This window comes from Pseudarthrobacter sp. O4 (assembly GCF_050157025.1).
GTDB lineage: Bacteria > Actinomycetota > Actinomycetes > Actinomycetales > Micrococcaceae > Arthrobacter.
In genome coordinates, this window is the sequence record NZ_CP189591.1 from 57,672 (window position 1) to 114,945 (window position 57,274).

At 65.8% G+C, this 57,274-nt stretch carries 53 protein-coding genes (2 of these 53 only partly in view); 27 read left to right on the forward strand and 26 right to left on the reverse strand.

Translation table 11 applies throughout. The annotated features are described in order from the left end of the window. The 4 genes from ACQCSU_RS00265 to ACQCSU_RS00280 all read left to right on the forward strand — a co-directional run. Positions 1–731 carry the 3' portion of an SDR family oxidoreductase gene (locus ACQCSU_RS00265; RefSeq protein WP_426977554.1) on the forward strand. The gene continues 43 nt to the left of window position 1, outside the view, so only the last 731 of its 774 coding nucleotides appear in the window; the start codon falls outside the window, past its left edge; it ends in the stop codon at positions 729–731. A gap of 16 nt (positions 732–747) precedes the next feature. Beyond that, positions 748–1,659, forward strand: coding sequence for a fumarylacetoacetate hydrolase family protein (locus tag ACQCSU_RS00270; RefSeq protein ID WP_426977555.1), 912 nt, complete (start codon positions 748–750; stop codon positions 1,657–1,659). A gap of 99 nt (positions 1,660–1,758) precedes the next feature. Beyond that, on the forward strand, positions 1,759–2,910 hold the full coding sequence (locus ACQCSU_RS00275; protein WP_426977556.1) for a CaiB/BaiF CoA transferase family protein: 1,152 nt from the start codon (positions 1,759–1,761) through the stop codon (positions 2,908–2,910). Positions 2,911–2,914: 4 nt separating this feature from the next. Beyond that, the gene (locus ACQCSU_RS00280; RefSeq protein ID WP_426977557.1) at positions 2,915–4,075 is read left to right on the forward strand and encodes an acyl-CoA dehydrogenase family protein; all 1,161 of its coding nucleotides are present in this window, start codon (positions 2,915–2,917) and stop codon (positions 4,073–4,075) included. Positions 4,076–4,396: 321 nt separating this feature from the next. Here the strand turns inward: ACQCSU_RS00280 and ACQCSU_RS00285 are convergent, their stop codons facing one another. The 3 genes from ACQCSU_RS00285 to ACQCSU_RS00295 form a co-directional block, all read right to left on the reverse strand. Then, the gene (locus ACQCSU_RS00285; protein ID WP_426977558.1) at positions 4,397–4,849 is read right to left on the reverse strand and encodes a bleomycin resistance protein; all 453 of its coding nucleotides are present in this window, start codon (positions 4,847–4,849) and stop codon (positions 4,397–4,399) included. A 91-nt stretch (positions 4,850–4,940) separates the two neighbouring features. Next, complete coding sequence (locus tag ACQCSU_RS00290) at positions 4,941–5,432, reverse strand: GNAT family N-acetyltransferase (protein ID WP_426977559.1); 492 nt, start codon at positions 5,430–5,432, stop codon at positions 4,941–4,943. Between the two features lie 215 nt (positions 5,433–5,647). Next, positions 5,648–7,099, reverse strand: a complete 1,452-nt coding sequence (locus ACQCSU_RS00295) for an MFS transporter (RefSeq protein WP_426977560.1) — start codon at positions 7,097–7,099, stop codon at positions 5,648–5,650. A 139-nt stretch (positions 7,100–7,238) separates the two neighbouring features. Here ACQCSU_RS00295 and ACQCSU_RS00300 point away from each other — a divergent pair, with 139 nt between their 5' ends. Then, positions 7,239–8,075, forward strand: a complete 837-nt coding sequence (locus ACQCSU_RS00300; RefSeq protein WP_426977561.1) for a helix-turn-helix transcriptional regulator — start codon at positions 7,239–7,241, stop codon at positions 8,073–8,075. 145 nt (positions 8,076–8,220) lie between these two features. Here the strand turns inward: ACQCSU_RS00300 and ACQCSU_RS00305 are convergent, their stop codons facing one another. Continuing rightward, complete coding sequence (locus ACQCSU_RS00305) at positions 8,221–8,409, reverse strand: hypothetical protein (protein ID WP_426977562.1); 189 nt, start codon at positions 8,407–8,409, stop codon at positions 8,221–8,223. A gap of 91 nt (positions 8,410–8,500) precedes the next feature. Here ACQCSU_RS00305 and ACQCSU_RS00310 point away from each other — a divergent pair, with 91 nt between their 5' ends. The 6 genes from ACQCSU_RS00310 to ACQCSU_RS00335 all read left to right on the forward strand — a co-directional run bounded on the left by ACQCSU_RS00310 (position 8,501) and on the right by ACQCSU_RS00335 (position 16,941). Beyond that, positions 8,501–10,135 carry an MDR family MFS transporter gene (locus ACQCSU_RS00310; RefSeq protein ID WP_426977563.1) on the forward strand — a complete coding sequence of 545 codons (1,635 nt, stop codon included), beginning with the start codon at positions 8,501–8,503 and terminating at the stop codon, positions 10,133–10,135. Continuing rightward, a complete protein-coding gene (locus tag ACQCSU_RS00315; RefSeq protein ID WP_426977565.1) occupies positions 10,068–12,590 on the forward strand; it encodes a PEP/pyruvate-binding domain-containing protein in 2,523 nt (840 codons plus the stop codon). Before ACQCSU_RS00310 ends, ACQCSU_RS00315 begins: the two co-directional genes overlap by 68 nt. Position 12,591: 1 nt before the next feature. Further along, complete coding sequence (locus tag ACQCSU_RS00320; protein ID WP_426977566.1) at positions 12,592–13,272, forward strand: TetR/AcrR family transcriptional regulator; 681 nt, start codon at positions 12,592–12,594, stop codon at positions 13,270–13,272. 122 nt (positions 13,273–13,394) lie between these two features. Next, on the forward strand, positions 13,395–14,024 hold the full coding sequence (locus ACQCSU_RS00325; protein ID WP_426977567.1) for a hypothetical protein: 630 nt from the start codon (positions 13,395–13,397) through the stop codon (positions 14,022–14,024). Between the two features lie 105 nt (positions 14,025–14,129). Beyond that, complete coding sequence (locus ACQCSU_RS00330) at positions 14,130–14,855, forward strand: YcnI family protein (protein ID WP_426977568.1); 726 nt, start codon at positions 14,130–14,132, stop codon at positions 14,853–14,855. A gap of 190 nt (positions 14,856–15,045) precedes the next feature. Next, complete coding sequence (locus tag ACQCSU_RS00335) at positions 15,046–16,941, forward strand: cytochrome c oxidase assembly protein (protein WP_426977569.1); 1,896 nt, start codon at positions 15,046–15,048, stop codon at positions 16,939–16,941. A 451-nt stretch (positions 16,942–17,392) separates the two neighbouring features. Here the strand turns inward: ACQCSU_RS00335 and ACQCSU_RS00340 are convergent, their stop codons facing one another. From ACQCSU_RS00340 to benA, 6 genes are read right to left on the reverse strand one after another with little or no spacing between them, the layout of a single operon-like run. Then, positions 17,393–20,143 carry a helix-turn-helix transcriptional regulator gene (locus ACQCSU_RS00340; protein WP_426977570.1) on the reverse strand — a complete coding sequence of 917 codons (2,751 nt, stop codon included), beginning with the start codon at positions 20,141–20,143 and terminating at the stop codon, positions 17,393–17,395. After that, entirely contained in the window at positions 20,136–21,530 is a 1,395-nt protein-coding gene (locus tag ACQCSU_RS00345; protein ID WP_426977571.1) for an MFS transporter, read from the reverse strand. Before ACQCSU_RS00345 ends, ACQCSU_RS00340 begins: the two co-directional genes overlap by 8 nt. 54 nt (positions 21,531–21,584) lie before the next feature. Further along, positions 21,585–22,379 carry a benzoate diol dehydrogenase BenD gene (benD, locus tag ACQCSU_RS00350; protein ID WP_426977573.1) on the reverse strand — a complete coding sequence of 265 codons (795 nt, stop codon included), beginning with the start codon at positions 22,377–22,379 and terminating at the stop codon, positions 21,585–21,587. After that, positions 22,376–23,953 (reverse strand): benzoate 1,2-dioxygenase electron transfer component BenC, encoded by a 1,578-nt coding sequence (gene benC, locus ACQCSU_RS00355; RefSeq protein WP_426977575.1) that lies wholly within the window; start codon positions 23,951–23,953, stop codon positions 22,376–22,378. The genes benD and benC overlap by 4 nt, the downstream gene beginning before the upstream one ends. Before the next feature lie 34 nt (positions 23,954–23,987). Beyond that, the gene (gene benB, locus ACQCSU_RS00360; protein WP_426977576.1) at positions 23,988–24,500 is read right to left on the reverse strand and encodes a benzoate 1,2-dioxygenase small subunit; all 513 of its coding nucleotides are present in this window, start codon (positions 24,498–24,500) and stop codon (positions 23,988–23,990) included. A 12-nt stretch (positions 24,501–24,512) separates the two neighbouring features. Then, positions 24,513–25,919 (reverse strand): benzoate 1,2-dioxygenase large subunit, encoded by a 1,407-nt coding sequence (gene benA / locus ACQCSU_RS00365; RefSeq protein WP_426977577.1) that lies wholly within the window; start codon positions 25,917–25,919, stop codon positions 24,513–24,515. A 246-nt stretch (positions 25,920–26,165) separates the two neighbouring features. Between benA and ACQCSU_RS00370 the strand changes: the two genes are divergently transcribed. From ACQCSU_RS00370 to ACQCSU_RS00390, 5 genes are all read left to right on the forward strand, one after another. Continuing rightward, on the forward strand, positions 26,166–27,080 hold the full coding sequence (locus ACQCSU_RS00370) for a LysR substrate-binding domain-containing protein (RefSeq protein WP_426977578.1): 915 nt from the start codon (positions 26,166–26,168) through the stop codon (positions 27,078–27,080). Beyond that, positions 27,077–28,180 carry a mandelate racemase/muconate lactonizing enzyme family protein gene (locus ACQCSU_RS00375; RefSeq protein ID WP_426977579.1) on the forward strand — a complete coding sequence of 368 codons (1,104 nt, stop codon included), beginning with the start codon at positions 27,077–27,079 and terminating at the stop codon, positions 28,178–28,180. The genes ACQCSU_RS00370 and ACQCSU_RS00375 overlap by 4 nt, the downstream gene beginning before the upstream one ends. Before the next feature lie 71 nt (positions 28,181–28,251). Then, the gene (gene catA, locus ACQCSU_RS00380; RefSeq protein WP_426977580.1) at positions 28,252–29,106 is read left to right on the forward strand and encodes a catechol 1,2-dioxygenase; all 855 of its coding nucleotides are present in this window, start codon (positions 28,252–28,254) and stop codon (positions 29,104–29,106) included. A gap of 117 nt (positions 29,107–29,223) precedes the next feature. Continuing rightward, positions 29,224–29,466, forward strand: a complete 243-nt coding sequence (locus ACQCSU_RS00385; protein ID WP_426979894.1) for a muconolactone Delta-isomerase — start codon at positions 29,224–29,226, stop codon at positions 29,464–29,466. A gap of 444 nt (positions 29,467–29,910) precedes the next feature. Beyond that, positions 29,911–30,459, forward strand: a complete 549-nt coding sequence (locus tag ACQCSU_RS00390) for a DUF2306 domain-containing protein (protein WP_426977581.1) — start codon at positions 29,911–29,913, stop codon at positions 30,457–30,459. Between the two features lie 360 nt (positions 30,460–30,819). Here ACQCSU_RS00390 and ACQCSU_RS00395 read toward each other — a convergent pair whose 3' ends face one another. Together ACQCSU_RS00395 and ACQCSU_RS00400 are read right to left on the reverse strand one after the other, a co-directional pair. After that, entirely contained in the window at positions 30,820–31,716 is an 897-nt protein-coding gene (locus ACQCSU_RS00395; protein ID WP_426977582.1) for an MBL fold metallo-hydrolase, read from the reverse strand. A 33-nt stretch (positions 31,717–31,749) separates the two neighbouring features. Beyond that, positions 31,750–32,151, reverse strand: a complete 402-nt coding sequence (locus tag ACQCSU_RS00400; RefSeq protein ID WP_426977583.1) for a winged helix-turn-helix transcriptional regulator — start codon at positions 32,149–32,151, stop codon at positions 31,750–31,752. 100 nt (positions 32,152–32,251) lie between these two features. Here ACQCSU_RS00400 and ACQCSU_RS00405 point away from each other — a divergent pair, with 100 nt between their 5' ends. After that, positions 32,252–33,115 carry an SDR family oxidoreductase gene (locus tag ACQCSU_RS00405; protein ID WP_426977584.1) on the forward strand — a complete coding sequence of 288 codons (864 nt, stop codon included), beginning with the start codon at positions 32,252–32,254 and terminating at the stop codon, positions 33,113–33,115. A gap of 49 nt (positions 33,116–33,164) precedes the next feature. Here ACQCSU_RS00405 and ACQCSU_RS00410 read toward each other — a convergent pair whose 3' ends face one another. The 7 genes from ACQCSU_RS00410 to ACQCSU_RS00440 form a co-directional block, all read right to left on the reverse strand. Further along, entirely contained in the window at positions 33,165–33,737 is a 573-nt protein-coding gene (locus tag ACQCSU_RS00410; RefSeq protein WP_426977585.1) for a heme-degrading domain-containing protein, read from the reverse strand. A gap of 101 nt (positions 33,738–33,838) precedes the next feature. Next, positions 33,839–34,243: a (R)-mandelonitrile lyase gene (locus ACQCSU_RS00415; protein ID WP_426977586.1), complete on the reverse strand. Its 405-nt coding sequence runs from the start codon at positions 34,241–34,243 to the stop codon at positions 33,839–33,841. Between the two features lie 41 nt (positions 34,244–34,284). After that, a complete protein-coding gene (locus tag ACQCSU_RS00420) occupies positions 34,285–35,328 on the reverse strand; it encodes an NAD(P)-dependent alcohol dehydrogenase (protein ID WP_426977588.1) in 1,044 nt (347 codons plus the stop codon). A gap of 63 nt (positions 35,329–35,391) precedes the next feature. Further along, positions 35,392–35,547: a hypothetical protein gene (locus ACQCSU_RS00425; RefSeq protein WP_426977589.1), complete on the reverse strand. Its 156-nt coding sequence runs from the start codon at positions 35,545–35,547 to the stop codon at positions 35,392–35,394. A 185-nt stretch (positions 35,548–35,732) separates the two neighbouring features. Then, complete coding sequence (locus tag ACQCSU_RS00430; RefSeq protein ID WP_426977590.1) at positions 35,733–35,963, reverse strand: hypothetical protein; 231 nt, start codon at positions 35,961–35,963, stop codon at positions 35,733–35,735. A gap of 24 nt (positions 35,964–35,987) precedes the next feature. Beyond that, a complete protein-coding gene (locus tag ACQCSU_RS00435) occupies positions 35,988–36,284 on the reverse strand; it encodes a hypothetical protein (RefSeq protein WP_426977592.1) in 297 nt (98 codons plus the stop codon). 1,094 nt (positions 36,285–37,378) lie between these two features. Next, positions 37,379–38,389, reverse strand: coding sequence for a LacI family DNA-binding transcriptional regulator (locus ACQCSU_RS00440; RefSeq protein ID WP_426977593.1), 1,011 nt, complete (start codon positions 38,387–38,389; stop codon positions 37,379–37,381). Positions 38,390–38,643: 254 nt separating this feature from the next. On the opposite strand from ACQCSU_RS00440, the gene ACQCSU_RS00445 reads away from it, so the two are divergent. The 10 genes from ACQCSU_RS00445 (at position 38,644) to ACQCSU_RS00490 (ending at position 50,582) form a co-directional block, all read left to right on the forward strand. Continuing rightward, positions 38,644–40,188 carry a sugar ABC transporter ATP-binding protein gene (locus ACQCSU_RS00445; RefSeq protein WP_426977595.1) on the forward strand — a complete coding sequence of 515 codons (1,545 nt, stop codon included), beginning with the start codon at positions 38,644–38,646 and terminating at the stop codon, positions 40,186–40,188. Continuing rightward, entirely contained in the window at positions 40,185–41,234 is a 1,050-nt protein-coding gene (locus ACQCSU_RS00450) for an ABC transporter permease (RefSeq protein ID WP_426977597.1), read from the forward strand. Before ACQCSU_RS00445 ends, ACQCSU_RS00450 begins: the two co-directional genes overlap by 4 nt. Continuing rightward, entirely contained in the window at positions 41,227–42,309 is a 1,083-nt protein-coding gene (locus ACQCSU_RS00455; protein WP_426977598.1) for an ABC transporter permease, read from the forward strand. Before ACQCSU_RS00450 ends, ACQCSU_RS00455 begins: the two co-directional genes overlap by 8 nt. A gap of 71 nt (positions 42,310–42,380) precedes the next feature. Further along, on the forward strand, positions 42,381–43,442 hold the full coding sequence (rhaS, locus tag ACQCSU_RS00460) for a rhamnose ABC transporter substrate-binding protein (RefSeq protein ID WP_426977600.1): 1,062 nt from the start codon (positions 42,381–42,383) through the stop codon (positions 43,440–43,442). A 111-nt stretch (positions 43,443–43,553) separates the two neighbouring features. Next, positions 43,554–45,002 (forward strand): arabinose isomerase, encoded by a 1,449-nt coding sequence (locus tag ACQCSU_RS00465; protein ID WP_426977602.1) that lies wholly within the window; start codon positions 43,554–43,556, stop codon positions 45,000–45,002. Next, a complete protein-coding gene (locus ACQCSU_RS00470; protein ID WP_426977604.1) occupies positions 44,999–45,376 on the forward strand; it encodes an L-rhamnose mutarotase in 378 nt (125 codons plus the stop codon). Before ACQCSU_RS00465 ends, ACQCSU_RS00470 begins: the two co-directional genes overlap by 4 nt. Before the next feature lies 1 nt (position 45,377). Beyond that, positions 45,378–46,544, forward strand: coding sequence for an L-rhamnose isomerase (gene rhaI / locus ACQCSU_RS00475; RefSeq protein WP_426977605.1), 1,167 nt, complete (start codon positions 45,378–45,380; stop codon positions 46,542–46,544). Positions 46,545–46,548: 4 nt separating this feature from the next. Next, positions 46,549–48,585, forward strand: a complete 2,037-nt coding sequence (locus ACQCSU_RS00480) for a bifunctional aldolase/short-chain dehydrogenase (protein WP_426977607.1) — start codon at positions 46,549–46,551, stop codon at positions 48,583–48,585. Then, on the forward strand, positions 48,582–50,090 hold the full coding sequence (locus tag ACQCSU_RS00485; RefSeq protein WP_426977609.1) for a rhamnulokinase: 1,509 nt from the start codon (positions 48,582–48,584) through the stop codon (positions 50,088–50,090). The genes ACQCSU_RS00480 and ACQCSU_RS00485 overlap by 4 nt, the downstream gene beginning before the upstream one ends. Before the next feature lie 99 nt (positions 50,091–50,189). After that, positions 50,190–50,582 carry a nuclear transport factor 2 family protein gene (locus tag ACQCSU_RS00490; protein ID WP_426977610.1) on the forward strand — a complete coding sequence of 131 codons (393 nt, stop codon included), beginning with the start codon at positions 50,190–50,192 and terminating at the stop codon, positions 50,580–50,582. A gap of 8 nt (positions 50,583–50,590) precedes the next feature. On the opposite strand, the gene ACQCSU_RS00495 is transcribed toward ACQCSU_RS00490, so the two are convergent. The 7 genes from ACQCSU_RS00495 to ACQCSU_RS00525 form a co-directional block, all read right to left on the reverse strand. Beyond that, complete coding sequence (locus ACQCSU_RS00495; protein WP_426977611.1) at positions 50,591–50,893, reverse strand: hypothetical protein; 303 nt, start codon at positions 50,891–50,893, stop codon at positions 50,591–50,593. Between the two features lie 85 nt (positions 50,894–50,978). Then, entirely contained in the window at positions 50,979–51,893 is a 915-nt protein-coding gene (locus tag ACQCSU_RS00500; RefSeq protein ID WP_426977613.1) for an MFS transporter, read from the reverse strand. A 34-nt stretch (positions 51,894–51,927) separates the two neighbouring features. Then, positions 51,928–52,629, reverse strand: coding sequence for a FadR/GntR family transcriptional regulator (locus tag ACQCSU_RS00505; RefSeq protein WP_426977614.1), 702 nt, complete (start codon positions 52,627–52,629; stop codon positions 51,928–51,930). Between the two features lie 10 nt (positions 52,630–52,639). Further along, positions 52,640–53,767 (reverse strand): L-talarate/galactarate dehydratase, encoded by a 1,128-nt coding sequence (locus ACQCSU_RS00510; RefSeq protein ID WP_426977616.1) that lies wholly within the window; start codon positions 53,765–53,767, stop codon positions 52,640–52,642. Between the two features lie 93 nt (positions 53,768–53,860). Then, positions 53,861–54,781: an AEC family transporter gene (locus tag ACQCSU_RS00515; RefSeq protein WP_426977618.1), complete on the reverse strand. Its 921-nt coding sequence runs from the start codon at positions 54,779–54,781 to the stop codon at positions 53,861–53,863. A 108-nt stretch (positions 54,782–54,889) separates the two neighbouring features. Next, positions 54,890–56,218: an enolase C-terminal domain-like protein gene (locus tag ACQCSU_RS00520; protein ID WP_426977620.1), complete on the reverse strand. Its 1,329-nt coding sequence runs from the start codon at positions 56,216–56,218 to the stop codon at positions 54,890–54,892. Next, positions 56,215–57,274, reverse strand: the 3' portion of a protein-coding gene (locus tag ACQCSU_RS00525) for an aldehyde dehydrogenase (NADP(+)) (RefSeq protein ID WP_426977621.1). 551 nt of this gene lie beyond the right edge of the window; the window shows 1,060 of its 1,611 coding nt (coding positions 552–1,611); its start codon lies beyond the right edge, outside the window; the stop codon is at positions 56,215–56,217. The genes ACQCSU_RS00520 and ACQCSU_RS00525 overlap by 4 nt, the downstream gene beginning before the upstream one ends.

Genomic DNA, 57,274 nt, shown 5'->3' on the forward strand with positions numbered 1-57,274 from the left:
CAAGCTCGGGGATAGGCCTCGCCATCGCCCGGGCGTTGGCCGAGGAAGGCGCCAACGTGGTGCTGGCTGCGCGACGCGGGGACCTGGTCCGGGCGGAAGCTGCGCGTCTGGATTCCGCCGTCGGCATCGGCATCGACCTCACGGACGGCGGCGCCCCGTCGGCCCTGGTGGAGGCGGCGGTGGAGGCCTTTGGCCCCATCGATGTGCTCATCCTCAACAGCGGCGGACCGCCTCCCGGTGGCGCCGCGGATGTCTCGGATGAACAGGCCCTTGACGCCGTGCACCAGCTGCTGCTGCAACACATTCGACTCACCGCCCTGGTGCTTCCCGGCATGCGGGACCGCGGCTGGGGGCGCGTAGTGGCAGTGGGCTCCAGCGGGGTGCAGCAGCCGCTGCCCAACCTGGCGTTGTCCAACATCGGGCGGGCCGGGCTCGCCGGTTACCTCAAGACCCTGGCGGCGGAGGTGGCAAAGGACGGCGTGACCGTCAATATGGTGCTCCCAGGCCGCATCGACACCGACCGCGTCGGATCACTTGACGCAGCGGCGGCCAAACGCACCGGCCGCTCGCCGGAGGAAACGAGGGCGGACTCGGAAGCCTCGATCCCTGCCGGCCGGTACGGCAAGCCCGAGGAATTCGCCGCAGTCGTGGCCTTCCTGGCGAGCGGACCTGCATCCTACGTGACCGGGGAACAGATCCGCTGCGACGGCGGACTCGTCCGTTCCTACTAACCGAAAGAACAATTCCATGACTTCCCGAATCCTTCATCTCTGCTCCATCCGCGACGGTTCCGTTCCCGCCGGAGCCAACCCCGACGGATCCGTTCCCGGGCAGGCCCGCGAAGAGGCGGCCGTCGTCCACCCGCGACGCGGAGCCGCGCTGGTCCGCGACTTGCTCCCGGGCTTTACCGGCGACATCCTCGACGTCCTCACCGGGGACCTGCTCGGGGAACTGGAAACGGCCGCAGCCAACGCCGACGACGCCGTCTTCCGCGATCCGGAGCACGTCACCTACGGCGCCCCGTACCGTCGCCCCCGCATGCTGTGGGGGATCGGCCTGAACTACGTGGAGCACGCCTCCGACCTCACCGAGGCGGTGCCCGACGAGCCGGCCTCGTTCATCAAAGGCGACCACACGGTCATCGGCCCGGACGAGAACATTCCGATCCCGGAACAGAGCCAGCGCACCACCACCGAAGCGGAGATCGCCGTCGTGATCGGCCGATACTGCCGCAATGTCGAACCTGAGGATGCGCTGTCCTATCTGGCCGGAGTTGTACCGGTACTGGACCAGACGGCGGAGGACATCCTGCAGCGCAATCCGCGGTTCCTCACCCGCTCCAAGAACTTTCCGGGATTCTTTTCCTTCGGCCCCCGGATCGTGCCCCTCGCCGAGGTGGAGGATGCCGCCGGCTCCCTGGCCGAGGTCACGGTATCCACCGTGGTCAATGGGGAGGTGCGCCGCAGCAATACGGTGTCGCACATGCGCTACGACCCGGCATACCTGATCAGTTTCCACAGCAAGGTAATGCCGCTCTTCCCCGGTGACATTATCTCCACGGGAACGCCCGGAGCAGTGCATATCGAACCGGGGGACATCGCCCAATGCCGCGTGACGGGGCTCGGAACCCTCAGTAATCCCGTGACCTCCTCCAGCTGAGACTGCAGAACCATAACCAAAGGAGGCTGACTCTCGTTGAACAGCACACAATCTTTCCCTACTGGCCCTCCCGCCGCCGCACCCTTGGACGGAATCAAGGTGGCGGATTTCTCCCGGGTCCTCGCCGGACCCTTTGCAACCATGATGCTCGCTGATTTCGGCGCCGATGTGATCAAGGTGGAGAGCCCGGCCGGCGACGACACCCGAGCCTGGGTGCCGCCCGTGGACGAACACGGCGCGGGCACGTACTTCTCCAGCGTCAACCGGAACAAGCGCTCGGTGGTGTGCGACCTGCGCACCGAGGAAGGGCTCGCGCGGGCGCTGGACATAGCGCTGACCGCCGACGTCGTTATTGAAAATTTCCGGCCCGGCGTCATGCAGCGGTTCGGCCTGGACTATGAAACGCTCCGGGCGGAGCGCCCGGACCTGGTCTACTGCTCCATCACGGGATTCGGAAGCAAGGGTGGGGCGCACCTGCCCGGATACGACCTCCTGGTCCAGGCCGTGGGGGGACTGATGAGCGTCACCGGATCCCCGGAGTCGGAACCGAGCAAGGTGGGGGTGGCACTGGTGGACGTGGTGACCGGCCAAAACGCGGTGGTAGGCATCCTTGCCGCGCTGCGAAGCCGCGACCAGACCGGCAGGGGCCAGCGGGTTGACGTCAACCTGCTGTCCTCGCTGCTTGCCGGGCTCGTCAACCAGGCATCCAGCACCCTGGCCACCGGCGAATCCCCGCAGCGCATGGGCAACGCTCATCCCAGCATTGCGCCGTACGAGACGCTGCACACCGCGGACGGGCCCCTAGCCCTGGCGGTCGGAACGGACAAGCAGTTTGCCGCCCTGACACGGGTGCTGGGCGTTCCCGAACTGTCGGACGACAGCAGGTTCCGCGGCAACGCGAACAGGGTAGCCCACCGGGTCGAGCTGAAGACGTTGCTTGAGGAGCAGCTTCGGAAAAAGCCGGCGTTGGAATGGTCGGGCCGGCTGAGCGAGGCGGGCGTACCCGCCGGCAAGGTCAACTCCATCGTGGAAGCGATCCAGCTGGCCGCCGATCTGGGGCTGGAGCCCGTGGTGGAGATTGCGGACGGGTCCAGCCCCCGAACCTCCCGACAGGTCGCCAACCCCATCCAGCTCTCGGAAACGCCCGCCACGTACCGGCGGCTGCCGCCGCTGCTCGGCGAACACAGCGGCGCGACCTTCCCGGAGCGGAACAACCGGGCAGCCCTCCAACCCACACCCACCGGAAAGTAGAACCATGACTGACACTTCAGACCTCATCGGCATCGACACACTGCTCACGCCGGAGGAACTCACCCTGCGGGAGAAAGTCCGCGGATTCGTGGACTCCGTCATCAAACCAAATATCGCCGACTGGTACGAGCGCGCGGAGTTCCCGCTGGAGATTGTGCCGCGCATGGCGGAACTGGGCCTGCTCGGCATGCACATCAAGGGCTACGGATGCCCCGGCCGGACCTCGGTGGAGTATGGTCTGGCCGCCCTGGAGCTGGAAGCCGGCGACTCGGGTCTGCGGACGTTTGTCAGCGTCCAGGGTTCGCTGGCCATGAGCGCCATAGCCAAGCACGGATCGGAAGAGCAGAAGAACGAGTGGCTTCCGCGCATGGCCGCCGGAACAGCCATCGGCTGCTTCGGCCTCACCGAGCCCTCCGCCGGGTCCGACCCCGGAAACATGCTGACCTTCGCAAAGCGCGACGGCGACGACTGGATCCTCAACGGCAGCAAGCGCTGGATCGGGCTGGCCTCGGTGGCGCAGGTGGCCATCATCTGGGCCATGACCGACGACGGCGTCCGCGGATTCGTCGTCCCCACCGGCACTCCCGGCTTCAAGGCCACGCCCATCCAGCAGAAACTCTCCATGCGCGCGTCCATTCAGTGCGATATCGAACTGACGGACATCCGGTTGCCGGCGAGTGCCATGCTGCCCAACGCCAAGGGCCTCCGCGGCCCGTTCGAGTGCCTCAACGAGGCCCGGTACGGCATCATCTGGGGCGCTATGGGAGCGGCACGTGACAGCTACCTCACCGCCCGGGACTACTCGCAGCAGCGCCTGCAGTTCGGCAAGCCGCTCGCCGGCTACCAGCTGACCCAGGAGAAGCTGGTCAACATGGCACTGGAGATCAACAAGGGCACGCTCCTGGCATTGCAGCTGGGTCGGTTGAAGGACGCCGGAGTCCTCCAGCCGCACCAAATCTCCGTGGGCAAGCTGAACAACTGCCGCGAAGCGATCAAGATCTGCCGCGATGCCCGCGCCATGCTCGGCGGCAACGGCATTACCCTGGACTATTCCCCGCTGCGCCACGCCAACAACCTCGAGAGCGTGCGCACCTACGAGGGAACGGACGAGGTGCACACGCTGATACTGGGCAACCACATCACCGGGATTCCGGCCTTCCGATGAGGAGCCCGTGACTGAACCGGCGGCCGAGCCGACGCGCGGCATCCGGCGGGGGCTGACGGACTACGGAGATGCGGGATTCTCCCTGTTTCTGCGGAAGCCCTTCGTCATCGGGATCATCAACACCGGCAGCGGCCACTGGATACGGTGCCGTTGCCGGTGCTGGGCGAGCTCCCGGGCCCGGGATCTGGCCCAAGGGCGCCTGCACAGGCCGCGGACAGGTCAGAGGATACCCACTACGACCGCTATTGCATTCAGCGCGGTTCAAAGCCGACGATGGCTGTTCATTCGCGGAATATCCGGGCGGTTTCTTTCTGCCGTGGATCAGCGTACGGGAGTGGCTAACCGTGCAGCGAATCGAATGAGATACCCATCGGGGTCCTGGACCAGGAATTGTGAAACTCCGGCCTCTGTGTCGCCCGTTTGGTACCACTTGTTTTCCGGGGCCATGAAGAGCGGCCAGCCGGCCGCCGAAAGACGTTCCACCAAAGGTGTTATCGCAGGTACACCGACTTGGAAATTAACACCGCGGCCCAGCGGACTCTCAAGAGTGCCAGGGACCCAATTTCGACCGACCCCGATCTGCTCGAGCATGACGTGCGCCGTTCCCGAGTGAAGATACGCGAACCCCTCCTCCGGTCGGTCGTAGAGAATCTCGAAACCGCAGAGTGTAACCCAAAAGTGGAGGCTCGTGACGAGATCGGTGATCAGGAGTTCTGGCACAAGGCCTGGGGATATGGGGGCTCCTTCGCCCGATGCGGATGTCATGTCCCCCATTATGGTGCCGTTCCGTCCCTCGGTCCGGCCCGCAAGGGTGTGACTATTCGCGGACGATTGGGGGTTATATATCGCAGGATTGGTTGGCCGTTTAGGCGCCCGCAGGGAACCCCCGTCGGGCACCTAGCTGGACTCCGAGCACCGTACGGACGGCGATGGCGCCGCCGTGGTCGTCCCTGATACGTTGCATGCCGATCTTTTCGGCCACCCGACGTGAAGAAACGTTTTCTGGATGGATGATTGCGATGAGCTGTTGAACGTGCAGTTCATCGCGCGCAAAATCCTTGCAGGCTGCGGCGGCTTCGGTCGCGTATCCGCGTCCCTGGACGTCGGTGCGCATGTGGTAGCCGACCTCCAGCTCGGAGCGGCCGTTGACTTCCTGCCAGGTCAGGCCACAGTCACCCAGAAACATGCCGTCGTGGGTTTCCACGATCCATAGCCCGTAGCCGTGCTCGGCGTAGTTGGCTTCATTCCACGCTATCCACAACGCAGCTTCGTCCCTGGACTTGGGCGCGGGGTAATACGTCATCACCGCCGGATCACCCAGCAGCTCGCTCATGCTGTCGAGGTCCGCTGAAGTCATCTGACGGAATCGTAGTCGAGCAGTCTCGGTGGGAAGCACTCACAAAGCTTACAGATTCCCGTAAGCCGGTCCCTTCAACAGGCATCCCGGCGAGGCCTTTGAGTGGAACAACCGGTATCAATGACCGTAAGGAAGGGGACCGGGCCGCGTGTTTGCGGCGCGAACCATGGCTTGCGGGTCGGCCAGCCGTTCACCACCCGAAGCAGCGTTGTGCGTCAGACGGCGGCCCGTTCAGGGGTTCGGAGGAAACAGCTGACCAGAACGGCGGCGACAAGGCAGAGGGCTGCGTTGACGCCGATGGCCGGAAGAACGCCGTCGAGAACCTGTGCCGGGGAGTGTTCGGCAGTCCGGTGGGAGAGGGATGCGGCGATGATGCTGCTCATGGCGGGGATGCCCATGGTGATGCCGACCTGTTGGCTCATGGTGGTGAGTCCGGTGGCGAGGCCTTGTTCGGTGTCGGGAAGCCCGGTGGTGGCGGTGACCATGAAGCCGACGATGGCGGCGAGGTTGGCCACCCCGCCGATGAAGGTTCCAATCAGCACGATGATGAGCGAGGCCGGGCTGGTGTTGATGAAGAGCAGGGACCCGGTGGCTGCTGCCTGGATGCCGAGTCCGGTGATGATGGTGGTCTTGGCGCCGAGCCTGCCGATGAGTTTCGGCGCGATGAGGCCGCCGACGACGGTGCCGACGCCGAGCACGGCAAACGCCAGTCCTGCCCCCAGCGGGGTGTAGCCGAGGACCTGCTGGAGGTAGAGGGTGAGGACAAAGACCAGTGAGGTTTCGGTGGCGAACGCTAGGATCCCCGCGATGTTGCCCCAGGCGATGTTGTTCCGCCGCAGGATGGTCACGGGGACGAGGGCGTAGGCAGTGCGCTTCTCGATGAAGAAGAACACGAGGAGCAGCACCGCGCCGGCGGCCAGTGGTCCCCAGGCCAGCGGGTCGGACCACCCCTTTTGGCCGGCGGTAGTCAGGCCGAAGACCAGCAGGAGCAGGGCGAGGGTGACGGTGACCGCGCCGGGGGCATCGAGTTTCGTCCTGGTCCCTCGGGAGGATTCGGTCAGGAGTTTCGGGGCGAGGACTAGGACGAACACGGCGACGGGAATGTTGATGAAGAATGCCCACCGCCAGCTGAGCAGGTCGGTCAGCAGGCCGCCGAGGATCGCACCGGCGGTGAAGCCGGCGGCCATCAGGGATCCGTTCAGGCCCAGGGCCTTGTCCCGTTGCGGCCCTTCGGGGAAGGAAGTCGTGAGCAGTGACAGTGCGGCCGGTGTGACGGCGGCGGTGGCGATGCCCTGGGCGACGCGGGCCGCCAGCAGCAGGCCCGGTTCCGTGGCGAATCCGCCAACGAAGGAGCCGATTCCCAGCAGTGCCATGCCGGCGATGAAGAGGCGTTTGCGTCCGAACAGGTCAGCGACCCGGCCGAAAAAGAGGGTGAAGCCCGCCGCGCACAGCGCAAAGGATGTTGCGATCCACTGCAGGTGTTCCAGGGAGAAGCCGACGTCGGCGCCGATCCGGGGCAGGGCCACGTTGAGAATGGAGAAGTCCACCGCCAGAGTGAAGCTGGCTGTCAGCAGCAGGGCCATGATCAGCCGCTGCCGGCCCGTCATCCGGGCAGGCTGCTTTGGGTGCGTGAACTGCGGTTGAAGTGAGGTGTCCTGGGCTGTCATGACAGGGCTTCCAATCGTTAACGTGCGGTACGGGTTTCCTGTCCACCGTGCAGGTGTCGGCTACGAACAGCCACGCCGTGTCGTGGGTAGCACTGGCAGTGCTACCCCTGTTCGGCGGCGATCGGGAATACTCGGGGGTATGAACCAACCAGCCGCCATGGGCGACTTCCTCCGCAAACGGCGTGCGTCGCTGGCCCCCAGCGACGTCGGACTGATGGACTACGGGACCCGGCGGGTTCCCGGGCTGCGGCGCGAGGAAGTGGCGATGATGGCAGGGATGAGCGTGACCTACTACGCCCGGCTGGAGCAGGGTCAGGACGTCAACGCCTCCGACTCCGTCATCAACTCCCTCTCCCGGGCCCTCGCCCTGACCGAAGTGGAAAGAAAACACCTCTCGGACCTGTCCGGGATCAGGCGGCAGACCACGAAGTCAGCCCGCAGCCGGCCCGACCACGTCAGACCCGGGACAAAGCGGTTGATAGAAAGCATGCACACAGTGCCGGCAGTGGTTCTCGGCAAGCGCACGGAAGTGCTCGCCTGGAATGCGGCCGGCCACGGCCTGGTCGCCCCGCATCTGGACTTCGAGTCCCCGGAAGCTCCGTCCCTGCGCCCGAACATGACCCGGATGCTGTTCCTGGACGGACCCACCCGCAGCCTTTATCCGCATTGGCGGTCCGAGGCAGGAAGGGCCGTAGCCTCACTCCGGCTGCTCTCCGGACGGTTCGCCGACGACACCGACCTCGCAGCACTCGTGGGGGAGCTGACCCTCAAAAGCCCCGAGTTCGCCGTGATGTGGTCCGAACACCCCGTGGCGAACTGCATGACAGGCCACAAGACCATGCACCACCCCGATCTCGGCATACTGGAACTGGGGTTTGAGGTCCTGACCGTGCCGGACGATTCGGGCCACAGGATCCTCACCTACACTGCCGAGCCCGGCAGCAGCTCCGCCGGCGCACTGGCCCGTCTTGGATGAAACCCACTGTCGCATTGCGCTGGGACCAGCTTTATCCGGCGATCGCTCGCGGAACCCACTCCGGCGAAGCCTCGATGCTGGTCGAGCCCTGCAGGATCAGACCGCGCACCAGGTGCGGATGCCGCGCCGCGAAAGTCCTAGCAGTTCAGAGTGGCGTTCGTCCGTAACCGGGCCGTGGCGGTTGGAGCACAGGCCAACCGGCATCGACGAACAATTCCTGCCCCATCTGGAGGTCGGCGCGCTTATGTCCGCCGTGGAAGATGATGAGATGCTCGTCGCCGGAGCGAAAGAGAATTTCAAGATCGGCTCCGCCAACCGTTCGGATTTCGGCCATTCCCCCCACCTACCCGTATAGAGAACCTTTTGTTTCTTGTCGCGGCGCTCTACGCTTTAGAGAACAGTTTGTTTCTGTGAACGGGGCGGCCGTGAAGAACACGCAGGTCCAAGGTGGGCAGGTCCGGCCGCCTATCCAGGCCGCGCTCCCGGGCGTCCTGCTGGTCATGTTCCTCGGTGCCCTGGATCAGACGGTCATGGCCGCGGCGCTGCCCGCGGTGGCAGGTGACCTCAACGGCCTGGACCAGATGCCGGTCATCATCACCGGATACCTCGCCGCTGCGACGGCGGCCATGCCGCTGACAGGCAAACTCGGCGATGTCCTGGGCCGGAAGCCGGTGCTGCAGGGCTCGCTGTTGCTGTTCATCCTCGGTGCCGTGCTGTGCGGGACGGCACAAACGGTTCCCGAGCTCGTCGTCTACCGGGCCGTGCAGGGGCTCGGCGGCGGCGGGCTGATGATCGGCGCACAGTCGATCATTGGTGAACTGGTCAGCCCCCGCGAGCGCGGGCGCTATCTGGGCTATATCGGGGCGGCCTATGTCCTGGCCGTCGTCGCGGGGCCCCTGGCCGGGGGCGCCGTGGTCGACCGGCTATCGTGGCGCTGGATCTTCTATTCCTACGTCCCGCTGGGCCTGGCGGCCCTGGCCGTGGTGTCGCTGACCCTGCACCTGCCCCGGGTCGGGCGCGGCCGCCGGGCTGATTATGCCGGCGCCGCTTTCCTATCTCTGGTCATTGTCACGGTGATCATGCTGTGCAGCGCGGCCGTCTATACCGGGCCGGCATGGCTGGCCCCGCTTCTGGCTCTCACCGCGTCCGGTTCACTGACAGGATGGCTCATCACCGCGCTGAAGGCCCCCGACCCGGTTTTCGATCTGCGGCTGTTCCGCGACGCGGCATTCGCCCTGCCCGTCGCGATCAGTTTCCTGATCGGCTTTGCCATGTTCGCGGCCCTGAGCTATCTTCCGGCTTTCCTGCAGATCGGCATGGGCATGCCCGCGACCGCGTCCGGGTCCGTGCTGATCGCCCTTATGGGCGGGATCCTGCTGACCACGGTGCTTTCCGGGCAACTGATTCGCCGCAGCGGCCGCTACAAGCCGTACCCGGTCATCGGGACGGCGCTGGCGGCGGCGGGGATGTGGATGTTCAGCACTGTCACCGTCTCCGGCGGGCCCGGCCCCGTCCTGGTTGCCATGCTCCTGCTCGGACTCGGGATCGGTCTGGTCATGCAGGTGATGATCCTTATCGTGCAGAACACGGTGGATGTCCGGAATCTTGGATCAGCCACGGCGGCGGTCACGTTCCTTCGACAGTTCGGCAGTTCCCTCGGTGTGGCCCTCCTCGGCTCCCTTATTGCCGCACGGTTCCGCCGTGCGGTGCCTCCGGGCCTGGCGGGAGGCCTGGGCGACAGGCTCAACGCCCTCACACCGCAGGGACTCGCTGCCCTGCCACCGGCTGACAGGGCTGCGGTCAGGGACGCATTCGCCGCGGCCCTGCCGCCGGTCTTCGGTTACGCGGCCCTCCTGCTCGCCGGAGCTTTCCTGTTGGCCCTGTTTCTGCCCGAGCGTGAACTGCGCACGACGGCGCCCGCGGACCGGCCAGCGCCCGGCCCCGATGCTTCAACGGGCCAAACAAATACCCGAAATACACGAGGAGCCCCGAATGACCGAAGAACGCACCCACACCGGCCCCGCCAGTTCCGCGAAGCCATTGGTTGCCGCCATCACTGACTTCGGTTCGGCGGACGTCGGCCTGGCCGGCGGCAAGGGCGCGAACCTGGGCGAACTGCTCCGGGCCGGGTTCCCGGTGCCGGAAGGCTTTATCGTCACTACCGCCGCCTACGCCTCGATGCTGGAGGACACCGGCCCGGGCGGCACACTCGCCGGGCTGCTTCAGACCGGGGCCGACGGCGCGCGGATCCGGGAGGCGATTGGCTCGGTCCGCCTGCCGGAGCAGCTGCGCCGCACGATCACCGACGCCTACCGGCGGCTCGGCGCGGGCCCGGTGGCGGTCCGTTCCAGTGGCACCGCCGAAGACCTGCCCGGCGCTGCCTTTGCCGGGCAGCACGACACCTTCCTGAACATTTTGGGCGAGGACGCACTGATCCGGGCAATCACCGGCTGCTGGGCCTCGCTGTGGACGGACCGGGCCATCTCCTACCGCCACCGCCAGAAGATCCGGCCCGAGGATGTGGCGATTGCCGTCGTGGTCCAGACCATGGTCTCCGCCGATGCGGCCGGAGTAATGTTCAGCGCCGATCCGCTCACCGGACGGCGGGACAGGATCCTCATCGATGCCGGTGCGGGCCTGGGCGAGGCCGTGGTCTCAGGACGGGTCACGCCCGAACACTACGTCCTCGATTCCCACGCCCGGGTCAGGCAATGGACGCCGGGAGGGCACGAGACGGTCATCCGTGCGACACCAAAAGGCGGGACCGTCGAAACAGCCGGCGAGCCTGGCACCGGTCAGCTTCTTAGTAAGAGGCAGCTGGCCCGCCTGGCCGGAATCGCCCGCCAGGTCACGGCCCACTTCGGGACGCCGCAGGACATGGAATGGGCCGTGGCCGGAGGCCGGACGTATCTTCTGCAGGCCCGCCCGATGACGGCGCTGCCGCAGGAGCCCCAGAAACTCAACGTTTTCCAGAAGGGGATGGGGCCGTTCTTCGTCGAAATGTTCCAGGAGCGCCCTTACCCCTTGGACGTCTCCGGGTGGCTGCAACAAGGCATCGTCGCCATGCTCCAGCGTATGGCCGGCAGCATCGGCGTCGCATTTCCGTCCGTCGCGGAGGTGCTACCCGAAGAAGACGGTGTGGTTCTCAGGCTGATCCCGCCCGTGCCCCGCCCGACCATCAGGGTCCTTGCCGCACCGGTATCGATCGCTGCGAGGGCACGCCGCTTCCGGCTCTCGAACTGGACCCATGACGAGCGGTTCGCCGCGTTCCTCACCGAAGTGGACCGGCTCAACAGCCAGGATCCACGGCAGCTGAACTGGCAGCAGCTCCTCGGGCACGTGCGGGCGACGTACGAGGCACTGGGGCCGATCGGGGAATTACGGGTGTCCTACCTTCCCGGCGTGTTGATATCGCAGCTGAAGCTGCGGCCGATGCTGCTCCTCATGGGGAAACGGCACCTGGCACCGGCGCTGATCGCCGGCGCCCCCACCCGCACCAGCCAGGCAAACCGGGAACTGGAGCGCCTCGCCGACCTCGTGCGGGCGGATGAGAGCCTGCGCACATCCTTTGACCGACTCGAGGCGGCGGAGCTGGTCCACCGTGTCTCCGGTGATCCCCGGTACGCGGATTTCAACCAAAGCCTCCGTGGCTTCCTCACCGAGTACGGTCACCGGGAAACCTCCAGCGCAGTCCTGAGCAGCGCACCCACCTGGTCCGAGGCCCCGGAGGTGGTTCTGGGTCTGGTGAAAGTCCTGACCGGGAACCCGGGCCAGACGACGGACCAGACCGGTGACGCGCTGCGCGAACTTTCCGCGCACCCGGCCTTGACGAACCCCGGGCTCCGGCGCCGCGTGCTGGACACCGTAGACACGGCCAGGGCCGGGATGGCTTTCCGGGAAGATACGCACTTCTACGCCACGATGCTGTTGCCCCCGCTGCGGCGGGCCCTGCGCGAACTCGGTGAACGGCTGCGGAGCGCCGGAGTGCTCGATGAGGCCCACGACGTCTTCCATCTGCGCGACGAAGAACTCCGCACCATCAGCGACCCCGGCACCCTGCCGGCCACCGACCGGGACCGCTACCGGCAAACAGTGCTCGCCCGCGCCGCCAAACGGGCGGACCTGGCGGGCACGCCGCTCTTGGACCTCAACGCCCTCTTCCCCGAACATCCAGCCGATAGCAGCGCGCTGGTCACGGGTTCGGCCGCCAGCCGGGGCTCCGCGACCGGTGTCGTGCGCATCATCGGCAGCCCGGCCGCGTTCGGCACCCTCCAGAGTGGGGAAATCCTGGTCTGCCCCTACACCAACCCCTCCTGGACCCCGCTGTTCCAGCGGGCCGCCGCAGTGGTTGTCGATACGGGCGGGATCGGCTCGCACGCGGCCATCGTCGCCCGCGAATACGGGATACCTGCGGTGATGGGAACCCGCAACGGCACCACCACTCTCACCGACGGGCAACAGGTCGCCGTCAACGGCACCACCGGGACCGTCACCGCGGCCGGAAACGGGAGCTGATATGGCCCGCGTGTCCCCGGCGGAAGCCCGCGGCGCCGCCGGGACCATTGACAGCCCCGAACGGCATGAGGATCACCGGAAACACCCCCGCCGCCGCGGCGCCGCCCTGAATGCGGCAATCTTCGACGCGGCCCTGGCCGAAATCGCCGAAGCAGGCTACGGCGCGCTGACCATGGATCGCGTCGCGGAGCGCGCCAGGGCCAGCAAAGCCTCACTCTATCGGCGCTGGCCCGGACGGGTGCGGTTGGTCATGGACGCCGTCTATCACGCACTGCCCGGCGAAACGCCGCTCCCCGACACGGGCAGCCTGCGTGACGATCTCCTGGCCGTGATGCACCAGACCGCCCGTCAACTGGACGGCCCGGCAGGCCTCGCGCTCCGCGGGCTGCTCGGCGAGACTCTGCAGAACCCTGCCGTGGGCGCCGAGGTCAGGGAATACAGCCGGGGCAACAGCACCGAGATCATCCGCGAGCTGGTCAACAGGGCCATAGCACGCGGCGAATGCGACCCCGCCGTCGCCACTGACCGGCGGATCGAGACCGGACCGGCCCTGCTGAGGCAGCGGTTCATCTTCACGGACGAACCGATCAGCGACCAGTACCTGGAGGAAATCGTGGACCAGGTCCTGCTTCCCCTTTTCGGCATCGCCGACAGCGGGAGACTTCGGAACGCGCCCGGTTGACCGGTCACGGCTGCTCCCGGCCGGGTCAGACGGAGAAACCTTGCGGTCCAAGGATTTCCCACGCTGACCGGATTAGCGTCGGAGTTATTACACCGGTCTGGGCCCTATGGGAGGAGGCACAGATGGATCTTCGCGACAATCTGCGCCTTTTCCGCTCGGCACTGATCACGGGCACGACGATGTCCCTGGCTGCCGCGGGGCATGTGCTCGGCGGCGGGACGCTTCCCGAACCGGCGGTCATGGCCGTCCTGGCCGGGCTCTTGCTGACACCGGTCACCTGGCTGGCGCGCCGGCAGCTGTCATTCCTGACCCTGCTGGGCATGCTGGGATCCGGCCAGCTGATGCTGCACGAAGCCTTCACGTCCCTGTCGCCCCGGGCCATTTGCCTCCCATCACTGACTGATCAGGTGTCTCATCACGACGGACGGGCCATGGGCCTGGACTGCTTCGCAGCCGTGCCGTCTTCCATGCCCGTGCATACCGGCGGTGCCGATTCACCGGTTCTGCTGGCCGGCCACGTCCTCGCCTTAGTCTCCACCGCGTGGCTGCTGCGCAAGGGCGAAGTGGCCCTGTGGCAACTCGTGGCATGGCTCTGCCCGCTCGTGAAGCTGCCCCGGCCCGCAGGAATCATTCCCGTCCGCCAACGGCCCATTGCCGCGGGCCCGGTCTTGGTGCCCTTGCCCCGGCGGAACCTGCGGGCTGACAGCCTGCGGGGGCCGCCCACCGCGGCCTCCCCGCGCGCCATGCCCTGACTGCCTGCTCGGTCTGCGGATGGGCGCACGGGGCGCTGATTGCCTTCCACCCATCACCGCGCTGTCCGCCGTCTGAAAGCGGCAGCACCCAGAAAGGCTTGCGTCATGAACATTTCAACCCCTCGCGCCCTGAAAACCGTCACCGTCCTCGCCACCGCAGCCGGCCTCATGGCCCTGGGCGTCGGTGCCGCATCCGCCCACGTCCGCGTGGACCCGGCCTCAACAACCGCCGGCGGCTTCTCCCAGCTGACGTTCAAGGTCCCCAACGAATCCGAAACGGCCAAAACCACTAAACTCACCGTCACCCTGCCCACCGGGACCCCGTTCACCTCGGTCTCGGTCAAGCCCATGGACGGCTGGACGGCCGAGATCACCGAAGCAAATCTCCCCGCCCCGGTCACCGTGGATGGAGCGACCATCACCAAGGCAGCGGCCTCGGTCACATGGACAGCGGACGCCGCCCACCAGATCGGGCAGCACGAATACCAGACCTTTTCGATCTCCGTCGGCCGGCTCCCCGCCGCGGACACGACCGTGTCGCTGCCGGCTGCGCAGACCTACTCCGACGGAACGGTCGTGAACTGGAACGAGGCCGAAACCCAGGGCCAGGCCCAACCCAAGTACCCGGTTCCTTCCTTCGTCACCACCGCAGCGGCCGACGCGAACCCCAAGGCGGCACCCGTCGCCGACACAACAGCAGCATCCTCTACCACGCCGCTCACGCCCGCGCCCGACAACACCTTCGGCGTCCTCGGACTCGCCGCTGGAGCACTCGGCCTGGCGGCCGGGGGTACGGCCCTGGTCCGGACACGCACGCTGCGGAAGAACTGACCCGGAGTAACCCTGGTCCCACCGCAGTCCGGCCTCCGGCGGGATGCGCAACGCATTCCACTGGTTGCCGGGCACCACGCCCTCCCACGTTCTCCAAGGAGGGACCCTTAGATACACGCAGTACAGCGCTTCCCGTGGCGGTGACCGCGGCCGAAGCGTTCGCCCTGGCGCGGACCGGAAGGAGAGCACAATGTCACGGATGTCGAGGGTCGGGGCCGCAGCGGCGATCGTGGTTGCCGGGGTGCTGGCGCTGGCATGGGCCTACAGCTATGGCGGAAGCGCGGATCCCGGCGTTCTTGACCGCACCGGCCCGGCCGTCACGTGGGGACTGCCGCTGGGGAAGTTGGTGTTCAACCTCGCCTGTGCCTGCACCATCGGGACACTGGTGCTCGCCGTCTTCGCACTGCCGCGCAACGCGCCCGTGCAGGCAGCGGCATTGCGGTTTGCCGGATGGTCGGCGACGGTCTGGGCTGCCGCTGCCGCGATATACACGGGTGCCAGCTTCCTGTTCATTGCCAACAGGCCGGTTTCCGCCGGATTCGGCCCGGAGTTCGTGTCTTTCCTGACCGACGTCGAGGCCGGGCGTGCCGGTACTCTCACCGCGGTGATGGCTGCCGCCGTCGCGCTGGCCTGCTTTTGCCTGGAGGGTCCGCACGTGGCGGCCATCGTGGCACTGCCGGCCTTCGCCGGTCTGGTGCCCCTGGTGCTGAGATCCCACGCGACCGGCGGAGCGGGCCACGCGGACGCCACCACTGCCCTCATCCTGCACACGGGCACCGCGGCCGTCTGGATCGGCGGCCTGCTGGCGCTGATCATGCTCCGGACCTCGCTGCCGGCACGCCGCCTGAGTCCGACAGTGCAGCGCTACTCCACCCTGGCACTGATTTGCTACACGGCCCTGACGGTTTCCGGGGTCCTGGCCGCCGTGGCGCGCATCCGCTCAGTCGACGACCTTCTCAGTCCCTACGGTGTGATCATTCTGGCCAAGGCTGCAGCGCTGATTGGCCTAGGCGTGTTCGGGGCGCTCCACCGGCGGTGGACTCTGAAACGCCTCGACAGGGACCCACACCGGGCCGCATGGCCCTTCCTTCGGCTGGCAGTTGCCGAACTGGCCGTAATGGGCGCTGCCTCAGGGATGGCCGCCGCCCTGGCCCGCACGGCACCGCCGGCCCCTGTGGGAGCCCCGACCGCCAATCCCGAGCTGCTACCAGAGCCCGGAATCTGGGCATACATCTCCCAGTGGGCCCCCGACGCGTTGTGGGTCCTTGTCTGCGGGTTCGCCGTCTTCTTCTACTTCGCCGGTGTCCGCAGGCTACGCGCCGCCGGGCGGTCCTGGCCCGCCCACCGCACCGTTCTCTGGCTGGCCGGGAACGCGGTCCTGTTCACCGTCACCAACGGCGGCCTCCACATCTACCAAGGCCTTCTGTTCGACACCCATGTCCTGACACAGATGATGCTCACCGCAGTGGTCCCCCTGCTGCTCGTCCCGGCAGCACCGCTGACCTTGGCCGAACTGGCCATCCGTCCAAGAACGGACGGCAGCACAGGGGCCCGGGAATTCCTGACCGGTACCCGGCGGCACTTCCTGACCCCGCTCGGCAGGGACCCCTACCTGGCAGTCCTGATCCTCACCGGATCCGTCTTCGCCATCTACTACAGCCCGCTGTCGGAATGGTCCGCGAGCAGCCAGCTTGGCTACAGCACCATGACGCTGCTGGCCCTGCTGGCCGGCTGCCTCTTCATGCAGGCAGTGACGGACCCGCGCAACTTGGATACCAACCCGGCCTCGCGTCTGGTCCTGGTGTTGGCTGCCGGGGTTCTCTACGAGGTCAACGGGTGGTGGCTTTCCACTCAGGCATTCACCACCGAGACCCCATGGAGCGCAGCTCTCAGCCCATCGTCGGGCACTCCGACCAGCCCTGTGGCCGGATCGGCTGGCACCATCATGTGGTCCACGGCGGCAATGACCCTGGGCGTCGTCGCTTCCATGGTGGTCGCCCGCCGGAACTCCGCCACCGAGACTCAGACGGCCAAGACGGGGCGACCCGGGAGCAAGGAAACGGTTGCCGCAGAGAGGCTTGAGTGAAGGGCGATTCCCGGCTTGGTGGCCCACTTCCGTGGAATTGCGCCCACGGCAAGACGCTGCGGGGTCGCCGCGGTGCGGGGCGTATACGGGACATGTTGGAGGCGCAGGTGCCGAAAATGATTTCTGCTGATTTTGTGGCTGCTTGGCGAGCCGGCCGTCTGCGAGTTGCCGTAACGACTCGGCCGCCCTCACAACCACCACACCCGACAACACATCCCGGCGACGGCACGTAAGAGGACGAAGTAGCGGTGCTGGGGACAGCACCGTTACCAGCACCCCGACAAGGCCCGAACGGGTCCTGGCGGACAAGGCCTACGCCTCAAAAGCTAGTCGCGACTAACTCATCGGGAATGTCCACGCGGCTGCGGGAGACTCCGGGAGGTTCATTTCCCATAAAGCCTGATAATTTGTGGCGGCCAGAATACCGTTGAAGCTATGTTGGAGTGCTGCTTCAGCGCTCCGCCCCGTTCCGGAAGCTGGCCGCCAGTTCGCTGCGGGAACGGATCCCGAGTTTTGAGTAGATCCTGGTGAGGTGGTACTGCACGGTTTTGACGGACACATAGAGTTCCGAGGCGGCCTCTTTGTTGCTTAAGCCGCCGGATACCAGTTTGGCCACGGCCTGTTCCTGGGCCGTGAGCCCGCTGAAGTCCAAACCTTCGCGCCGGGCGGAACTCAGGCCGCCGGCCCGCAGCTCGCGTTCACAGCGTTCAACATAGGCGTGTGCCCCTAGAACGGTGAACGCGTCTTTGGCATCCTGCATCTGTGCGGAAGCTTCGCGGCGTTTGCCGGCCCGCCGAAGTGTCTGCCCGTAGGCGAATTTCACCCTTGCCCGGCAGTAGGGCATGGGGAGTCCGTCCAGCTGCGCCAAACCGTGCTCGAAGGACATCTTCGCAGCCTCGATGTCCCCTTCGGCGCCGAATATGCGTCCCCGGACATACGCGAGACGGGCGATGGTCGAGCGGTGTCCGCGGAGCAGCGCGAGTTTCTCGTGCGGCACCAGGAACTCGTGCGCGTCCTGCATCCGGTCCGTCATGACCAGCGCATTGGCATACACATCGTGCCATTGCCAGAAGCCGGGTTCATCTATCCCCTGGCGTGGCTGGAGAAGCTCCAGCGGTTGCAGGGCGCGGACCACTGCTTCGTAGTCGCCCTGGACTTGGGCAAACTGGGCCCGCGCCAGGCAGGCCGGAATGAACATCATCTCGTAGTTGCCGGAGGTGGCCGATGCTCTGCGCAGATGTTCCGAGGCCGCTTCCCAGTCGCCCCGGAGGGCGTAGATTTCGGTGGCGGTCCAGTGCGCCAGGGGGCGCAGGAGTTCAATCCCCGAGCTCTCCGCGAGGGAGGCTGCGCGGGTGGACATATGCAGCGCCGCGTCCCAGTTGCCGAGCACAAATTCTGTTCGGGCAAGCCAGGACCGGGCAAAGAGGGAGATCCGCGCGGATCCCATCTGATACTCGGTGGGAACGGCGCTTTCCAGCTCTATTCGGGCGGACTCAGGCTTATCGAGGGCAAGGAGCAACCAGCCTCTGCCCATCCTAACGCGTTGGGACTGGGCGCCCGGATTGTCCTGGGAACAGTACCGGTCATACGTGTCCAGGGCCTCCTGGGTCTCGCCGGCGGCGCCCAGTCCAAGCCCCACGATGGCCTGGGACTCGGTCCTTGACGGATCGCCCGGTTTGGCCAGCTCCGTTGCCTGCTCCGCCCAGCGGACCATGGCCGGTCCGCGCCATTGAGCGAGGGAATGGAGTACGCGGCGCTGGGCAATGCGGGCGGAAACCTCCGGAGGGTCTGTTGGGCTGCGCAGCTGCCAGGCGCTGGTCAACAGCTGCTCGGCTTCGTTGGGGCGTCCGCGCAGAATAGCGAGATAGCCCAGCACGGCGTCGCGTAGCGGACTGGGATCGAAGCTTTCCACCTCCGGAATCAACGCACTGGCCGAGTCCAGGTCCCCGGCTCCAATCAAGGCATCGACGGCCAGCAGCAAGCGGGACTGACGGTCCTCTTTGGACAAGCTGAGCCGGCTGGCTTTGATGAGGGCATCGGCGACGGCGGACCACGCGCCGGAAGCTGCCTGCCGGGCAGCAAAAGCATCAAGGTCGCCGGCTAACCCCTGATCCGGTAGTGGAGTTGCGGCCACGCGATGCAAGAGCCTTTGGCCTTCGTCGTCCATGATGTCCGCAGCCCGGCGATGCAACAGCGCGCGCCGAAGCGGTCCCAGGCTCTCATAGATGGCCGCCCGCACCAGGGGATGCGGGAAACTCAGCGTGTAGAGGCCTCCGCTCTGTGAGCGGGCCAACAGACCCGCGGTGCAGGCCTCTTCGAACGCGCCCAGAGGCTCGTCGAGGTCCGCTAGGGCGGCAGCATCAGCAAGGCGTGCCGTCAGACCCAAGGTCGCCACGGCCTCAGTGAAGGCCCTCGTCGAGGGGCTGCAGGAGGCCAGGTTCTGCAGGACCGTCGCTGCGAACGCGCGGGGCGCCGGCAGCCCGGCCTGCCATTGCAGCCACATTGAGGCCGGACACTCCTGAAGAAGTTGCCGGATATACAGCGGATTGCCCTGGGTATGCTCCAGCAATTGCCGGGCGGCCGGCAGGGACAGGACGGGACCTGCGGTTGCCGCCATGCGCTGTATATCCGGCGCAGTGAGAGGGCCCAGCGTCATGACCTCTCCACCGAAGTCGGCCATGAACTCCGGAACTCCTGCGGGCAGTTCCCCGGGATGGTTTGTGTTGCCAAGGAGAATGAGCAGAACACGGCCGGTGGTCATCCGCCGCAGTGCCGAAGATACGGCCTGCAGGGATTCGATGTCCGCCCAGTGCACGTCGTCGACGATGATCACGAGCGGCGCCGTCTGCTGAACTTCGCCCAGCAGTTGCATGAAGTCGATGCCGGCGGTGAGCGGATCCTGCCAGGGTTCCGACGGCCCATCCGGTGCGAGCGGCGTCCCCTGCCCTGCGCTGGAGCGCAGCTGCTGCAGGACGCCGTACGCCTCGCCGGATTCCCAGTGGACCCCGCTGGCGCGCAGAACCAGTAGCTCGGGGTGCCGGGACAGGAAACCACTGATCAGGGCGGATTTTCCTATTCCGGATGGTCCGTCAACGAGCGCCGTCATGCGGCGCCCGGCCAGAGCCGCAGACAGGAACGTCTCCAGTGATGCGAGCTCCCGGCTGCGGCCTACGAGGCTTCGTTGCGGCTCCCAGTCATTCATTCCCATTGATGCTAGTGGATTTCTCGGCTACGGCTGCCGTCTGCCCGCTCCACGGTTCGCTAACGAAGCCTTCAGTAACTGCGCGGGATGGCGCAGCGTCACTTTCGGGGGTGGGTTCCATGGCCGCATCCGTGGGCTTCCCGGGTACGAAGAACGTCACCAGGCCCCCGAGGACGGCGATGCTGCCGAAGACGTAGAACGCGACGTGGGTTTCCACGCCGGCGCTGATCAGCAAGCCACCAATGAGCGGTCCGAAGATTCCACCCAGCCGTCCGAATCCGGCACACCAGGCCACGCCTGCAGCACGTGCCGAGGTGACGTAGTAATTGGATACGAATCCGTAAATGAGTACCTGGGTGCCCAGCGTGCCCACACCGGCGATGGCGACGCAGAGCAGAAGCACGGGCAGCGGGAAACCGAGCGTGAGCAGGACCAGGCTCAGTGCTGCCAGCCCGAACGTTGTGGCGATGACCCGCTGGGCGCCCAGCCTGTCCGCGCCCCGCGAGGCCAGGAGCCCGCCGATGATCGCCCCAAAGTTGAGTGTCAGGAGGAACATCAGCGAGTAGGTCTTGTCATAGCCGTATTGCGCCATGATCTGCGGCAGCCAGGTGTTCAGGCCATAGGTCAGCAGCAGTCCGCAGAAACTCATCATCCCCAGCAGTGTGGTGGGGAGCCGGTAGCGTTTGCCGGCGAGCGCCCGGAAGCCAACTCGTTCGCCCGCTGCCGGACGTCCGCGGGACAAGAGCCACAGCGGGGATTCGGGGAGCTTCACCAGGGCCAGGGGGAAGAGGAACAGGATGGGGAGCGCGCCGATCCAGAAGAGCCCGCGCCAGGTCACCGCGTCACTGAGGATGATGGCCAGGACAGACGCCAGCACGCCGCCGGCCGGCACGCCGCTGTAGACGACGGCGTTGTAGAAGTTGCGTTTGCCCGCCGGGGCGAACTCCGCGATCATCGCGCCGGCTGTCGCCACCAGCGCGCCGACGCCGAGGCCGGTCACAAAGCGCCAGACGCCGAACGTCGCCGCATCGTGGGCCATCGCGGTTGCGGCCATGCCGACGGAAAACCAGACGATGTTGATGAGCATCATGCGCCTGCGGCCCAGGCGGTCACCGATGGCGCCCGCGGTGAGGGCTCCCACCATCACACCCATCAGGGCGTAGCTGCCGAGTGCGCCGAGCTGCGCCGCGGAGAGCTGGCCGAGCTGGCTCGGATCCTGCATAAAAGTCGAGACGACCGTCCCGTAAACCACAAGATCGTAACCATCGAAAAGCAGCGCCAGGGCCGCAATGGCCACAACCCACCGGACGGTCCGTCGCTGCCGGTCAGGGGCGTCGCCGTTTTGTAAAGTGCTGTTCTGTAGGGTGCTGTTCGGGAAAGTTGGCATAGCTGTACTCCATTGCTTCGTCGAAATGGGAAGTGGTGCGTTCAAGCAGGATTGTCAGCCGAGATCTCCGCCAGCCACCGGCAGGATGGTGCCGGTGATGTAGGACGCCTCATCCGAGGCGAGGAAGACGATGGCGGCGGCCTGTTCATCGAGGGTTCCGTACCGCTTCAGCAGCGAGGATTCGACCGTCTGATCGACGACGCCCTGATACCACGCTTCCTCCCGCGCATCCTGGGCGGCCGGCCCCCTGGCAACTTTGCGCTGGGGTGCCTCGGTTCCGCCCGGGGCGGTGCCGACCACACGGATGCCGTGTGGAGCCGCTTCCATGGCCAGGGCAGCGGTCAGCGCGTTCACCCCACCCTTGGAAGCGGAGTACGGTACCCGGTGTACGCCGCGCGTGGCCACCGAAGAGACGTTGACAATCACGCCGTGCTGCTGTTCCACCAGGTACGGGAGAACCGCCCGGCAGCACCACAGGGTGGGGAACAACGACCGCTGCACCTCTGCCTGGATCTGTTCCGGTTCGAAATACTGGAAGGGCTTGGCCCAGATCGTGCCGCCCACGTTGTTGATCAGGACGTCGATCCGGCCAAAATGCTGCTTGGCTTCGGCCATCACAGCGTCGCAGTCCGCGTACTGTTCCAGGTCCGCCACCACGCCGTGGGCGTTGCCGCCGCCGTCGTTCAGTTCCTTGGCCACCTCGTACACCAGCTCGGAGCGGTCCACCAGGACGACGGCGGCCGACTCGGCTACCAGCCGTTTGGCGACGGTCAGGCCGATCCCCTGTACGGCTCCGGTGACCACAACATTTTTCCCGGCGAAACGGCCGGCCAGCACTGTACCGCTCATTCTGAGTGGCTCTGTTCGATGGAGGAGCGCATGGTGGCCTTGGCGCGCGCGGAGTGCGAGACGACGATGTTGCGCGCTGCGGACAGATCCTTGCGCTCGAAGGCCTGGACCAGCTCGAGGTGATCCAGGGGCACACTCTCGTCCACCCACTGGCCACTGCGCAGAACCCGGGTCATGTAGTTCTTCACATCGAGGCGCTGGTACGCCTGGAGCAGGAATTCATTGCCGGTGCAGTTGAACAGGTATTCGTGGAAGGCGGCGTTGGTATCGGTGAATGCCGCCGCGTCGAGGAACCGGTCGGCGCTGATCGTGGCGGAGGACAATTCGGCCAGGATCCGGTACTCGGTCAGCTGCTCCGGAGTCAGGCGGCCCATGGTCAGTTCGACGGCGCCCAGTTCCAGTGCCATCCGGGCGTCAAACTGCGCGTCTGAATCGGCCAGGGCGAGGTGTTCCTCCCCGATCTCATAGGTGCCGGAAGCAGCTGCTTCCGCAGGCTCGGCGGCGGCTGGCTCAGCGAGGACAGGCTCTGCGCCGGCGGGCTCAGCGAGGACAGGCTCTGCGCCGGCGGGCACGGCCAGCGCAAATTTCTCGTAGTAGAAATTTGTCGGCGTGATGTCCTTCGTCTTCAGCCACTGGCGCACTGCCTCCACCATGGCGGGCGGCCCGCAGAGATAGACGTCGACGTCGCCGTCGTTGACATGCTCCGGCCCGATCAGCCCGGTGACGTAACCCTTGTTCGGTGCGCTGCTGGCCTGGTCCGCCACGCAGTAGTCGAAGGTGAACCGGTCGATCACGGACGCGTAGTGTTCGAGCTTGTCCAGCTCCACCAGGTCCGTGTCCGTGGAGACGCCGTAGACCAGGTGCACCGGGTGCTCGAGCTCCACGGTGGTCAGTCTCTCCAGGATCGACAGCAGCGGGGCGAGCCCGGTGCCGCCGGCCAGAAGCAGTGCCGGCCGTTTCGGTTCGCGCAGGAAGAAGCTCCCCATGGGGCCGGTGAAATCGAGTTGGTCGCCCACCCGGGCGGTGTCCCGCAGGTAGGAGGACATGGCTCCCTGGTCCGTGATCCGGATCAGGAAGGAGACATCCTGGTCAGCGGGCCCTGAACTGAATGAGTAGGAGCGTGCGACCTCGGTGCCCGGTACGGCGATGTTGACGTACTGGCCGGGCAGAAACGCCAGCGCATCCCGGTCCGCCAGCTTCAGGGTGAAACCGAACGTGGTCCCGGAATGGCGCCGGATCTCCGTGATGGTGGAGGCATGGGTGCCGGCTTCGGTCTTGGCCACGTCCGAGGTCGTCGGGATCTGCAGGACCAGGTCGCTGAGCGGACGCATCTGGCAGGGCAGCGCGAAGCCGGCCGCGGCCTCGTCCTCGGTCAGCGCTTCGTCAATGTAGTCGCCCCCGTCGAACGTCCCGGACTCGCACAAGGACTTGCAGGTGCCGCACGCGCCGTCGCGGCAGTCCAGCGGAATGTTGATGCGGGCCCGGTAGGACGCGTCGGCAACCGTTTCATCGGGGGAGCACTTGATGAACCGGGTGACCCCGTCCTCAAAACTCAGGGCAATCTGATGACTCATGGAAACTCTCTTTTCAGGCTCAGGGCCGGACAAATCAGATGTGGTAGATGTCCACGATGTGGTGAATGTAGTCGTTCTTCAGAACGACCTTCTTTTTGGTGATCACCGGCTGAGTTCCGGAGTAATCGATGGTGTAGAACGACGTGCCGAAATACGGGTCGATGTTCTGATAGCGGTAGTACAACGTGAACCAGTTGAAGCGGATATCAACAACGTCACCGCGCTGCCCGATGATTTCCACGTTGGTGATGTTGTGCCCGGTGCGGGGTTCGGGCAGGCTGGTGGCGCTGGAGCGGTCCGTCTTGATGCGGAAGACGCGGTCCTCGAGGCCTCCGCGGTTGGAGTAGTAGATCAGCGAGATCTCGCGCTGCGGGTCCCCGGTGAGCCTGTCATCGTCTGCCCATGCCGGCATCCAGAATTCGGCGTCCGGGTGGTAGCAGTCCAGCCATTTGTCGAATTCCCTGTCATCCAGGAAACGGGCTTCGCGGTACAGGAAGTCTTCAACGGCGTGCCGGGTGATGACGGCGCTGATGGTGGCGGTGTTCATGGTCTTCTCCCGCTAGCCGCAGTTGCTGTGGTTGTGGTGGTCCGGGGCGTGGCCGTCTCCGGGCTGTCCGCTGGTGTTTGCCTGCTCGGCGGCGGCGCGCATGGTTTGCAGCCAGTAGCCGTGCTGGATGGGGTACAGACCCTCGTCCTCGGTCTTGGTGCCGCTGGAGATCGGCTTGAGGCCGATCTTGTCGGCGTTCTCGTCCGGGCCGGTCAGCTGATGGGTTGCACCGCGGCTCAGATCGTTCCACGGGGAGGCCGTAGCCAGGTAGGTCTTTTGGCAGGAACGGAATTCCTCCAGATCATCCGGGGTGGCCATGCCCGAGGCGTTGAAGAAGTCCTCGTACTGGCGGATGCGGTTGGTGCGGTTCGCGTCGCTTTCACCCTTGGGCGCGATGCAGTAGATGGTGACCTCCGTCTTGTCCACCGAGATGGGGCGGAAGTGGCGGATCTGGGAGCCGAACTGGTCCATTAGGTAGACATTGGGGTAGAGGCAGAGGTTGCGGGAGATATTGATCATCCAGTCCGCCTTGGCCTCGCCGTACTTTTCGACCAGCTCGTCGCGGCGGTCGAACAGGGGGCGATTGGACGGGTCCAGCCATTCCGTCCACAGCAGCAGGTGGCCGTGGTCGAACGAGTAGTAGCCGCCCTTCTGCTTGGCCCAGCCGCCGGCATCCATGGCCTTGGTCTCGTTGGTGGACTCGCCGGTGGTGCGCCGGGCGGTGGTGGCCGCATAGTTCCAGTGCGTCGCCGATACATGGTAGCCGTCCGCGCCGTTCTCGGCCTGCAGCTTCCAGTTGCCGTCATAGGTGTAGGTGGAGGCGCCGCGCAGGACTTCGAGTCCGTCCGGGGACTGGTCCACGATCATGTCGATGATCTTGGTGGTTTCGCCCAGGTGCTCTTCAAGCGTTTTGACGTCCGGGTTGATGCTGCCGAAGAGGAAGCCCCGGTAGCTCTCGAACCGGGCCACCTTGGTCAGGTCGTGGGAGCCGTCCTTGTTGAACTGTTCCGGGTAGCCGGCATCGCGGGGGTCCTTGACCTTGAGCAGTTTCCCGGAGTTGTTGAAGGTCCAGCCGTGGAAGGGGCAGGTGAAGGTGGTGCGGTTGTCCGTCTTGCGGCGGCACAGCATGGCGCCGCGGTGGCTGCACGCGTTGATGAGGGCGTTAAGGTCGCCTTCCTTGTTGCGGGAGATGACGATCGGCTGGCGGCCGATGTACGTGGTGAAGTAGTCGCCCACATTGGGGATCTGGCTGTCGTGCGCCAGGTACACCCAGTTGCCTTCGAAAATGTGCTTCATTTCGAGTTCGAAAATATCTTCGTCGGTGAAGATGCCCCTGTCTACACGGTAAATGCCGTTGATTTCGTCTTCCACCAGCGCGCCTTCGAGCCTGGTGTGGACGTTGTCCAGAGTTTTACTCACGGTTCCTCCAATAAGGGTTGAAATAGGCGCCGAATAGGATCGGCAATTCACGGGTCTCGTTTCAGTGTCACAGGGGGTGGCGTGCATCACACTGGGGTTATGCCTAGGGTCGACCAAGGGTTTTATTGAGATGCAGGAAGTATCAATTCTGCATTTATGAGTATTTGTTTAACCTCAATGACTGCTCGTACGCTGGGAGCCGGGCATGAGTGTGTCCCGTAGCACACAAGATTTGGGAGTGAGGCAATGGAGCTAAGGCATCTGCGTTATTTTGTTGCTGTCGCCGAGCTGCTCCACTTCGGCCAGGCCGCCGAGCGCCTGCACATGGCCCAGCCCCCGCTGTCACAGCAAATCCGGGCCCTTGAGGCGGAAATCGGTGTTGAGCTTCTGGCCCGCACCACCCGCAATGTCAGCCTCACCCCCGCCGGCGCCGTGTTTTACGACGACGCCCTGCGGATCCTGAAGTCCGTGGATGAGGCGGTAGACCGAGTCAAGAGGTTCGGCGACGGCCAGCTGGGCGGGCTCCGGGTCGGATTCACCGGCTCGGCGTCGTACCGGCAGCTGCCGGAGTTCGTCCGCATCGTCAAGGCCGAAATGCCGGGTGTTTCCCTGGACATCCACACCGAGATGCTCACACCGGAGCAGGAGGAGGCGCTGGCCAATTCCGAGCTGGACGTAGCCTTCCTCCGGCCGCCAACGCGGACCCCGGGGATTTCCTCCCGGCTCGTCGGCCGGGAGCCGCTGGTGCTGATCGTCTCTGCTCAGCACCGGTTGTCCCGGCGGGAATCCGTGAGCATGGCGGAGCTGAGGGACGAAGGTTTCATCATGTACCCCGCCGGTTCGGGGTCCGTGGTCAATGACGCGGTGGTGCACGCCTGCCTCAAAGCAGGGTTCGTTGTCCGCAGGGAGCATGAGGCGACCAAGACTTCCACTGTCCTGTCCCTGGTTGCCGGCGGTCTTGGGGTGGCGCTCGTGCCGGATTCCGTCCGCTCGTTCCGGCTCGACGGCGTCGCGTTCGTCGCTGTGGATGATGCACCCATGATTGACCTCGCGCTGGCCTGGCGGGAAAACGACCCCTTGCCGCTGCTGGCCAGACTCCTGGAAGTCCTGGCGTCAAGCAATGTTTTTATGTCCAACCACAGCATCGGGGAAACCGCGTGAAAATCACCAAAATTGAGGCGATTCCGTTCGCCATCCCATACAAGAAGCCGCTGCGCTTTGCCAGCGGTGAGGTCCGCGTAGCGGAGCATGTTCTGGTCCGCGTGCACACGGAGGACGGTCTGGTCGGCGAGGCCGAGGCACCGCCGAGGCCCTTCACCTACGGCGAAACACAGGCCTCCATCATCGACGTCGTCGGCAATATCATTGCGCCCGCCATCATCGGCTTGTCCTGCCTGCAGCGTGAAGTCATTCACGAGCGGATGAACCGCACGGTGGGCAACCCGACGGCAAAGTCCGCGGTAGACATGGCCATCTGGGACATCCTGGGCAAGTCCCTGAACCGTCCGGTCACGGAACTGCTGGGCGGTTACACGGACCACATGAGGGTTGCGCACATGGTCGGCTTTGCCCCGCCGGCGGAGATGGTGGCCGAAGCCGAGCGGATCCGCTCCGAGTACGGCATCACCACCTTCAAGGTCAAGGTCGGCCGCAAGCCGTTCATGCTCGACGTCGAGGTCTGCCGGGCGCTGCGTGCGGGGCTCGGGGACGACGTCGAACTGTATGTCGACGGCAACCGCGGCTGGACGGCATCCGAGGCTGCCCGGGCACTGCGGGCGATGGATGATCTGGACCTGACCCTGGCAGAGGAATTGTGCCCCGCCGATGATGTTCTGGGACGCCGCTGGCTGGTCACCCAGAGCCGTATCCCGTTTGTGGCCGATGAGAGCGCAGTGCGGCCGGGGGAGGTCACCAAGGAACTGCTGGGCGGATCCGCAACCGCGATCAGCATCAAAACGGCACGGACGGGATTCACCTATTCCCAGCGCGTCCTGTACCAGTGCGAGGGACTCGGCGTAGAAGTGGTTATCGGCAACCAGATTGACAGCCAGATCGGCACTGCGTGCGCGGTGGCCTTCGGCTCTGCGTTCAAACTGACCACCCAGCGTGCCGGCGAACTGTCCAACTTCCTGGACATGCAGGACGATCTGCTGGCCGAACCGCTTCAGATCACGGACGGAATCCTGGCCATCAGTCAAAAGCCCGGTCTGGGCATCGAAATTGACCCGGAAAAACTCACCAAATACCGCCAGGACACTTAGCCCTGGCGCCACCCAAATAATCCCGTCCCGACGGAACCGCCGGGAACAGCACAGAAATTAGGAGCAATGAAATGACACAGGAACTCAGCGAGCAGCAGGCAACCGCCGCGGCTTCGGGCGCGTCGGCGACTGAACGATTCAGGGAAAACAAGAAGGTCGGCGTTCAGGCCAGCAAGGAGCGTGTCAACCTGCTCGCCTCCGGGGTGATCAACGCCGTCAATGACACGATCCGGCGCCACAAGGTGACGTACGACGAATACAACGCCTTGAAGGCGTGGCTAATCCAGGTCGGCCAGGACGGGGAATGGCCGCTGTTCCTTGACGTCTGGATAGAACACTCCGTCGAGGAAGTCGCCAACGAGAACCGCCACGGCAGCAAGGGAACCATCGAAGGCCCGTACTACGTGCCGAACGCCCCCGAGCTGCCCGCGGTGGCGACCCTGCCGATGCGCGGGGACGAGGCCGGCACACCGCTGTCCTTCCAAGGCCAGGTCACGAACCTGTCCGGTCAGCCGCTGGCCGGAGCGCACGTGGAGATCTGGCACGCCGACGACGCCGGTTTCTACTCCCAGTACGCCCCGGGTCTGCCCGAATGGAACCTCCGCGGGACCGTTGTCGCCGACGGTCAGGGCAGCTTCAACATCCGCACGATGCAGCCCGCGCCATACCAGATCCCCACCGACGGCGCCTGCGGGCAGCTCATCGCCGCGGCCGGGTGGCACGCCTGGCGCCCAGCGCACCTGCACCTGATCGTGTCCGCGCCCGGCCACCTGCCCATCACCACACAGCTCTATTTCAAGGGCGACGAGCACATCTCTGACGACATCGCTTCCGCGGTGAAGCCCGAGCTCATCCTTGATCCGACGCCCGCCGCCGGCGGCGGGGGCAACGAGGTCACGTACAACTTCGTCCTGGACCCCGCCTAATCAAGCTGGCTGGCCCTGTACATACGCAGGGCCAGCCGCCTGGCTCCTGCCAACAAGAAAGTAAAAGGTACTCAAGTGCTCTTCGCTGTGAAAATGGATGTAAACATACCCGTGGAGATGGATCCACAGGTCAAAACCGACACCCTTGCGCGCGAGAAGGCCTACTCACAGGAGCTGCAACGCTCCGGCGTCTGGGTGCACATCTGGCGCTGCGTCGGCCAATACTCCAACCTGAGCATCTTCGACGCCAAGGACAACGAGCACCTGCATGAAATCCTCTGGCGGCTGCCGCTCTTCCCATACATGAAGATCGAGGTAACACCCCTGGCCATGCATCCCTCGGATATCGCCCTCGTCTAACGCCCCGGCTGCCGCCTCCGCCCGGTCATCGACCTTCGGGGCCGACGTGGCGGGGGCGAGTTCATCGGGGCATGTCAGCGGCGGGCGGGCTTCGGCGCTCGTCCCTTGACGCCCTTGAAACTACGGTCGGGGAAGCCCGTGAAGTGTGAGTCCCGCAGCAGCACGAGGCGAACGTGTGTCGATCAGCAGGAACATCGGGATGGCCCAGAGTGTTCAACAGAATGCGGCTTTCCCTAGCACCCTCCCATTGACAAGTGTACGCCGTACACCTACGGTTGGGCTCATAAGGTGTACGCCGTACATCACCGAAGCGGAGGGCCCGCCATGCCAACGGAATCCATCATCGTCCGCACGCCCGCAGGTCCTCGATCGAGGCGCCGGGCCCAGTGGCCGGTACCCACCGCGTTGATCCTCCTAAGCCTTATCCCGGTGATATTCGGGGCAATGCGTTTGACCGAGTTATCGGGCGGCGCCGCGATCACACCGCAGAACGCGCGGTTCTTCGCCTCTCCCGTCCCCGTGGTGACGCACATTGTCTGTGTCACCGTCTACAGCATGCTCGGGGCGTTCCAGTTCGTTCCCTCGCTTCGAGGCCGACGCGGCTGGCACCGCATCGCCGGAGGCATCCTCATCCCCGCCGGCCTGCTTGCCGCCCTCTCCGGCTTATGGATGGCGGTCTTCTACCCCCTCCCGGCCGGCGACGGCGTCATACTCCTGGTCCTGCGGCTGATCTTCGGTTCGGCAATGGTGGCGAGCATCGTTCTGGGGCTCGTTGCGATCCGGCGCCGGGACTTCGTGCGGCACAGCGCGTGGATGACCCGCGGCTATGCAATCGGCGTCGCGGCGGGGACGCAGGCCCTCGTGAGCATCCCCTGGCTGCTGCTTGTCGGCCCAACTGACGAGCTGACCCGGGCTGTCCTCCTGGGCACGGCCTGGTTGATCAATCTGGCAGTGGCCGAGTATGTCATCTACCGGCGCTCCCACCCGGCTTAGAGGGCGTCCCGCACCCGCGGTCTCCAACCGGGACTTCAGTCCGCGGTGCCCGGCGTCGGACATCGCGGGCCCTAAAACATTGGGGAAACGGATCAGGGGGCGAGCGGGGGATTCTTCCCTGAGTCAACGCGCCGCCCTTGAGTTCTTCGGCGACTGTTCATGGTTAGGGGCAGCCGAGAACCTGACCGCGGCTCTCCCCGGACACACGGCCGTCATTACTAACCGTGGTCATGGCGAAGGCCACGGGTCGCGCGGACTTTCAGGTAAACAAGGGAAAGCCTCCGCCCGCCGGAGGCGGCTGCGGGTGATCGACCGGAAACCGGCGCGGCACGAAATGCTGGACGCAACCAGCGGGATTGGCTATCGGCGACAGAGCCGGAACAGGAGGAGGCGGCCGAAGTGGACCGCAGATTCCAGCCGGCACGGACCGTTCCAGATGATGAAGTTGGAGAACCGGTGTGCGCCCGGCCGGTTGGCAACCGCGGCGGCCGCGTCCCTGATCGCGTGCAGATCCCGGACCGTCAGTGGCAGGGGAGCCTCGTCAGGGTGCCAGGTCGAGCCGAGCGGAAAGTCGCCGAACGGCTGGGTCGGCATTTCGATGTGTGCACCAAGGACAGCTTTCACCGGATGCTCCGCACTGAACGCGCAGAGGGTGTCGATGGAGGCCTCAAAGGACGGAAAGTCCCGGACATAGAGCCGGCCCGGGTAGACCGTGTCTCCGGTCAGTAGGGCTCCGGTTATCGGATCGTAGATGGTGACTGAGGAGGGATGGTGCCCCGGCGTCGGGATCACATCCAGTACGCGGCCGCCGAGGTCCAACTCCGCCGCCCCGTGCGGCCAGTCGTCCAGGCCGAAGAACCCGGCAACGTCCCCGACCGAATGGCCCACCACCCGGGTGCCAGGCCGATCAGCGAACTGCCCGTCCCCGGCGACATGATCACCGTGGGCGTGCGAGTGGGCGACGATGAGTTCGAAGGCCGCGTTGGGTTGGTCCAGAAGCCACGCCTCGATGAGCGCGTCGACTGTCTCCCGCAGCGGAAACGTCGTGGCGTCCGCCGTCGCACCGGTGTCCAGAAGCAAGGCACGGTCCTTGCCGAACAACAGGTAGAGGAACGGCGCTTCGTAATTGTCCGTGATGCTCTGCCGGAGAATGACGGTATCCGGCGCCGCCCTGTGGACCTGGATCGGGGAGGCGCCCCTGCCCCGGCGGGACCGGGCGCCGGCAAACCAGCGGACATCAAGGTCAAGATCAGTCACAACGCGATTCTCTCATTCGGAAGTGCTGCGGAATCATTCTCTGGGATCGGACTCTACGGGACGTCGGACAGTGACGATTTCGGTGGCGTGGTCGGCTATCCAAGTGACCAGCGGGAGCAGCAGGGCGACAAGTTCGTGGCCACGGCCGGTGAGGCTGTAGTCAACCCTGGGAGGGATGACGGGCTGGGCATCGCGGCGGATGAACCCGTCACCTTCCAGAGTCTTAAGGGTCTGGGCCAGCATCTTCTCGCTGATGCCCTCGGCCCGGCGGCGAAGCTCGCTCCAGCGGTGTGGGCCTTTCGACAGCGCCACCAGGATCAGCACGCCCCATTTGCTGGAAACGTGGTCAAGGACCGTCCGGCTGGGACAACCAGCGGGAAAGATCTCATCTAACCCCGGGCCAGCTGATGGGGTGGGCGCTGTACTTACTTTCATATCAGTACCTTACCTGAAAGTGCGTACTCTCTTTTGGGAAGCAAAGGGCTTGCGGTGCAGTTGCCATGGGTATCAGCCTCCCATCGGTGAAAGGACCACCATGACTATCGTTATCACCGGCGCCACCGGACAGCTCGGCCGCCTTATTGTTGAAGCACTCCTCGAGCGCAATGTTCCCGCGGACCAGCTCGTGGCCGCGGGCAGGAACATCGCCAAGCTCGCCGACCTCGCAGACCGCGGCGTCCAGGTCCGGCCGATCGATTTCGACCACCCGGCTTCCCTGCGCCAGGCGTTCGCCGGCGCGGACAAGGTACTGCTCGTTTCCGGCACCGCGGTCGGCCAGCGCGTTGAGCAGCACCGGAATGCGATCGAGGCCGCAAAGCAGGCCGGCGTGGGCCTGATCGCCTACACCAGCATCGCGAACGCCGACCGGGCCGGGATGAAGCTGGCAGCCGAGCATCAGGGCACGGAAATGGCCCTGCAGAATTCTGGTGTTCCGTTCACGTTGCTTCGCAACAGCTGGTACCTGGAGAACTACACCGGACAACTTGCCACCTACCTCCAGCACGGAGCCGTGCTCGGCAGCTCCGGGGACGGCCGGGTCAGTGCCGCTACCCGTGCCGACTACGCCCAGGCTGCCGCTGCTGTACTGCTGCTGGAGGACCAAGCCGGAAAGGTTTACGAGCTCGGAGGCGACCAGTCGTTCACCCTGACCGAGCTGGCCGCGGAAGTCAGTGCGGCCACCCAACGCCCAGTGCAGTACCAGGATCTGCCGGTGCAGCAGTACACGGAGGTGCTGGTAGGTGCCGGGCTGCCGGAGGCCTACGCAGCCATCCTGGCCGATAGCGACCTCGGCATCGGCCGCAGTGAGCTGCTGGTGACCAGTGGAGACCTCAGCAAGCTCATTGGCCGGCCAGCCACGACGGTGCGCGAAGCCGTGCGTGCGGCCGCCGCTGGGTGTTAAGTGTCCGGAGCGTCGGCCACTACGGAGGGAGCGGGATCCTGTTATCAGCTCACCGGTCAGGCTGGTGGTTGCGCTCGGTAGTGCGTCCGAATGAGGTCAGTGCCTCGACGACAAGATCGTGGTCCGCTTTCTGCGGCAGCCCGGAAACCGTAACTGTTGCCACGGGTCCTGTTCCCCTCACATAGAGGGGGAATGCTCCACCGTGTGCGGCATAGCGCGACTGATCGAACCAGCCGTTGTCCTCGATTCTCCCGCCGCCGAGTCGTCCTCGCAGGCCGACCAGAAGCGATGGCTCTGCGTACTGTTCCGCTGTTCGGCTTTTTCGTTCGACCCAGATCTCGTTGTCCGGGGTTGCTCCGGCCAGGGAAGCGTGGAAGAGAATGTGTGCACTTCTGCGGATGTCGATCGCTATCGCGAGGTTTCGTGCGGTGCCCAGCTCCACGAGGAGCAGTCCAAGGGCGAGCGCCTCGGTCTGGCTGAAGTTGCTGAACTGCAGGGTCGCCATTTCGTCTTCGATGCGGTCGATCAAGGACCTGAGGGAGGATTCCGGCTGTTCCGCGGGGGAGTCCGGATCGAATTCTGATTCCGGTCCGGACCTCGGCCCGGGCTGTTCCTGGATCATGAGTGGCGACTTTCATGTTGGTGGATGGGAGCGGTTGGGAACGGTACTGGGCATGCGGGGGTCCTCCTGCCGGAGGGACCCCCCGCTGCCCGCGGCGGGTGCTACTTCATGCCGTATTCCTCGTCGCTGACATGCTCGCCCCATTGGGTTTCCTGCCCCTGGCCCTCACCCAGGGCTTCCCACATCGCCAGGTGGGTCATGAAGTGATCCGGTGCGGCGCCGTGCCAGTGCCATTCACCTGGCGGGGTGTAGATGGTGTCGCCGGGCTTAATCACGACGACGTCGCCGCCGCGGGACTGGACCAGTCCGACGCCCTCGGTGACGTGCAGGGTCTGGCCGACAGCATGGGAGTGCCAGGCGGTGCGTGCGCACGGGGCGAAGTGCACCGCGTTGACGCGCATACGGGACGGTTCGGGCTGCGGAGCGGCAATGACGTCGAACCAGACATCGCCGGTGAACATTGCGGCCGGGCCGTTGACGCTCGGCTGCTTGGGCTCGATTTCCAATGTGTCTCCTTCTGGGTTGATATGCGGGCGGGTGTTTGCCGCTAGTTCAGCGTCGAGGCGTCGATCACGAAGCGGTACCGCACGTCGGAGGCTAGGACGCGTTCGTAGGCGTCGTTGATCTTGCTGGCCGGGATGACTTCGATTTCTGCGCCGAGGTGGTGTTCGGCGCAGAAATCGAGCATTTCCTGGGTTTCGCGGATGCCGCCGATCGCGGATCCGGCGAAGGACCGGCGGCCCATGATGAGGGAGAACACGTTCACCGGGAGGGGCTCCGCCGGCGCTCCCACGTTCACCAGGGCGCCGTCGAGGGTGAGCAGCTGCAGGTAGGAGCTGATGTCGATGGGGGCGCTGACGGTGTTCACGATGAGGTCGAAGGTTCCCGCGAGCGTCTCGAAGGTCCCGGCGTCGCTCGTGGCGTGGTAGTGGTCCGCGCCCAGGCGCAGTCCGTCTTCCTGCTTCTTCAGGGACTGGGACAGGACGGTGACCTCGGCGCCCATGGCGTGGGCGAGTTTGACGGCCATGTGCCCGAGGCCGCCGAGGCCGACGACGGCGACCTTCTTGCCGGGGCCGGCGCCCCAGTGGCGCAGCGGGGAGTAGGTGGTGATGCCCGCGCACAGCAGGGGTGCCGCGGCGTCGAGCTCGATTCCGTCGGGGATGGTGACCACGAAATCTTCGGTCACCACGGCGTGGGTGGAGTAGCCGCCCTGGGTGATCGTTCCGTCGCGGTCGACCGCCCCGTAGGTGCCGGTGTTCCCCGCGAGACAGTACTGTTCCTCGCCGGCCCGGCAGTTGGCGCATTCACGGCAGGAGTTGACCATGCAGCCGACGCCGACGCGGTCGCCGACCTTGTGCCTGGTGACCTTGGGGCCGACCTCGGTGATGATGCCGGCGATCTCGTGGCCGGGAACGAGCGGGTAGGACTGGGGACCCCAGTCGCCGCGGACGGTATGGATGTCCGAGTGGCAGATGCCGGCGAACTTGATCTCGATCAGGACGTCGCGCGGGCCGACGTCCCGGCGGTTGATGGTGGTCGGGACGAGGGGTCCGGTCGCGGAGGGGGCGGCGTAAGCGTTAACCGTAAACAATGATTCTCCAGTGTTGGTTGATTGGTTCATAGGTGATTCGGGGGCGCGGCTATTCCGGAAGGGTCAAGGGCGAACGAGGGCCTTGAGTGCCTCGCGGCTGGCCATGGCGCTGTAGCCAGCGCGCACGCCGTCGAGGTCGTGGCCCGCTTCCTTGATGGCCGCGCCGGGCACATCTTCCACGCGCACGTCTCCGGCGCCGTACATGACTGTCGCTCGCATGAGAATCCTTTGCATTGGTCTGAGTGGGAATCGGCGGACGTTGGTTCCAGCTGTAGTGGGCGGCCCGGGTGGCTTCCCATCCAGTAAACAGGCACAAGAGCGCGCGAGGGAGTCCCTGCTGATACGGGTACTGGCAGTACCCCCTCCCGAGCGGCAGCCGGTGTCCGCCCCGCCGTCGTGGCCGGTTACCCGGCTTTCGCGGGATGCTGCCGGGCAGGAATGATGAGCACGATGACGGGCAGGGCAGCCAGGGCGAGCATGACGCTGCCAACGGTGAACGCGGCCGGTATGCCCCGGGCCAGGGATGCGGCGGCCGTGGATGAAGAGCCGGCAGCGGCGGCGACGGCAACGAGGATGCCGAGGCCGAGGGAGCCGCCGAGCTGACGGGCGGCGTTCGGCGGGCTGAATCCTCTCACGTTCTGGAGGAACTGCCTGGTGCGCTAGGGCATGACTTTGTAGAGATCTATGACAGTCTCTTCGGGCGGAGAGGCGAAGCCGCCCTCGATGCCCTGCTGCATCCGGGGCACGAGGATCGTGTCGCGGAATTTCTCCCAGCTCTCCTTCGATTCATGGACGGCCATGATCGTCCATCCACCCGCGGACTCGCCGCCGGCGTGGAAGATCTGGCCCTCCGGCAGGAGCCCCTCGCCTGGATGGACGGCGGCAATTGACGCCTCGTACTGCTCCTTGGTGCCGCCAGGGAAGAAGTGCACAATTCCGTAGGCCGTGGTCTCCATAGCTGCTCCTAGGCTGGTGGTTGGACGCGACAAGGCAAGTCCTAGTCTCCGCCACCAAGGGTGTCAAGTGGCGGTGTAGTCTAACCGTTCCAGGACGGCGCTGCCTCGGCTGACCGATGCGCCGGTCACACGGTCGCGTCCGGCGAGGGGTTGATCGTCGCGCGGGCACTCCACAGAAAGTCAGGGACCCTGGTTGCCAGTATGGGGGCGGGATCAGTGCCGCCACCGGTGATGAGGGCGCCTTCGGGGCGTTTGGCGGTAAAAGACGTGAATTCGTTGCCCGGTGATATCCACCGACGTGGGGAGTTCGGAGGCGAAGTCCTCAGAATATGACGTGTCCGTGGCAGGGACTGCGTATGGGTCCTCATCGAACCGCGGCCAGCTATGCTCCCACGTGATGCCCGAGACAAACGTTTCCCGCCCCAGGACGTGGAAGCCGGGAACTACGCCGCGAGGGCGCATGCCCAGACAGACCCGCCCAGCCGCCGTCGCCGGTCTCAACGAGGTCGGCGTGGCCCACATTCTGAACTGGAGCAGCGGTGGCTGAAGGCCGGGCTATTCGGATGCGGCTCGAAGGGTCCGCCCGGCGTCCTGCTCCGACTGACGGAGACCGCATGGCCGCGTTCCGAATCGCCCGGTGTGAGGATGCGGCTCTCACCCGGAAGCCAGACGTGCAGGATGCCGTCGAAGACGTAGAGGGTCTTGTGTTCCACCGCGTGGCTGACAAACGGAGATTCCGCGCCCATACCGCCGGAAATGTAGGCGGCGCTGAAGATTCCAGCGGTGTCCGCCGCCCGCGCGATCACGGTGATCAGGTTGCCGTTGATCTCGTAGCGGGCACCCCCGCCCCGAGGCCATGTGGTAGGTGACCGCCTCGCCCGGCAGCGCATTCGCCACCGGGAGCTACTGCTTCTTTTCCTCAACACTGAGGGACATCGCTTCCTTCTTTCCTGTCAGTTCCATGTCTGGTCCACACAGGGTGCCGACTCAAGATTGCCGATGATTGCTGCGCAGCACGATGCCTGATTTCAATTGTTGAAACTAATCCGTGATCGATCAGGCGGGTGCCTCGCGGAGCCGGGACCGGCATCGCCTCAAGCAAGGGTGGATGCCCGGACTACCAGCTCCGGCGGGAACACCACCTGGCTGGGTTCAAACCCGGGCTCGGCGACGGCCTCCCGCAGCAGCAGCTCCAAAGCGGTGGAGCCAATCAGGGCGCTCGGCTGCCGGATGGACGAGAGCGGCACGACGGCGGCGGCCGCGAACTCGATGTCGTCGTAACCGATCAGGGCTATCTCCTCCGGAACGCGGACACCGCCCATGAGCATCAGGCCCTGGAGGACTCCTACGGCGAGGAGGTCGTTGGCCGCGAAGATCGCGTCCGGCCGGTCGGCCGCGGGCCGGTGGCGGATGGCCTCGCCCGCGGCCCGGCCCGAGAGCACCGTCAGCGATTCTGTTTCGACGACCTCCATGGTTGCGTCGCTGACCATTTCCATGGCTTTAAGTGCCCCGGACAGGCGGTCCGTCACCTGTCGGATGCTGACCGGTCCGCCGACGAACGCGATCCGCCGGCGGCCGAGGGAGAGCAGGTGTGCAACGGCCATTTCTCCACCGGCCAGATCATCCACAGCGACGGAGGAAAAGCTCAGGTTGTCAGTCTGGCGGTCCACGAGCACTGTGGGGATGCCCCTCCTCCGCATCTGTTCCAGCCGAGGGATCACGTTCCCCACGGGTGAGAGCAGGACTCCGCGGACGCGTTGCTGTTCAAAGAGATCCAGATAGGCAGATTCCCGTTCCACGTCCTCATTGCTGTTGCCCACCAGTACGGTGAAATGCTCCTGGGCGGCGCGGTCCTCGGCCCCCCTGGCCAGGTCCGTGAAGAAGGGGTTTGCGGCGTCGAGCACCACCAAGCCGATGCTGTGGCTCATCCCGGCCCGGAGCTGGCGGGCGGCGTCGTTTCGAACGAAGCCCAGTTTGTCGATGGCTGACTGGACCCGGACCATGACGTCGGCAGAGACCTTTTCCGGCCGGTTCAGGACGTTGGAGACCGTCCCGACGGAGACGCCGGCCAGTGCCGCGACGTCCTTGACGCTGGCTGAAACCATTTCGTGAGCTCCTGAAAGTGGACCCCGCCGCCGCGAAAGAGGGACGGGCGGGGCGGAAGTGCGCAAAATACTCTCTTCAGGATACCGTCCGAAGCCAGTTTTGAACCCTTTCAAATGAAACGAATCAAAATGATGCGATGCGGACGGTTGAGCCCTGTTGACGACACCGGTCCGAACCCCTATGATTCAAATCACAGCACGTTATGAAACGATTCATTGCGTTGTTCACTAAGCCCCAAAGGTGCGGTTAATCTATGCAGCAGACAAACAGTTCCCGATCCGGTCCCGCTGGGGATTCATCCGGGCCGGTCCTCTCCCTCTCCCACGCCGCCAAGACCTTCGGCCCCGTGGTCGCCCTGGCCGACGGGACCATTGAAATCCAGGCCGGCGAAGTCCACGCGCTGGTCGGGGAGAACGGCGCCGGGAAGTCCACCCTGGTCAAAATCCTGGCAGGCCTGCACCACCCGGACTCCGGGGACTTCCGGGTTGGCGGGGAGAGCGTCCAGTTCCGCAATGTCGGCGAGAGCAAGGCCGCCGGGATCTCCGTGATCTACCAGGAGCCCACGCTCTTTCCCGACCTCAGCGTCGCCGAGAACATTTTCATCGGCCGCCAGCCCAAGGGACGGTTTGGACTGATCAGCAAGGCCACCATGGTCAGGGAGGCGCACAAGCTGTTCGACCGGCTCGGTGTCCCCATCGACCCCACACGCATCGCCGAGGGCCTGTCCATCGCGGACCAGCAGATCATCGAAATTGCCAAGGCCATCTCGCTGGACGCGAAAGTCCTGGTCATGGACGAACCCACCGCCGCACTCAGCGGCGTGGAAGTGGAGCGGCTGTTTGCCGTAGCCCGCAGCCTCCGGGACAAGGGGACCGGGATCCTCTTCATCTCACACCGCTTCGACGAGGTTTTTGACTTGTGCGACCGGATCAGCGTCATGCGGGACGGCCGGTACATCTCCACCCACCGGACCGCAGACGTGACGGTGGAGCAGATCGTCCGGGAGATGGTTGGCCGCGACATCGGAGCCCTGTTCCCCAAGACAGCGGCGGAGATCGGGGATGTGGTCCTGAAGGTGGATAGGCTTAGCCGTGCCGGTGTCTTCCGGGACATCAGCTTCGAGGTCCGTGCAGGAGAGATCGTCGCGCTGGCCGGCCTCGTCGGAGCCGGGCGCACCGAGGTGGCGCGCGCCGTGTTCGGCATCGATCCCTACGACGCCGGCGAGATCAGCTTCGAGGGCCGGAAACTCAAGCCACGGGATCCGCAGGCGGCGATCACCGCTGGGATGGGCTTCGTTCCCGAGGACCGCCGCAAGCAGGGCCTCGTCATGAACCTGTCCGTGGCCCGGAACGTCACCCTCACCTTGCGCAACAAGTTTGCGACGGCGGGCCTGATCAACGGCGCAGCGGAGCGCCGTGCAGCGCAGGACTGGAGCAAGCGGCTCCAGGTCAAGACCGGCTCGCAGGAGCATGCCGTTTCCACGCTCTCCGGCGGAAACCAGCAAAAGGTAGTGCTTGCCAAATGGCTGGCCACCGACCCCCGGCTGCTCATCATCGACGAACCTACCCGCGGCATCGACGTCGGAACCAAGAGCGAAGTCCACCGGCTCATATCCGACCTCGCCGGCCGGGGCATCGCCATTCTGATGATCTCGTCCGAACTGCCGGAGGTCCTCGGCATGGCGGACCGGGTCCTGGTCATGCGTGAGGGCCGCATCACCGCGGAACTTGACCGGGCAGGCGCGACTCCCGAATCGGTCATGCACGCAGCAACGTCTTCAGCAGGAGGAACCCCGTGAGCTCAGCTCTGGACCATAAGAAAGCAACGACGACGGCGCCCGCCGCCGCCGGCGCGCGGGGCACCATGGCCTCGGTGCTGCGGCTGCGCGAACTGCCGGTGCTGATCGCGCTGGCGATCCTGGTGCTCGTCACCTACCTGATCAACCCGCTGTTCCTCACGCCCCAAGGTGTGAAGGACCTCCTCCTGAACGCCACCATCATCATGATCCTGGCAGCGGGGCAGACCCTGCTCATCATCACCCGGAACATCGACCTCTCCGTCGGCTCCATGCTGGGCCTGGTTGCCTTCGGCACCGGCTCCGTCTTCTCGGCCATGCCTGATCTGTCGATCGTCGCCGTCTTCGGCATCGGGACGGCCTTCGGGGCACTGCTGGGCGCCGTGAATGGCCTGCTGGTGACGGTGGCCAAGGTCCCCGCCCTCGTCATTAGCCTCGGCACCCTGTACGTGTTCCGCGGTCTGAACAACGCCTGGGCCGGCGGCAAGCAGTTCTTTGCCGGCGACCGGCCGGACGCCTTCGGCGCCCTCTCGGTGGACACCGTGCTCGGGTTCCCCATCATCACGCTCCTCGCCATCGTCGTCGTCATCGCCGTGGCGGTCTACATGGCCGGCACGCGTCCGGGCCGGGACCTGTACGCCATCGGCTCGGACCCGGATGCGGCTACCGCCTTCGGGATCAAGGTCTCCAAGCGGGTATTCCTGGCCTTCTTGGCCAACGGGGCGCTGGCCGGCCTGGCCGGCGTGCTGTACGCCAGCCGCTTCAACTCGGTCGGCGCCACCACGGGCACCGGCATGGAACTGACGGTAGTTGCCGCCGCCGTCGTCGGGGGCGTGGCCATCTTCGGCGGCAGCGGGTCCGTGGCGGGGGCCGCCCTCGGCGCCGTGCTCCTGACCACGATCACCAGCTCCCTGACCGCACTGCGGGTCGACAAGTTCTGGCAGCAGGCCATCGTCGGCGTGCTGATCCTCACCGCCATCATCATCGACCGCGTGGCCAGCCTGCGCACAGCCAAGAAACTGCGGATAAGCGAGGCTCGCAATGTCTGAGACCACATCGACCACCAGCGCGGCCCCGGCTCCCGTGGCTGACAGTACCAAGCCGCTGGCCAGCGAACCCAAGGGCCGGACAGGCGCCGCGCGGATCCTGACCGGCCGCGACGCCATCACCATCTACGCCCTGGCCGCGTTCCTGATCTACGCAGCTATCGCCATCCCGCGCTTCGCCTCACCGGTCACCACCGGATTCCTGCTCCTGGATGTGATCCCGGTCCTGCTGATAGCGATGCCCATGACGCTGATCATCATTACCGGCGAAATCGACCTTTCCGTCGCCAGCACCGCTGGCCTGACCAGCGCCCTGATGGGTGTCCTCTGGGCCGGCGGCATGGACATCTGGCTGGTGCTCGCCATCAGCCTGCTGGCCGGAATAGCGGCCGGAATGTTCAACGGTTTCCTGATCGCCGTCCTTGGCTTGCCGTCGCTGGCGGTCACCATCGGCACCCTGGCCTTGTTCCGGGGCCTGGCCCTCGTGATCATCGGAGACAACGCCGTGGCCAACTTCCCGAAGCCCCTCACGGCGTTCTTCACCTCCAAACTCGGCGGCACCGGCATCCCGACAGTCATGATCGGCGTCGTGCTGGTGATGATCTTCTTCGGGGTCCTGCTCCACTTCACGCCCTTCGGTCGCGGGCTCTTCGCGATGGGCTACAGCAAGGAAGCCGCCGGTTTTGTGGGCATCAACGTGGCCGGCAGCAAATTCTGGCTCTACGTAGCGTCCGGCGCCGTTTCGGCACTGGCGGGCATCTACTGGACGCTGCGCTACACCAGCGCGCGCAGCGACAACGCCTCCGGCCTGGAACTGGCCGTCATCGCCGCTGTGCTCCTTGGCGGCGTGTCGATCTTCGGCGGCAAGGGGTCTATCCCCGGTGTCATCGCCGGCGTTCTGCTGATCGGGACACTCAACTACGCCCTCCGGCTGGCCCGCGTGTCGGACGTTGTGCTGATCACCGTGACCGGGCTGCTCCTGATCCTCTCCGTGGTGGCCCCGAGCATCGGCTCGGCCATCAAACAATGGCGGCACACCCGGCGGGTCCGCCGAAGTTTCGCCCGCAAGACCCCCTAAAAACCTGCCCACCCGCAACCGTGCCCACCCGGGACCGGATTTACCTACCGATCGAGGAAAAGGGAAGAACAATGATGTTGAACCGCAAGAACACAGGCCGGACCGGCCGTTTGGCGACCTTGGCGGCCATTACCGCCGTGGCCGCGCTGGCGCTGACAGCCTGCAACAGCGGCTCGGGATCTGCCGGTGGCAGCAGCCCGGCAGCGGGCGGGGACCTGAAAATCACGTTCATCCCCAAGCAGCTGAACAACCCGTACACCGACGTTGTCCTGGGCGGCGGGAAGAAGGGCGCCACCGATGCGGGCTTCGCCTCCTCCCAGGTCGTCGGACCGCTCGAAGCGTCCGCGTCCAGCCAGGTGTCCTTCATCAATGCCGAGACGCAGGCCGGCACCAACGTCATTGTGATCGCGGCGAATGACCCGGACGCCGTCTGTACGGCCCTGGGGGAAGCCCGGACAGCCGGCGCCAAGATTGTCGCCTTCGACTCGGACGCCAACCCCGACTGCCGCGACGTGTTCATCAGCCAGGTGGTGGCCAAGGACGTGGCCCTGATCCAAACCAAACTGATTTCCGAGCAGATTGGCGGCAGCGGTGAAATCGCCATCCTGTCGGCTACTGCAAACGCCACGAATCAGAACGCGTGGATCAAGTTCATGGAGGAGGAGCTGGCATCCAACCCGGCGTACAAGGACATCAAACTCGTGGCCAAGGTCTACGGCGATGACAACGACACCAAGTCCTTCCAGGAGGCGCAGGGACTCATGCAGGCGCACCCGAACCTGAAGGGCATCATTTCCCCGACCACGGTCGGCATCGCGGCCACCGCCCGGTACCTCTCGACGTCCGCCTACAAGGGCAAGGTAGCCCTCACCGGACTGGGCCTGCCCAATGAAATGCGCCCGTTCGTCAAGGACGGAACCGTCAAGGAATTCGCACTGTGGGATCCCGCCCAGCTCGGCTATGTTGCGGCGTTCGCCGGCAAGGCTCTGCAGGACGGCAAGATGACCGGCGCCGAAGGAGACACCTTCACGGCCGGCGAACTCGGCGAACGCAAAGTCGAAAAAGGCGGACTCGTGATCGTCGGTCCGCCGACCGTCTTCAACACGGAGAACATCGACAAGTACAACTTCTAACCGAAACCAGGCAGCCGGGCGGGCCGCTGAAAGTCCGCCCGGCACCTCCACTCCTTCACTCCCCGCTTCAGAGACCAGAGTTCCCTTTTTCATGCCGGAAGGCCCCCTCACATGAACGCGAAACAATCGGCCGCCCGGCTGCTGCAGCCGCACCGGCGCCGCCCTACCCGCATCGGACTGGTCTCCGGCGGCCTGGGCGCCTACTGGCCGCAGTTCCCTGAACTGCTGCCGCAGCTGCAGGACTCCGTCCGGTACGTCACCGGCCGGTTCCAGGGGCTCGACGCCGACGTCATCGACACCGGCTTTATCTCCGACGCCGAGGAAGCGGCCGCGGCAGGCGAAAAACTGCGCGTGGCCGACTGCGACCTGATCGTCATCTTCCTGACGACGTACCTGACATCGTCCATGGTGCTGCCCATCGCCCAGCGCGCCAAGACCCCGGTCCTGGTGATCGACCTGCAGCCGACCGAGGCGATGGACCACACCAACTTCGACACCGGCAAGTGGCTGGCTTACTGCGGCCAATGCCCCGTACCGGAGGTCGCCAACGTCTTCCGCCGCGCCGGAATCGACTTCCGCTCCGTGTCCGGACACCTTAAGCAGGAATCCGCGTGGGAACGGATCACCCAGTGGGTCCACGCCGCCGGCGTCCGGGCCCGGCTGCGCAACGCCCGCCACGGGCTCATGGGCCACCTCTATCCCGGCATGCTGGATGTCGCCACTGACCTGACCACGGTCTCGACCACGTTCGGCTCCCATGTTGAGGTGCTGGAATTCGATGACCTGCGCGAACGCGTGAACGCAGTGACCGGGTCCGAGGTGGCCGAACGGCTTGACCTGGCCCGCGAACTGTTTGTGCTGGACGACTCCGTGAACGACGACGACTTCGCGTGGGGCGCAAAGGTCTCCGTCGGGCTGGACCGCCTGGTGGAGGACTTCGATCTCGATTCCGTGGCGTACTACCACCGAGGACTCGCCGGTGAACAGCACGAACGGCTCGGAGCCGGGATGATCCTGGGCTCCTCCATCCTCACGGCCCGGGGGATCCCGATGGCCGGGGAATTCGAACTGCGGACCTCCATCGCCATGCTGGCCTCGCAGGCCATCGGCGCCGGCGGGTCGTTCACCGAGATCCAGGCCCTGAACTTCTTCGACAACGTCGTCGAAATGGGCCACGACGGTCCGGCGCACCTGGCCGTCTCGGCGCAGGAACCCCTGCTGCGCGGGCTCGGAGTCTTCCACGGCAAACGCGGCTGGGGCGTCTCGGTGGAGTTCGATGTCCGGCAGGGGCCGGTCACCACGTTCGGCCTCGGCCAGGACCCGGACGGCAGCTACGTCTTCGTCACTTCCGAGGGCGCTGTGGTGCCCGGACCGCTCCTGGCGATCGGCAACACCACTTCCCGCGTGGACTTCGGCGGAGACCCGGGCGTCTGGGTGGACAAATGGAGCCAGACGGGCATCGGCCACCACTGGGCCCTGTGCATCGGCCACCGCGCCGCTGACATCAAAGCGGCAGCATCCCTGCTGGGCATCGAACACCGGCATGTGGTGCTGTCATGAGCACCCGGCGCGTCTGCTTCCAGCTCCAGGTGAAACCCGGCCTCATCCCGGAATACACCCGCCGGCACGCCGCCGTCTGGCCGGAGATGCTTCAGGCGTTGAAGTCCTCCGGCTGGTCCAACTACTCACTCTTCCTCCGCGCTGACGGCCTGCTGATCGGCTACTTCGAAACCGACAACCTGCCGGAAGCCCAGGCGCGGATGGCAGCCACGGACGTCAACGCCCGCTGGCAGAACGAAATGTCCGGCTTCTTCGAAGACCTCGACGGTGCCCCGGATACGGGCTTCCTCCAACTGACTGAAGTTTTCAACCTCGAGGACCAGCTGGCCGCCGCCGCGGCCGTCCTCACCCAGACCAACTCCAAAGGAGACTGACGTGTCCATCCCGACCGACGTTTTAACCACGCTCGAACATCAGAGCATCGAACTGCCTTCCTGGGCGTTCGGCAATTCCGGCACCCGCTTCAAGGTGTTCGCCACGCCGGGCACCCCGCGTACCATCGAGGAAAAACTCGCCGACGCCGCCAAGGTCAACGAACTGACCGGTCTGGCCCCTTCCGTGGCCCTGCACATCCCGTGGGACAAAGCCGATGACTACCAGGCACTGGCGGACTATGCGGCCGGGCTGGGCGTGAAACTCGGAACCATCAACAGCAATACCTTCCAGGACGATGACTACAAGTTCGGCAGCCTCACGCACAGCGACCCCGCCGTCCGCCAAAAGGCCGTGGACCACATGTATGAGTGCCTTGAAGTCATGAACATGACCGGCTCACAGGACCTGAAGATCTGGCTGGCTGACGGCACCAACTACCCGGGCCAGGGCAACATGCGTGCCCGCCAGGACTGGCTGGCGGAGTCTCTGCGCAAGGTCTACGACCGGCTCGGCGACGACCAGCGCCTGGTGCTCGAATACAAGTTCTTCGAACCGGCTTTTTACCACACAGACGTCCCGGACTGGGGCACCTCCTACGTGCACTGTGCGGCCCTGGGCGAGAAGGCCAAGGTCTGCCTGGACACCGGACACCACGCGCCCGGCACCAACATCGAGTTCATCGTTGCGCAGCTCCTGCGCCTCGGGAAGCTCGGCTCGTTCGACTTCAACTCCCGGTTCTACGCGGACGATGACCTGATTGTCGGCGCCGCGGACCCGTTCCAGTTGTTCCGGATCATGACCGAAGTGGTTCGGGGAGGCGGCCTGGAGCCGGCCGCCGGGGTGGCGTTCATGCTGGACCAGTGCCACAACATTGAGGGGAAGATCCCGGGCCAGATCCGCTCGGTGCTCAACGTCCAGGAAATGACGGCACGGGCGCTCCTCGTGGATACCGCGGCTTTGGACGCCGCGCAGAACGCCGGCGACGTTTTGGCAGCGAACGCGGTGCTGATGGACGCGTTCTATTCCGATGTCCGCCCCGGCCTGGCGGAATGGCGGGAATCCCGCGGACTGCCCGCGGATCCCATGGCCGCCTTCGCGGCCAGCGGATACCAGGAGAAAATCAATGCCGACCGCCAAGGCGGCCACCAGGCCGGATGGGGAGCCTAAGACCATGACAAACCCAACAGTTGAACAGCTCGTAGCCCGCTCCAACCGCCTCGGCGCGGACAAGCGGAACACCAACTACGCCGGCGGAAACACCTCCGCCAAAGGCACCGAACAAGATCCCGTCACGGGCGAGGACGTCCAGCTCCTGTGGGTCAAAGGCTCCGGGGGGGATCTCGGCACGCTGACCGAATCCGGGCTCGCGGTCCTCCGGCTGGACCGGCTGAACGCGCTGAAAAACGTCTACCCGGGCGTCGAGCGTGAAGACGAGATGGTGGCCGCCTTCGATTACTGCCTGCACGGGAAGGGCGGCGCCTCACCCTCGATCGACACCGCCTTGCACGGTCTGGTCGATGCAGCACACGTCGACCACCTGCACCCCGATTCCGGCATCGCGATCGCCACCGCCGCCGACGGTGAGGAACTGACGAGGAAGATTTTCGGCGGCAAGGTGGTCTGGGTCCCGTGGCGGCGCCCCGGCTTCCAGCTGGGCCTGGACATCGCCGCGATCAAGGACGCCAACCCGCACGCCATCGGCACTATCCTGGGCGGGCACGGCATCACCGCCTGGGGTGACACCAGTGAAGAAGCCGAGGCCAACTCGCTCTGGATCATCGAGGAAGCCGAGAAGTACATCGCCGAAAACGGCCGTCCGGAGCCTTTCGGCCCGAAGCTCCCGGGCTACGCCGCAATTCCGGAGGCAGAGCGGCTGGCGAAGGCCGCGGCCCTCGCCCCGGTGATCCGCGGTCTGGCGTCCTCGGACAAGCCGGTCGTCGGGCACTTTAGCGATGATGCCGTCGTCCTGGACTTCCTCGAAGGTGCCGAGCACCCGCGGCTCGGTGCGCTGGGCACGTCCTGTCCGGACCATTTCCTGCGCACCAAGGTCAAGCCTTTGGTCCTGGACCTGCCCGCGGACGCGTCCGTCGAGGACTCTATCACCCGGCTGAAGGAACTCCACGCCGCGTACCGGGAGGATTACCAGGCCTACTACGACCGCCACGCGGACGCGGACAGCCCGGCCCTGCGCGGCGCGGACCCGGCCATCATCCTCGTCCCGGGGGTGGGCATGTTCTCCTACGGCGCCACCAAGCAGACCGCCCGCGTAGCCGGGGAGTTCTACCTCAACGCCATCAACGTCATGCGCGGCGCCGAGGCCATCTCCAGCTACGCGCCGATCGAGGAATCCGAGAAATTCCGGATCGAATACTGGGCGCTCGAGGAAGCCAAGCTGGCCCGGCTGCCCAAGCCCAAGTCGCACGCCACCAGGATCGCCCTGGTGACCGGTGCCGCCTCCGGGATCGGCAAGGCCATTGCCACCCGGCTCGCCGCCGAAGGCGCCTGCGTTGTCATCGCAGACCTGAACCTCGGGAACGCCCAGGCCGTCGCCACTGAACTCGGCGGTAACGATGTCGCCCTCGGCGTCCAGGCCGACGTCACCGACGAGGCCCAGGTGCAGGCCGCCATCCAGGAAGCAGTGCTGGCTTTCGGCGGCCTGGACCTGGTGGTCAACAACGCCGGACTTTCCATCTCCAAACCGCTCCTGGAAACCACCGAGAAGGACTGGGACCTGCAGCACAACGTCATGGCCAAGGGCTCCTTCCTGGTCTCCAAGGCCGCCGCGAAGGTCATGATCGAACAGGAGATGGGCGGGGACATCGTGTACATCTCCTCCAAAAACTCCGTCTTCGCCGGACCGAACAACATCGCCTACTCCGCCACCAAGGCCGACCAGGCCCACCAGGTCCGGCTCCTCGCGGCCGAACTCGGCGAGTACGGCATCCGGGTCAACGGCATCAACCCCGACGGCGTGGTCCGCGGCTCCGGCATCTTCGCCGGCGGCTGGGGCGCCAAGCGCGCCGCCGTGTACGGCGTCGACGAGCAGGAGCTGGGCAAGTACTACGCCCAGCGCACCCTCCTCAAGCGCGAGGTCCTGCCGGAGAACGTGGCAAACGCCGCAGCCGTGCTCACCAGCGCCGAGCTCTCCCACACCACCGGCCTGCACATCCCCGTGGACGCCGGCGTCGCGGCGGCATTCCTGCGATGACCGGGGAAGCAGCATCGGCGCCTGCCGGGGATACGGCCGCCGCCAGTGTCTTCGCCGCGGTTGATATTGGCGCGTCCTCCGGCCGGGTCGTCCTCGGCAGGATGACCCGCCGCGGTGAGGGCGGCGTCGCCGGTGGTGTGGCGCTGGAGGTCATGCACCGCTTTCCGAACGGTGTGGTGGAGTCCGACGGCGGCCTGCGCTGGGACTTCGACGCCCTCTTCGCCGAAGTGCTCACCGGACTCGCGGCCGCCGCGGCGGCTGCCGCGAGTCGGGGCGAGCGGATCGAGAGCATCGGGATTGACACCTGGGCCGTGGACTACGGGCTCGTCGACGCCGCCGGGGAGCTGGCGGGACAGCCTTACAGTTACCGGGATGACCGCAGCCGGGCCGCGGTTTCCCGGGTTCACGCGCTGCTGGATCCCGCCAGGCTCTACGCCACCTCCGGGCTGCAGTTCCTGCAGTTCAACACGATCTACCAGCTCGCCAGCGAACGGGACCTGGACGGCCTCCAGGCACTCCTGATTCCCGATCTGATCGCGTTCTTCCTGACCGGACATCGCCGCACGGAGGCCACCAATGCCTCCACCACGGGGCTGTTCGACGCTGTGGCGGGGGAGTGGGCAACCGAGTTCCTGGCGGTCCTGGGCCTGCCCGACACGTTGTTTCCGCCGCTGGTGCAGCCGGGTGAGACCGTGGGCACTCTGCTCCCGGCCGTTGCGGATCGGACCGGGCTGCCGGAGGCTACGAAGGTGGTCGCCGTCGGCTCGCATGACACCGCCTCGGCCGTCGTCGCCGTCCCGGCGGACCAGGAAAACTTCGCCTACATCTCCTCGGGCACCTGGTCCCTCGTCGGCGTCGAACTGAACCATCCCGTTCTCACCGAAGCCAGCCGGCAGGCCAACTTCACCAACGAACGCGGCGTGGACTCGACCATCCGCTACCTTCGCAATGCGGGCGGGCTGTGGCTGCTCAGCGAATGTCAGCGCGCCTGGGCCGAGCAAGGGTGGACGGTCTCCTTGGCCGAGTTGCTCGACGCAGCCGAGGCCTTGCCGGGCGGCGGACCGCGAATCAACGCCGATGACCCATCGTTCACGGCACCCGGGAACATGCCCGAACGGATCCGCGCCGCCGTGGGCAACACAGGTGAACTCCTCCCTGCCCAGCCCGCCGCAGTGGTCCGGTGCATCCTCGACAGCCTCGCTGCCGGGTATGCCCGCACCCTCGCCGACGCGGAGCGGCTCGCGGACCGAAGCATCGACGTTGTCCATATTGTGGGCGGCGGCTCGCAGAATCGGCTCCTGTGCCAGCTCACGGCGGATGCCACGGGCAGGCGCATCGTGGCCGGCCCGGTGGAGGCCACGGCCCTGGGCAATGTCCTGGTCCAGGCCCGCGCAGCAGGCACCGTCACGGGAACCCTTGCGGACCTGCGCCGGAACCTGGCGGCGAGCCAGGCAACCCGCAGCTACGTACCCGGGGCGCGTGTTCCGGCGCAGCCGGCGGGTTGAAAGGGCAGGTACCCGCGACCCATCGACAAGCACATTGGCCAGGAATACCCTTAGTTCGTTTGAGACTGACCCGACATCGATGACGGAGAGGTGGCCCAAATGGCAACCGTGGAAAATGCTGAACTGGTCCGCAGGGGATATGAGGCGTTCAGTGCGGGTGATATGCCGACCCTTAGCGAAATAATCGCTGAGGACGCGGTCTGGCATGTCGCAGGAAACGGCGTGCTTTCAGGCAGGAAACAGGGGCGCGACGCCATCCTGGCGTACTTCGGTGAACTGGCTACGCGCTCGGAAGGCACCTTGAAGGTGACCGTGCAGGAGATCGTCGGCGGCGAAAACCACACCGTCGCCCTGCAGCACAACGATGGTGAGACTAACGGCAGGACCCTGGACACGGACGGCGCCATCGCCTTCCAGGTTCGCGACGGAAAGATCACCGAGGGCCGCGAGTTCTTTGCCGACACGGCGCAGGGCGACGCATTCTGGGGCTAGCCCGGCGGCTACTTTGACACGAGGAGTTCCGCGGCGGGCTCGACGGCGGCAGCCGCGGATTCGCGTTCGGTTCTGCGTTCCTTCAGGAAGTAGACGAGGCTGGCGGCAATGGTGGACGCCGCTGCAAGGGCGAAGAGCCCCGGGGTGACGCTTCCGGTTTGTTCCTTGATGAGGCCGAATCCGAACGGTGCCACGAAGCCGCCCAGGTTTCCCAGCGAGTTGATGATGGCGATGGCCGGGGCGAGGACCAAGGGGTGCAGGCCCGACTGGGGGAAGGACCAGAACAACGGGGATGCGCTCTTGAAACCCATGGCCGCGACGGCCAGGAAGACGAGGCAAGCACCGGCGAGGCGACGGCGGCCGCGAACGTGCCGGTGGCGGCGACCAGCAGCGCCACTACCAGCAGCGCTTCGACTTCGCCTTGTCCTGCCACTTGGCGGCAAACAGGAACCCGACGCTCAGATCGGTGGTGCCCGGAATCTGCTTGACGATGCTGGGCAGCCAGAAGGTGTTGGCGTAGATGGACAGCTGCACGGAGAAGTAGATGCCGCAGAGCAGCAGGATCTGCGGGTTCAGGAGCATTGTCCAGCGGTTGAGCTTTCCCTCGCTTTCCGTGGTGTGCTGGGCGTCCTCGGCCTCGATCGCCGCTCCCAGTGCGGACTTCTCCCGGCCGGTGAGCCACTTGGCGTCCTGGATCCTGGCATCGAGCAGGAAGAACACCGCGATGCCGACGGCGACGGACAGCAGTCCTTCAAAGCCGAAGAGCCACTGCCAGCCGCGGAGGCCCAGCACATCGTGGAGGCTGAGCAGCATTCCGGCGATTGGTCCGGAGAGGGCGGCGGCAATCGAAGAGCCGGCGATGAAGATCGCTGTGGCCCTGCCCCGCTGGCCGGCGGGCACCCAGCGGGCGAAGTAGAAGATGACGGCAGGGAAGAACCCGGCTTCCGCGGCGCCCAGCAGGAACCGCAGGACGTAGAACATGGTCTCGTTCTGCACGAACGCCATGAGGAAGGAGACGATGCCCCAGCTGCCCATGATGCGGGCCAGCCAGATCTTGGCGCCGAATTTCTCCATCATGACGTTGCTGGGAAGTTCGAAGATGGCGTAGGCGATGAAGAACAGTCCGGCACCAAATCCATAGGCTGCGGCGCCGATGCCCACATCCGCCTGCAGATGCTCCTGCGCGTAGCCGATATTGGACCGGTTCAGCTGGTTGCACACGAGCATGACCAGCATGATGGGCAGCACTCGCTTGAAGAATTTCATGGTAGCAAGAGCCACGTCCGTGACGGCGGTGTCTACAGACTGCATGGGAAAACCCTTTGGATAGGGAAGGCAGGAAGGACTACCGCGATGTCGCCGGGCTGCGCAGCCGGCGTCGCGAGTTTGCGAGGTGGCAGCGCATGGCGGCCGACGACGTCGACTCGTCGCCGTCCGCGATGGCGGCGTAGACGGATGCGTGCTCGAGGGCGACCTGCTCGAAATGCTCCCGCGCCTCGTGCTCTCCGCCGGTCATGAGGCGGGTGCGGGGCATCGCGATCATCGTCTGGCCCAGCGACGCCAGGCAGTCTGAAAAGAAAGGGTTTCCCGAGGCCGCGGCGATGGCCCGGTGAAACTCGAAGTCCGCCCTCATGGCGTGGGCCGGGTGTTCCCCGCTGGACGTGAAATCGTCGAGCGCTTTCTTGACCGCATGCAACTGCCGTTCCGAGCGGTTCCGGGCGGCCAGGGCCGCGGCCTCGGACTCCACCCCGATGCGGAACTCGAGCAGCTGGACACGGTCTTCCATGTTGGCCACCGGCCGGCTGCCGGGCATCGTCCGGCTGCCGTCCGGGGCAGGGGTCAGCGCGAAGCTGCCCCGCCCCCGTTCGGTTTCCACGAGGCCCTCGGCCTGCAGATGCGTGAGCGCCGCCCGGACCACGGTCCGGCTGACGCCGAACTCGCTGATCAGGGTGTTTTCACTGGGGAGCTTGGCTCCCGGCTGGATGACGCCGTCGACGATGCGCATGCGAAGATCGGCGGCGAGGTCCGCGGTCAGGTTCCGGCTCATGGGTTCAAGGTTACTGGCCGAACTCCACGGACTCCGTCGTCCACGCGCGTGCCTGCTCGCTGAGGGTGATGCCCAGGCCGGGGCGGTCCGGGACAAGCATGCGGCCGTTCTTGGTTTCGAGGCGTTCGTTGAAGAGCGGGTCCAGCCAGTCGAAGTGCTCAACCCACGGTTCGCGCGGGTAGGCGGCGGCTAGGTGGAGGTGGATCTCCATGGCGAAGTGCGGGGCGAGGCCCAGGCCGCGTTCATCCGCCAGCGCGGCCAGGCGAAGGAACGCGGTGATGCCGCCGACGCGGGGCGCGTCCGGCTGGATGATGTCGCAGCCGTTGGCGTTGATCAGGCCCTTGTGCTCCGCCACGGAAGCCAGCATCTCACCGGTGGCAATCGGGGTGTCCAGGACCTGGGCCAGGTGGGCGTGGCCCTCGAAGTCGTAGGCGTCGAGCGGCTCCTCGATCCAGATGAGATTGAATTCCTCCAGCCGGCGGCCCATCCGGAGGGCGGTGGCGCGGTCCCACTGCTGGTTCGCATCGACCATGAGGGGCACGTCCCAGCCGATATGCTCGCGGATGCCGGCAACGCGGCGCAGGTCCTCGGCCGTGTCCGGCAGGCCCACCTTGATCTTGATGCCGCCGATTCCTTCATCCAGGAGGACAGTGGCGCGGGCCTTGACCTCGTCCAGCGAGGCGTTCAGGAAGCCGCCGGACGTGTTGTAGGTCTGCACGGAGTCCCGGTAGGAGCCCAGGAACTTGGCAAGGGGGAGGCCTGCGCGCTTGGCCTTGAGGTCGTAGAGTGCGATGTCGATCGCGGCGAGGGCCTGGGTGGCCACTCCCGAGCGTCCGACGGAGGCCCCGGCCCACAGCAGCTTGGTATAGAGCCTGCCGATGTCGTTGGGGTCCTCACCGATGATCCCTTCCGCCACTTCCTTGGCGTGGGCGTACTGGGCCGGGCCGCCGGCACGCTTGGAGTAGCTGAAGCCGATGCCGCTGTGGCCCTGTTCGGTGGTGATTTCTGCGAAGAGGAAGACCACCTCGGTCATGGGCTTCTGGCGTCCGGTGAACACTTTCGCGTCGCTGATCGGGACGGCGAGCGGAAGCCTGGCCGTGGACAGCTTTACGTGGCGGATCAGATCAACGCTGGTCATGGTTCTCCCTGAAGGTGACGGCGGGGCAACACCGCCCGGCACACTTAGGCTACAAGTTTTAAACTTGTATAACAAGTAAATCCCGGAAGAACCTCAGGAGAGCAGCCAGGCGACGGCCAGGAGCGCACCGACGCTGAGAATAGTGGTGCAGAGGATCACGTCGCGGGCCACGGTCACACCGCGGCCGTAAGGGGAGGCGAAGAGGAACACGTTCTGGGCCGTGGGCAGGGCTCCCATGATCACGCTGGCGAGGAGGTGCTGGCCCTCGAGGCCGAAGACGAAGCGGCCCAGGACCCACACGACGAGGGGCATTCCGGAAATTTTCAGCACGGTGGCCACGAACGTTTCGGTTCTTCCGTCGCCTTTTTGCAGGGGCGCCTTGCCCGCGAGCGAGAGTCCGAAGGCCAGCAGGACCATGGGCACTGCTCCGCCGGCGAGCATGTCGATCGGTTTCTGGAGCAGGTCCGGGACTGTCCAGCCGGTCAGCGCGACGGCGGCGCCCAGCCCGGAGGCGATGATCATCGGATTGGCGAACGGCTGGACCAGCAGCTTCTTCCAGGAAACCCTGGACCCTGACGCGAGTCCCAGGACGGTGAGGTAGAACGGGGCCAGCACGAGGATCTGGACCAACAGCACGGGAGCCACGTGCTGGGCCGTCCCGACGGCGTAGAGGGAGACGGGGATGCCGATGTTATTGGCGTTGGCGTAGCTGCTGGCCATCGCGCCCACGGCCGTCTCGGCGACGGGCCGGCGGAAGAACAGGAAGCTGAGCAGGCAGTACAGAAGCCCCACTGCCGCGGCTGAAAGCAGCGCCAGCGGCGTATCCGTGCCGAGGGCGGCCCGGATGTCACTCCCCGCCACGACCGTAAACAGCAGTGCCGGGTTGGTGACGTAGAACGCGGTGCGGGTCAGGGCGCCCTGGACCTCCGGTCCCAGGATCCGAAGCCGGGCGGCGACATAGCCGACGGCGATGACGGCGGAGACAATGAGTATTCCGGAGACAACGCCGACCAAGATTCGCCCTTCAATTCATGAGTCTGCCGCCAGTTGGCCGGGTGGGATTCCGCACGGCCGTCTCCTGGTTGCGGTAGGAGGGCCTGCCAGGCTGAAGTCTGGGATCCACTAGCGGACGAGGCAGGGCCGCTTCGGGTCGAAGGACCAGCCGTCAATGAAGTATTGCATGCCGATGCTGTCGTCGCGGGCGTCGAGCCCGTGTTCCAGATACAGCCGGTGGGCCGCGTCCAGGGCATCGCGGTCCAGTTCGATCCCCAGCCCGGGAGCGTCCGGAACCTCGATGGCCCCGTCCTTGATCTGCAGCGGGCGGCGGGTGAGTCCCTGGCCGTCCTGCCAGATCCAGTGCGTGTCCAGGGCTGTGATCTCGCCGGGGGCGGCGGCGCCCGTGTGCGTGAACATGGCCAGCGAGATGTCGAAGTGGTTGTTCGAGTGGGACCCCCAAGTGAGGCCGAACTCGTCGCACAACTGCGCCACCCGGACGGAACCGTGCATGGTCCAGAAATGCGGGTCCGCCAGCGGAATGTCGACGGCGTTGCTGCGGATGGCGTGGGACATCTCGCGCCAGTCGGTGGCGATCATATTGGTGGCCGTCCTGAGCCCCGTGGCGCGGCGGAATTCCGCCATGACCTCGCGCCCGGAGAAGCGGCCTTCGGCCCCACAGGGATCTTCGGCGTAGGCCACGATGCCCTGCATCCGCTTGCCGAGCCGGATGGCGTCGTCCAGGAGCCAGCCGCCGTTGGGGTCCAAGGTGATCCGCGCCTCGGGGAAGCGCTCGGCCAGGGCGGTGACCACGTCCACCTCGGCGTCGCCGGAGAGGACGCCGCCCTTGAGCTTGAAGTCGCTGAAGCCGTACCGCTCCTGCGCTGCTTCGGCCAAGGCCACCACGGCTTCGGGGGTCATCGCTTCCTGGCGGCGTAGCTTTTCCCACCGGTCCTTCGGTGCTTCCTCCACGAGGTACGGCAGCCCGGTCCGGGCTTGGTCGCCGATGAAGAAGAGGTAGCCGAGCATGGGCACTGAGCTGCGCTGCTGGCCATCGCCTAGCAATTCCGCGACGGGAACCCCGAGGAACTGCCCGTGCAGGTCAAGGAGCGCGGATTCGACCGCCGTGACCGCGTGCACGGTGGTACGCAGGTCGAAGGTCTGCAGGCCGCGGCCGCCGGCGTCGCGGTCGGCGAATTTCGCCGCGACGTCCCGCAGCAGGGAGCGGTAGCGGGCCACCGGCTGGCCTGCCAGGAAAGCGCCGGCCTCCTCGATGGTGGCGCGGATCTTCTCCCCGCCCGGCACTTCGCCGAGGCCGGTGCGGCCGTCCGAATCGGTGATGATCACGATGTTGCGGGTAAAGAACGGGCCGTGCGCGCCGCTGAGGTTCATCAGCATGCTGTCGTGCCCGGCGACCGGGACCACTTCAACGTGGGCAATGGTGGGCTGCATGCTCACGCGTTGACCTCTGCTTTCTGTGTTACTGCCCCAATTTCCACGATGCCGTCGATCCGGCGGTTCAGCTGCCAGGGATTGCGGTCCTGCAGCGGCAGCGGCAGCAGCTCCTGCGGCAGGTTCTGGTAGGCAACGGGCCGCAGGAAGCGGTTGATGGCCAGCGTACCCACGGACGTGGTCCGGGTGTCAGATGTTGCGGGGAACGGGCCGCCGTGGACCATGGCGTGGCCGACTTCGACTCCCGTGGGCCAGCCGTTGACGATGATCCGCCCGACTTTCCGCTCCAGTACCGGAAGCAGTCGTGCCGCCGCCGGGTAGTCCTCTTCGGTGAGCTGCAGGGAAGCGGTGAGTTGACCCTCAAGCCTGTTGGTGGCGTCGATGAGCTCCTCGGTGGTCGAGTAGCGGATCACCAGGCTGGCGGCGCCGAAGACCTCCGCGTGCAGCACGTGGTTGCGGACGAACTCGGCGACGGTGGTGCCGTAGATGGCGGGAGCCGGGGCGCTATCCGTGGCACCTTCAGTGCCTTGCCCGACGACACTGACGTTGTCGGCGGAGCCCAGGGCTTCAGCGCCCGAGTTCCAGGCTCCGGCGATGCCTTCAGTCAGCATGGTCTGGCCGGTGCAGGCGGAAACTGCCCGGCCGATGGCGGCGGCGAGTCTGTCGCCGGCCTCGCCTTCCGGGGCAAAGAGCAGGCCCGGAGAGGTGCAGAGCTGCCCGGAGCTGCCCGTGACCGCGGCAACGTACTGCCGGGCGAGCGCGTCCACGTCGCCTGTGAGGGCGCCGGGGAATACGAAGACCGGGTTGAGCGAGGACATCTCCGCATAGACCGGGATGGGTTCGGGCCGGGCGGCGGCGGTTCGCATCAGTGCGATGCCGGCGGACTGAGAGCCGGTGAAGCCGACGGCCTTGATTGCCGGATCGGCGACGAGCGCCTGGCCGATGCTGCTCCCCGGACCGTAGACGAGCGAGAAAACGCCCGGGTGGAGCCCGAAGTCCCTGACGGCCTTCACGATGGCCTGACCCACGAGTTCGCCGGTGCCGGGGTGGGCGTTATGGGCC

Coding starts and splice junctions, on each gene's coding strand:
- ACQCSU_RS00270 (WP_426977555.1), top strand. CDS start 748: ATGACTTCCCGAATCCTTCATCTCTGCTCCATCCGCGACGGTTCCGTT.
- ACQCSU_RS00280 (WP_426977557.1), top strand. CDS start 2,915: ATGACTGACACTTCAGACCTCATCGGCATCGACACACTGCTCACGCCG.
- ACQCSU_RS00285 (WP_426977558.1), bottom strand. CDS start 4,849: ATGGGGGACATGACATCCGCATCGGGCGAAGGAGCCCCCATATCCCCA.
- ACQCSU_RS00290 (WP_426977559.1), bottom strand. CDS start 5,432: ATGACTTCAGCGGACCTCGACAGCATGAGCGAGCTGCTGGGTGATCCG.
- ACQCSU_RS00295 (WP_426977560.1), bottom strand. CDS start 7,099: ATGACAGCCCAGGACACCTCACTTCAACCGCAGTTCACGCACCCAAAG.
- ACQCSU_RS00300 (WP_426977561.1), top strand. CDS start 7,239: ATGAACCAACCAGCCGCCATGGGCGACTTCCTCCGCAAACGGCGTGCG.
- ACQCSU_RS00305 (WP_426977562.1), bottom strand. CDS start 8,409: ATGGCCGAAATCCGAACGGTTGGCGGAGCCGATCTTGAAATTCTCTTT.
- ACQCSU_RS00315 (WP_426977565.1), top strand. CDS start 10,068: ATGACCGAAGAACGCACCCACACCGGCCCCGCCAGTTCCGCGAAGCCA.
- ACQCSU_RS00320 (WP_426977566.1), top strand. CDS start 12,592: ATGGCCCGCGTGTCCCCGGCGGAAGCCCGCGGCGCCGCCGGGACCATT.
- ACQCSU_RS00325 (WP_426977567.1), top strand. CDS start 13,395: ATGGATCTTCGCGACAATCTGCGCCTTTTCCGCTCGGCACTGATCACG.
- ACQCSU_RS00330 (WP_426977568.1), top strand. CDS start 14,130: ATGAACATTTCAACCCCTCGCGCCCTGAAAACCGTCACCGTCCTCGCC.
- ACQCSU_RS00335 (WP_426977569.1), top strand. CDS start 15,046: ATGTCACGGATGTCGAGGGTCGGGGCCGCAGCGGCGATCGTGGTTGCC.
- ACQCSU_RS00340 (WP_426977570.1), bottom strand. CDS start 20,143: ATGAATGACTGGGAGCCGCAACGAAGCCTCGTAGGCCGCAGCCGGGAG.
- ACQCSU_RS00345 (WP_426977571.1), bottom strand. CDS start 21,530: ATGCCAACTTTCCCGAACAGCACCCTACAGAACAGCACTTTACAAAAC.
- benD (WP_426977573.1), bottom strand. CDS start 22,379: ATGAGCGGTACAGTGCTGGCCGGCCGTTTCGCCGGGAAAAATGTTGTG.
- benC (WP_426977575.1), bottom strand. CDS start 23,953: ATGAGTCATCAGATTGCCCTGAGTTTTGAGGACGGGGTCACCCGGTTC.
- benB (WP_426977576.1), bottom strand. CDS start 24,500: ATGAACACCGCCACCATCAGCGCCGTCATCACCCGGCACGCCGTTGAA.
- ACQCSU_RS00370 (WP_426977578.1), top strand. CDS start 26,166: ATGGAGCTAAGGCATCTGCGTTATTTTGTTGCTGTCGCCGAGCTGCTC.
- catA (WP_426977580.1), top strand. CDS start 28,252: ATGACACAGGAACTCAGCGAGCAGCAGGCAACCGCCGCGGCTTCGGGC.
- ACQCSU_RS00385 (WP_426979894.1), top strand. CDS start 29,224: ATGGATCCACAGGTCAAAACCGACACCCTTGCGCGCGAGAAGGCCTAC.
- ACQCSU_RS00390 (WP_426977581.1), top strand. CDS start 29,911: ATGCGTTTGACCGAGTTATCGGGCGGCGCCGCGATCACACCGCAGAAC.
- ACQCSU_RS00400 (WP_426977583.1), bottom strand. CDS start 32,151: ATGAAAGTAAGTACAGCGCCCACCCCATCAGCTGGCCCGGGGTTAGAT.
- ACQCSU_RS00405 (WP_426977584.1), top strand. CDS start 32,252: ATGACTATCGTTATCACCGGCGCCACCGGACAGCTCGGCCGCCTTATT.
- ACQCSU_RS00410 (WP_426977585.1), bottom strand. CDS start 33,737: ATGATCCAGGAACAGCCCGGGCCGAGGTCCGGACCGGAATCAGAATTC.
- ACQCSU_RS00425 (WP_426977589.1), bottom strand. CDS start 35,547: ATGCGAGCGACAGTCATGTACGGCGCCGGAGACGTGCGCGTGGAAGAT.
- ACQCSU_RS00435 (WP_426977592.1), bottom strand. CDS start 36,284: ATGGAGACCACGGCCTACGGAATTGTGCACTTCTTCCCTGGCGGCACC.
- ACQCSU_RS00440 (WP_426977593.1), bottom strand. CDS start 38,389: ATGGTTTCAGCCAGCGTCAAGGACGTCGCGGCACTGGCCGGCGTCTCC.
- ACQCSU_RS00445 (WP_426977595.1), top strand. CDS start 38,644: ATGCAGCAGACAAACAGTTCCCGATCCGGTCCCGCTGGGGATTCATCC.
- ACQCSU_RS00455 (WP_426977598.1), top strand. CDS start 41,227: ATGTCTGAGACCACATCGACCACCAGCGCGGCCCCGGCTCCCGTGGCT.
- rhaS (WP_426977600.1), top strand. CDS start 42,381: ATGATGTTGAACCGCAAGAACACAGGCCGGACCGGCCGTTTGGCGACC.
- ACQCSU_RS00465 (WP_426977602.1), top strand. CDS start 43,554: ATGAACGCGAAACAATCGGCCGCCCGGCTGCTGCAGCCGCACCGGCGC.
- ACQCSU_RS00470 (WP_426977604.1), top strand. CDS start 44,999: ATGAGCACCCGGCGCGTCTGCTTCCAGCTCCAGGTGAAACCCGGCCTC.
- ACQCSU_RS00480 (WP_426977607.1), top strand. CDS start 46,549: ATGACAAACCCAACAGTTGAACAGCTCGTAGCCCGCTCCAACCGCCTC.
- ACQCSU_RS00485 (WP_426977609.1), top strand. CDS start 48,582: ATGACCGGGGAAGCAGCATCGGCGCCTGCCGGGGATACGGCCGCCGCC.
- ACQCSU_RS00490 (WP_426977610.1), top strand. CDS start 50,190: ATGGCAACCGTGGAAAATGCTGAACTGGTCCGCAGGGGATATGAGGCG.
- ACQCSU_RS00495 (WP_426977611.1), bottom strand. CDS start 50,893: ATGGGTTTCAAGAGCGCATCCCCGTTGTTCTGGTCCTTCCCCCAGTCG.
- ACQCSU_RS00500 (WP_426977613.1), bottom strand. CDS start 51,893: ATGCAGTCTGTAGACACCGCCGTCACGGACGTGGCTCTTGCTACCATG.
- ACQCSU_RS00505 (WP_426977614.1), bottom strand. CDS start 52,629: ATGAGCCGGAACCTGACCGCGGACCTCGCCGCCGATCTTCGCATGCGC.
- ACQCSU_RS00510 (WP_426977616.1), bottom strand. CDS start 53,767: ATGACCAGCGTTGATCTGATCCGCCACGTAAAGCTGTCCACGGCCAGG.